The sequence below is a fragment of the Kosakonia sp. H7A genome, from assembly GCF_003028445.1.
GTDB classification, from domain to species: domain Bacteria; phylum Pseudomonadota; class Gammaproteobacteria; order Enterobacterales; family Enterobacteriaceae; genus Kosakonia; species Kosakonia radicincitans.
Genome location: NZ_PYTZ01000015.1, coordinates 1 through 57,671, shown reverse-complemented (window position 1 = coordinate 57,671; position 57,671 = coordinate 1). Strand labels below are relative to the sequence as shown.

The 57,671-nt window shown below is 54.5% G+C and carries 52 protein-coding genes and 6 tRNA genes (1 of these 58 running past the window's edge); 15 read left to right on the top strand and 43 right to left on the bottom strand.

Annotated elements, in window-relative coordinates; all coding sequences use genetic code 11:
- Nucleotides 1–610: the 3' portion of an HTH-type transcriptional regulator MetR gene (metR, locus tag CWM66_RS26905; RefSeq protein WP_007369151.1), read on the top strand. It extends 344 nt beyond the left edge of the window; the window shows 610 of its 954 coding nt (coding positions 345–954); the start codon falls outside the window, past its left edge; it ends in the stop codon at nt 608–610.
- On the opposite strand, the gene CWM66_RS26900 is transcribed toward metR, so the two are convergent.
- From CWM66_RS26900 to pldB, 3 genes are all read right to left on the bottom strand, one after another.
- Complete coding sequence (locus CWM66_RS26900) at nt 498–1,397, bottom strand: carboxylate/amino acid/amine transporter (RefSeq protein ID WP_064568866.1); 900 nt, start codon at nt 1,395–1,397, stop codon at nt 498–500. The two genes, metR and CWM66_RS26900, sit on opposite strands and share 113 nt — an antisense overlap.
- Nucleotides 1,398–1,501: 104 nt before the next feature.
- On the bottom strand, nt 1,502–2,302 hold the full coding sequence (gene yigL, locus CWM66_RS26895) for a sugar/pyridoxal phosphate phosphatase YigL (protein WP_007369153.1): 801 nt from the start codon (nt 2,300–2,302) through the stop codon (nt 1,502–1,504).
- Between the two features lie 25 nt (nt 2,303–2,327).
- A complete protein-coding gene (gene pldB / locus CWM66_RS26890) occupies nt 2,328–3,320 on the bottom strand; it encodes a lysophospholipase L2 (RefSeq protein ID WP_090398673.1) in 993 nt (330 codons plus the stop codon).
- A 108-nt stretch (nt 3,321–3,428) separates the two neighbouring features.
- On the opposite strand from pldB, the gene rhtB reads away from it, so the two are divergent.
- Entirely contained in the window at nt 3,429–4,049 is a 621-nt protein-coding gene (gene rhtB, locus CWM66_RS26885; RefSeq protein WP_007369155.1) for a homoserine/homoserine lactone efflux protein, read from the top strand.
- A gap of 80 nt (nt 4,050–4,129) precedes the next feature.
- Here rhtB and rhtC read toward each other — a convergent pair whose 3' ends face one another.
- The 3 genes from rhtC to pldA form a co-directional block, all read right to left on the bottom strand.
- Nucleotides 4,130–4,753 carry a threonine export protein RhtC gene (gene rhtC, locus CWM66_RS26880; RefSeq protein ID WP_007369156.1) on the bottom strand — a complete coding sequence of 208 codons (624 nt, stop codon included), beginning with the start codon at nt 4,751–4,753 and terminating at the stop codon, nt 4,130–4,132.
- 61 nt (nt 4,754–4,814) lie between these two features.
- Nucleotides 4,815–6,641 carry an ATP-dependent DNA helicase RecQ gene (recQ, locus tag CWM66_RS26875; RefSeq protein ID WP_007369157.1) on the bottom strand — a complete coding sequence of 609 codons (1,827 nt, stop codon included), beginning with the start codon at nt 6,639–6,641 and terminating at the stop codon, nt 4,815–4,817.
- A gap of 67 nt (nt 6,642–6,708) precedes the next feature.
- A complete protein-coding gene (gene pldA / locus CWM66_RS26870) occupies nt 6,709–7,578 on the bottom strand; it encodes a phospholipase A (protein WP_007369158.1) in 870 nt (289 codons plus the stop codon).
- A 160-nt stretch (nt 7,579–7,738) separates the two neighbouring features.
- Here pldA and yigI point away from each other — a divergent pair, with 160 nt between their 5' ends.
- Together yigI and rarD are read left to right on the top strand one after the other, a co-directional pair.
- Nucleotides 7,739–8,206, top strand: a complete 468-nt coding sequence (yigI, locus tag CWM66_RS26865) for an acyl-CoA thioesterase YigI (protein WP_007369159.1) — start codon at nt 7,739–7,741, stop codon at nt 8,204–8,206.
- A 55-nt stretch (nt 8,207–8,261) separates the two neighbouring features.
- The gene (gene rarD, locus CWM66_RS26860) at nt 8,262–9,158 is read left to right on the top strand and encodes an EamA family transporter RarD (protein ID WP_007369160.1); all 897 of its coding nucleotides are present in this window, start codon (nt 8,262–8,264) and stop codon (nt 9,156–9,158) included.
- 90 nt (nt 9,159–9,248) lie between these two features.
- Here the strand turns inward: rarD and corA are convergent, their stop codons facing one another.
- From corA to CWM66_RS26825, 7 genes are all read right to left on the bottom strand, one after another.
- Nucleotides 9,249–10,199: a magnesium/cobalt transporter CorA gene (gene corA / locus CWM66_RS26855; protein ID WP_007369161.1), complete on the bottom strand. Its 951-nt coding sequence runs from the start codon at nt 10,197–10,199 to the stop codon at nt 9,249–9,251.
- Between the two features lie 357 nt (nt 10,200–10,556).
- Nucleotides 10,557–12,719: a DNA helicase II gene (gene uvrD, locus CWM66_RS26850; protein ID WP_035889540.1), complete on the bottom strand. Its 2,163-nt coding sequence runs from the start codon at nt 12,717–12,719 to the stop codon at nt 10,557–10,559.
- A 138-nt stretch (nt 12,720–12,857) separates the two neighbouring features.
- Complete coding sequence (gene yigB / locus CWM66_RS26845; protein ID WP_007369163.1) at nt 12,858–13,574, bottom strand: 5-amino-6-(5-phospho-D-ribitylamino)uracil phosphatase YigB; 717 nt, start codon at nt 13,572–13,574, stop codon at nt 12,858–12,860.
- Nucleotides 13,574–14,476, bottom strand: a complete 903-nt coding sequence (xerC, locus tag CWM66_RS26840) for a tyrosine recombinase XerC (RefSeq protein ID WP_072441380.1) — start codon at nt 14,474–14,476, stop codon at nt 13,574–13,576. The genes yigB and xerC overlap by 1 nt, the downstream gene beginning before the upstream one ends.
- Nucleotides 14,473–15,180 carry a DUF484 domain-containing protein gene (locus tag CWM66_RS26835; protein ID WP_064568875.1) on the bottom strand — a complete coding sequence of 236 codons (708 nt, stop codon included), beginning with the start codon at nt 15,178–15,180 and terminating at the stop codon, nt 14,473–14,475. Before CWM66_RS26835 ends, xerC begins: the two co-directional genes overlap by 4 nt.
- Nucleotides 15,177–16,001, bottom strand: a complete 825-nt coding sequence (gene dapF, locus CWM66_RS26830) for a diaminopimelate epimerase (RefSeq protein ID WP_007369166.1) — start codon at nt 15,999–16,001, stop codon at nt 15,177–15,179. Before dapF ends, CWM66_RS26835 begins: the two co-directional genes overlap by 4 nt.
- Before the next feature lie 36 nt (nt 16,002–16,037).
- Entirely contained in the window at nt 16,038–16,241 is a 204-nt protein-coding gene (locus CWM66_RS26825; RefSeq protein ID WP_007369167.1) for a lipoprotein, read from the bottom strand.
- Between the two features lie 137 nt (nt 16,242–16,378).
- On the opposite strand from CWM66_RS26825, the gene cyaY reads away from it, so the two are divergent.
- Nucleotides 16,379–16,699, top strand: a complete 321-nt coding sequence (gene cyaY / locus CWM66_RS26820; RefSeq protein ID WP_107147684.1) for an iron donor protein CyaY — start codon at nt 16,379–16,381, stop codon at nt 16,697–16,699.
- Nucleotides 16,700–16,742: 43 nt separating this feature from the next.
- Here the strand turns inward: cyaY and cyaA are convergent, their stop codons facing one another.
- Nucleotides 16,743–19,286 (bottom strand): class I adenylate cyclase, encoded by a 2,544-nt coding sequence (gene cyaA, locus CWM66_RS26815; RefSeq protein ID WP_035889543.1) that lies wholly within the window; start codon nt 19,284–19,286, stop codon nt 16,743–16,745.
- A 312-nt stretch (nt 19,287–19,598) separates the two neighbouring features.
- Between cyaA and hemC the strand changes: the two genes are divergently transcribed.
- Genes hemC through hemY form a run of 4 tightly spaced genes read left to right on the top strand, consistent with a single transcriptional unit; the run spans nt 19,599 to nt 23,658 of the window.
- Nucleotides 19,599–20,540, top strand: coding sequence for a hydroxymethylbilane synthase (gene hemC / locus CWM66_RS26810; protein WP_144136358.1), 942 nt, complete (start codon nt 19,599–19,601; stop codon nt 20,538–20,540).
- On the top strand, nt 20,537–21,277 hold the full coding sequence (hemD, locus tag CWM66_RS26805; RefSeq protein ID WP_007369171.1) for a uroporphyrinogen-III synthase: 741 nt from the start codon (nt 20,537–20,539) through the stop codon (nt 21,275–21,277). Before hemC ends, hemD begins: the two co-directional genes overlap by 4 nt.
- 21 nt (nt 21,278–21,298) lie before the next feature.
- Entirely contained in the window at nt 21,299–22,459 is a 1,161-nt protein-coding gene (gene hemX, locus CWM66_RS26800) for a uroporphyrinogen-III C-methyltransferase (RefSeq protein ID WP_107147682.1), read from the top strand.
- Nucleotides 22,460–22,461: 2 nt separating this feature from the next.
- Complete coding sequence (gene hemY, locus CWM66_RS26795) at nt 22,462–23,658, top strand: protoheme IX biogenesis protein HemY (RefSeq protein ID WP_107147681.1); 1,197 nt, start codon at nt 22,462–22,464, stop codon at nt 23,656–23,658.
- A gap of 528 nt (nt 23,659–24,186) precedes the next feature.
- Here the strand turns inward: hemY and CWM66_RS26790 are convergent.
- The 17 genes from CWM66_RS26790 to trxA all read right to left on the bottom strand — a co-directional run bounded on the left by CWM66_RS26790 (nt 24,187) and on the right by trxA (nt 39,429).
- A tRNA-Pro gene (locus CWM66_RS26790) sits at nt 24,187–24,263 on the bottom strand.
- A 39-nt stretch (nt 24,264–24,302) separates the two neighbouring features.
- Nucleotides 24,303–24,389: transfer RNA gene (locus CWM66_RS26785), tRNA-Leu, on the bottom strand.
- A gap of 28 nt (nt 24,390–24,417) precedes the next feature.
- A tRNA-His gene (locus tag CWM66_RS26780) sits at nt 24,418–24,493 on the bottom strand.
- A 69-nt stretch (nt 24,494–24,562) separates the two neighbouring features.
- Nucleotides 24,563–24,639 (bottom strand) — tRNA-Arg (locus CWM66_RS26775).
- A 102-nt stretch (nt 24,640–24,741) separates the two neighbouring features.
- The gene (locus CWM66_RS26770) at nt 24,742–26,127 is read right to left on the bottom strand and encodes an amino acid permease (protein WP_035889546.1); all 1,386 of its coding nucleotides are present in this window, start codon (nt 26,125–26,127) and stop codon (nt 24,742–24,744) included.
- A gap of 256 nt (nt 26,128–26,383) precedes the next feature.
- The gene (gene wecG / locus CWM66_RS26765) at nt 26,384–27,124 is read right to left on the bottom strand and encodes a lipopolysaccharide N-acetylmannosaminouronosyltransferase (RefSeq protein WP_007369176.1); all 741 of its coding nucleotides are present in this window, start codon (nt 27,122–27,124) and stop codon (nt 26,384–26,386) included.
- 11 nt (nt 27,125–27,135) lie between these two features.
- The gene (gene wzyE / locus CWM66_RS26760) at nt 27,136–28,488 is read right to left on the bottom strand and encodes an ECA oligosaccharide polymerase (protein WP_007369177.1); all 1,353 of its coding nucleotides are present in this window, start codon (nt 28,486–28,488) and stop codon (nt 27,136–27,138) included.
- On the bottom strand, nt 28,485–29,564 hold the full coding sequence (locus CWM66_RS26755; protein WP_007369178.1) for a TDP-N-acetylfucosamine:lipid II N-acetylfucosaminyltransferase: 1,080 nt from the start codon (nt 29,562–29,564) through the stop codon (nt 28,485–28,487). The genes wzyE and CWM66_RS26755 overlap by 4 nt, the downstream gene beginning before the upstream one ends.
- On the bottom strand, nt 29,561–30,811 hold the full coding sequence (gene wzxE, locus CWM66_RS26750; protein WP_035889548.1) for a lipid III flippase WzxE: 1,251 nt from the start codon (nt 30,809–30,811) through the stop codon (nt 29,561–29,563). The genes CWM66_RS26755 and wzxE overlap by 4 nt, the downstream gene beginning before the upstream one ends.
- Before the next feature lies 1 nt (nt 30,812).
- Nucleotides 30,813–31,943: a dTDP-4-amino-4,6-dideoxygalactose transaminase gene (gene rffA, locus CWM66_RS26745; RefSeq protein WP_090398670.1), complete on the bottom strand. Its 1,131-nt coding sequence runs from the start codon at nt 31,941–31,943 to the stop codon at nt 30,813–30,815.
- A gap of 4 nt (nt 31,944–31,947) precedes the next feature.
- Nucleotides 31,948–32,625, bottom strand: a complete 678-nt coding sequence (rffC, locus tag CWM66_RS26740) for a dTDP-4-amino-4,6-dideoxy-D-galactose acyltransferase (RefSeq protein ID WP_007369181.1) — start codon at nt 32,623–32,625, stop codon at nt 31,948–31,950.
- Between the two features lie 17 nt (nt 32,626–32,642).
- Nucleotides 32,643–33,905 carry a UDP-N-acetyl-D-mannosamine dehydrogenase gene (wecC, locus tag CWM66_RS26735; RefSeq protein ID WP_107147680.1) on the bottom strand — a complete coding sequence of 421 codons (1,263 nt, stop codon included), beginning with the start codon at nt 33,903–33,905 and terminating at the stop codon, nt 32,643–32,645.
- Nucleotides 33,902–35,032 (bottom strand): non-hydrolyzing UDP-N-acetylglucosamine 2-epimerase, encoded by a 1,131-nt coding sequence (gene wecB / locus CWM66_RS26730; RefSeq protein ID WP_071531955.1) that lies wholly within the window; start codon nt 35,030–35,032, stop codon nt 33,902–33,904. The genes wecC and wecB overlap by 4 nt, the downstream gene beginning before the upstream one ends.
- A gap of 56 nt (nt 35,033–35,088) precedes the next feature.
- Nucleotides 35,089–36,135: an ECA polysaccharide chain length modulation protein gene (gene wzzE / locus CWM66_RS26725; protein WP_035889550.1), complete on the bottom strand. Its 1,047-nt coding sequence runs from the start codon at nt 36,133–36,135 to the stop codon at nt 35,089–35,091.
- 13 nt (nt 36,136–36,148) lie between these two features.
- Nucleotides 36,149–37,252: a UDP-N-acetylglucosamine--undecaprenyl-phosphate N-acetylglucosaminephosphotransferase gene (gene wecA, locus CWM66_RS26720; protein WP_007369185.1), complete on the bottom strand. Its 1,104-nt coding sequence runs from the start codon at nt 37,250–37,252 to the stop codon at nt 36,149–36,151.
- Between the two features lie 244 nt (nt 37,253–37,496).
- Nucleotides 37,497–38,756: a transcription termination factor Rho gene (rho, locus tag CWM66_RS26715; protein WP_004386383.1), complete on the bottom strand. Its 1,260-nt coding sequence runs from the start codon at nt 38,754–38,756 to the stop codon at nt 37,497–37,499.
- A gap of 343 nt (nt 38,757–39,099) precedes the next feature.
- Nucleotides 39,100–39,429: a thioredoxin TrxA gene (trxA, locus tag CWM66_RS26710; RefSeq protein ID WP_007369186.1), complete on the bottom strand. Its 330-nt coding sequence runs from the start codon at nt 39,427–39,429 to the stop codon at nt 39,100–39,102.
- A 144-nt stretch (nt 39,430–39,573) separates the two neighbouring features.
- On the opposite strand from trxA, the gene rhlB reads away from it, so the two are divergent.
- Entirely contained in the window at nt 39,574–40,842 is a 1,269-nt protein-coding gene (gene rhlB / locus CWM66_RS26705) for an ATP-dependent RNA helicase RhlB (protein ID WP_007369187.1), read from the top strand.
- A 6-nt stretch (nt 40,843–40,848) separates the two neighbouring features.
- On the top strand, nt 40,849–42,333 hold the full coding sequence (gene gppA, locus CWM66_RS26700) for a guanosine-5'-triphosphate,3'-diphosphate diphosphatase (RefSeq protein ID WP_007369188.1): 1,485 nt from the start codon (nt 40,849–40,851) through the stop codon (nt 42,331–42,333).
- 28 nt (nt 42,334–42,361) lie between these two features.
- Here gppA and rep read toward each other — a convergent pair whose 3' ends face one another.
- Nucleotides 42,362–44,383, bottom strand: coding sequence for a DNA helicase Rep (gene rep / locus CWM66_RS26695; protein ID WP_090398668.1), 2,022 nt, complete (start codon nt 44,381–44,383; stop codon nt 42,362–42,364).
- A 196-nt stretch (nt 44,384–44,579) separates the two neighbouring features.
- On the opposite strand from rep, the gene ppiC reads away from it, so the two are divergent.
- Entirely contained in the window at nt 44,580–44,861 is a 282-nt protein-coding gene (ppiC, locus tag CWM66_RS26690; protein WP_007369190.1) for a peptidylprolyl isomerase PpiC, read from the top strand.
- A 164-nt stretch (nt 44,862–45,025) separates the two neighbouring features.
- Here the strand turns inward: ppiC and ilvC are convergent, their stop codons facing one another.
- Nucleotides 45,026–46,501, bottom strand: coding sequence for a ketol-acid reductoisomerase (gene ilvC, locus CWM66_RS26685; RefSeq protein ID WP_007369191.1), 1,476 nt, complete (start codon nt 46,499–46,501; stop codon nt 45,026–45,028).
- Between the two features lie 156 nt (nt 46,502–46,657).
- On the opposite strand from ilvC, the gene ilvY reads away from it, so the two are divergent.
- Nucleotides 46,658–47,548 (top strand): HTH-type transcriptional activator IlvY, encoded by an 891-nt coding sequence (gene ilvY / locus CWM66_RS26680; RefSeq protein WP_007369192.1) that lies wholly within the window; start codon nt 46,658–46,660, stop codon nt 47,546–47,548.
- Here the strand turns inward: ilvY and ilvA are convergent.
- From ilvA to ilvL, 7 genes are all read right to left on the bottom strand, one after another.
- Nucleotides 47,545–49,089: a threonine ammonia-lyase, biosynthetic gene (gene ilvA, locus CWM66_RS26675; protein WP_090398681.1), complete on the bottom strand. Its 1,545-nt coding sequence runs from the start codon at nt 49,087–49,089 to the stop codon at nt 47,545–47,547. The genes ilvY and ilvA overlap by 4 nt on opposite strands.
- 2 nt (nt 49,090–49,091) lie before the next feature.
- Entirely contained in the window at nt 49,092–50,942 is a 1,851-nt protein-coding gene (gene ilvD, locus CWM66_RS26670; RefSeq protein ID WP_007369194.1) for a dihydroxy-acid dehydratase, read from the bottom strand.
- Between the two features lie 185 nt (nt 50,943–51,127).
- A complete protein-coding gene (gene ilvE / locus CWM66_RS26665) occupies nt 51,128–52,057 on the bottom strand; it encodes a branched-chain-amino-acid transaminase (protein ID WP_007369195.1) in 930 nt (309 codons plus the stop codon).
- Nucleotides 52,058–52,074: 17 nt separating this feature from the next.
- Nucleotides 52,075–52,344 (bottom strand): acetolactate synthase 2 small subunit, encoded by a 270-nt coding sequence (gene ilvM / locus CWM66_RS26660; RefSeq protein WP_007369196.1) that lies wholly within the window; start codon nt 52,342–52,344, stop codon nt 52,075–52,077.
- Nucleotides 52,341–53,987: an acetolactate synthase 2 catalytic subunit gene (gene ilvG / locus CWM66_RS26655; protein ID WP_007369197.1), complete on the bottom strand. Its 1,647-nt coding sequence runs from the start codon at nt 53,985–53,987 to the stop codon at nt 52,341–52,343. The genes ilvM and ilvG overlap by 4 nt, the downstream gene beginning before the upstream one ends.
- Nucleotides 53,988–53,989: 2 nt before the next feature.
- The gene (ilvX, locus tag CWM66_RS29615) at nt 53,990–54,040 is read right to left on the bottom strand and encodes a peptide IlvX (protein WP_202626166.1); all 51 of its coding nucleotides are present in this window, start codon (nt 54,038–54,040) and stop codon (nt 53,990–53,992) included.
- Nucleotides 54,041–54,126: 86 nt separating this feature from the next.
- Nucleotides 54,127–54,225, bottom strand: coding sequence for an ilv operon leader peptide (ilvL, locus tag CWM66_RS26650; RefSeq protein ID WP_015966468.1), 99 nt, complete (start codon nt 54,223–54,225; stop codon nt 54,127–54,129).
- Nucleotides 54,226–54,544: 319 nt separating this feature from the next.
- On the opposite strand from ilvL, the gene CWM66_RS26645 reads away from it, so the two are divergent.
- Complete coding sequence (locus CWM66_RS26645; RefSeq protein ID WP_079517130.1) at nt 54,545–56,065, top strand: YifB family Mg chelatase-like AAA ATPase; 1,521 nt, start codon at nt 54,545–54,547, stop codon at nt 56,063–56,065.
- Between the two features lie 24 nt (nt 56,066–56,089).
- Here CWM66_RS26645 and CWM66_RS26640 read toward each other — a convergent pair whose 3' ends face one another.
- On the bottom strand, nt 56,090–56,428 hold the full coding sequence (locus CWM66_RS26640; RefSeq protein ID WP_007369199.1) for a DUF413 domain-containing protein: 339 nt from the start codon (nt 56,426–56,428) through the stop codon (nt 56,090–56,092).
- 106 nt (nt 56,429–56,534) lie between these two features.
- Between CWM66_RS26640 and hdfR the strand changes: the two genes are divergently transcribed.
- Nucleotides 56,535–57,368: an HTH-type transcriptional regulator HdfR gene (gene hdfR, locus CWM66_RS26635; protein WP_090398664.1), complete on the top strand. Its 834-nt coding sequence runs from the start codon at nt 56,535–56,537 to the stop codon at nt 57,366–57,368.
- Between the two features lie 93 nt (nt 57,369–57,461).
- On the opposite strand, the gene CWM66_RS26630 is transcribed toward hdfR, so the two are convergent.
- Nucleotides 57,462–57,537, bottom strand: a tRNA-Trp gene (locus CWM66_RS26630).
- A gap of 8 nt (nt 57,538–57,545) precedes the next feature.
- Nucleotides 57,546–57,622, bottom strand: a tRNA-Asp gene (locus tag CWM66_RS26625).
- Nucleotides 57,623–57,671 lie beyond the last annotated feature (49 nt).

Here is a 57,671-nt window from a genome sequence, read left to right as displayed (position 1 = left end):
GCCGCAGGTGGAGATGGATTTCAAATCCGGCGTGACCTTTGACCCGCAGCCTGCGCTACAACAGGGTGAGCTTGACCTGGTGATGACATCCGACATTCTGCCGCGCAGCGGCCTGCACTATTCACCGATGTTTGATTTTGAGGTACGGCTGGTGATGGCGCCGGATCATCCGCTGGCGGCAAAAGCGCGCATCACACCGGACGATCTTGCCAGCGAAACGCTGCTGATCTACCCGGTGCAGCGTAGCCGCCTTGATATCTGGCGTCATTTCCTGCAACCGGCGGGCATCAGCCCGGCGCTGAAAAGCGTTGATAACACGCTATTGTTGATTCAGATGGTTGCCGCCCGGATGGGGATCGCGGCGCTGCCGCACTGGGTGGTGGAGAGTTTTGAACGCCAGGGTCTGGTGGTGACCAAAACCCTGGGCGAAGGATTGTGGAGCCGGCTGTACGCGGCGGTGCGCGACGGCGAGCAGCGTCAGCCGGTTACAGAAGCGTTTATTCGCTCAGCGCGGAACCACGCGTGCGATCACCTGCCGTTTGTGCGGAGCGCGGAGCGACCCAACGGCGATGTACCCACAGCGAAGCCATTATCACCGAACCACCAATAATAAAGCTCGGCCAGTGCGGCTGTTCCTGCCAGATAGCGAGGTTGACCAGCAGCCCGGCGGGAACATGCACATTGTTCATAATGCCGAGCGTCCCGGCGTCAACCTGCGTTGCGCCGTAGTTCCACATAAAGTAACCCAGACCGGAAGCGACCACGCCCAGCCATACCAGCACGCCCCACTGCAAAGTGGTTGTCGGCAGCTTCTGCGGGTTACCCATCACAAACCATGCGGTGACAGCAACAACAAATGCCCCCAGATAGAACCACGCAAAGGCGTTATGCTGCGGCATGGGCCGCGTTTCCATCAGGCGTTTATAACCAACCATGCCAATGGCGAAGCTGATGTTCGCCAGCTGTACCAGAATCAAACCGATCCAGAAGTGATCGCTGACTTTGTCATAACGAATAATCGCCGCGCCAATCACCGCCAGCCCGGCGCTCAGGGCGTAGCTCCAGCGCAGCCCGCGCTTACTCAGCAGATCGTAAATCAGCGTAACGTACAGCGGCGTGAAGACAGTAAACAGCAGGAATTCAGAGACCGTCAGGTAGAGATACGCCTGAAAGCTGAACAGGTACATAATGCCAAGCTGCATCGCGCCCACCAGCATATAGAGGCCAATGGTTTTCAGGTTGTGCCCGCGCGTGCGCAGGAACGGTAAAAACACCAGCGCCGCCAGCCCCACGCGCATCAGCACGGAGAAATAGCTGTCAACATGGCCAGCAAGGTATTCGCCTATCAGGCTAAAGGAAAAGGCCCACAGGATCGTGGTGATGATCAGTAACGCCACAATGAAGCTCTCTCAAAATAGTGAGGCTTCATTGTAGCGAACTCAATTGCGCAAAGTTTGAGTATTTGGTTTACGTCTGATTATTTAATAACCAGACATCAATCTTATTGCAGGAACAATTTACGCAGGTAATGTGGCACGGCGTTATCCGCATTGGTGCCAATCACTTCCAGCTCCGGATGCAGATCTTTCAGGCGCTGATGGGCGTTGCCCATAATGCAGCCCTTACCGGCCATCGACAGCATTTCAGCATCGTTCATGCCATCGCCAAAGGCGATGCAATCCTTCAGACCATAGCCCAGCGCACCGGCAACGGCTTCCAGCGCATGCCCTTTCGATACGCCGCCCGCCATCACTTCCAGGCAGGTTAGCGTTGAGAAGCTGACGTTGACACGGTCGCCCCAGCGCGCATTGATCGCCTGCTCCAGCGGCAGCAGTTTTTCATGGCTGTCGCAGGTGAAGAAGACTTTGCTGATGCCTTCCGGCTCCAGTAAGCCCGGCTCATACAGCGAATACTGGAACACCGCTTCTTTGAAAAAACGCATCTCGTCAGGGCGATGGCGGTTCATAAACCATTCGTCGTTACGGTAGACATTGGTAATGATATCTTTCTCGTTGTGCATCACACCGAACAGATCGCTGGCGATATCGCGATCCAGATTGTGGCTAAAGACCAGATTTCCATCGGTATCGTGCACGCGCGCGCCGTTGGAGGTGATCATATACGCCTTGATGCCGAGATTATCGCGGATTTGCCCGACATCGACATGGTGGCGACCGGTAGCAAAAACAAAATTGACGCCGTGGCCGGTCAGCAGTTTTAACGTTTCTTTCGCGAAAGGTGACAGTGTGTGGTCAGGGGAGAGCAACGTGCCATCTAAATCAGACGCAACAACCTGGTACATAGGAAAATTTTACCTCAATAAATAATTAGTTATGCCGGTCGAAGAATTCGACGATGGCGTTGAGCGCGACCGAGCGCATAGCGTCCTTTTCGAAAAGGATCTCATGGTACGCGCCGGGTATAACAAACGGTTTTCCCCCTTCACAAGGGTGGCCCGCCGCAGCGCGAATTTCGCAGAAGCGTTGTTGCATGCGGTTATCCACCACGTGCTCCTCTTCTGCCTGAATAATTAATGTTGGGGTGTCATCGTTTGCCGCCCCTGCCAGCGCGTGTTCTCCGGCCAGAATGCCTTCGCGCACCCAGTGCCACGTCGGCCCGCCCACACGCAGCGTCGGTTCGTCGGCATAAAAACGCAGATTGCGCCGGTAACGCTCGCGGCTGTGGGTCAGCACGTTAATCGCGAACGGCAATGCGCGCCAGCTTCCGGTGCCGATAGCGTAATTGTCGCGAAGACGCGGATAGCTTTCCGCCCAGTCAAGCAGCGGGCGTACCATCCACTCCGGCAGGCGAATGATAATGCCGAACATCGGCGCGCACAGGGCAATAGCATTACAGACATGCGGATAACGCTGTAAGAAGAGCGTGGAGATCGCGCCGCCCATCGAATGCGCCAGGATATAACGTTTGCGCCAGGGACCGTCTGCGACTTCCTGCTGCCAGAATGCCGCCAAATCATCAACATAATCGCTAAAGTTGACCACATGACCCCGGTGCGTATCCGCCAACATCCGCCCGGAGCGCCCCTGCCCGCGGTGATCGATAATCAACACATCGTAACCGAGGTAGAACAGGTCATACGCCAGTTCGGCGTATTTGACATAACTTTCAATGCGGCCCGGACAAATCACAATCACCCGATCGTGGCGACGATCGCGAAAGCGGACAAAACTGACGGGTACATTATCGACACCGGTAAACACGGCTTCTTCACGCGAGCGCCAGAAATCCATCAGCGGCCCGGTGGTAAATGCCGCGAACGCTTTTTCTCTGGTTTCCCAGGCCGTTTTTTGCCGAAACATCGGAATTTCGCCCCTGTTAGCCATGTAAAATCGTTTTTTTGTGACCAATAGCAAAATCCACTGACAATAGCGTATTGTGGCATAAAAACAGACAACCAGGAATTTCTCATGACCTTCGAATGGTGGTTCGCCTACCTGCTGACTTCAATCATTTTAAGTCTCTCGCCCGGTTCCGGTGCGATTAACACCATGACCACGTCCATTGGCTACGGCTATCGCGGCGCAGCGGCTTCTATTGCCGGATTGCAGACCGGGCTTGGCATTCATATCGTGCTGGTCGGTGTCGGGCTGGGTACGCTGTTTTCTCGTTCCGTGCTGGCGTTTGAAGTGCTGAAATGGGCGGGCGCAGCCTACCTGATTTGGCTGGGTATTCAGCAGTGGCGCGCCGCAGGCGCTATCGATCTCAATACGCTGGCGAAAACCCAGTCGCGCGGTCGGCTGTTTAAGCGGGCGGTATTCGTTAATCTGACCAACCCGAAAAGCATCGTTTTTCTTGCCGCCCTGTTCCCGCAATTTATCGTGCCGCATCAGCCGCAGGTGATGCAGTATGTGGTGCTGGGGGTAACAACGATCGTCGTCGACATCATTGTCATGATTGGTTACGCGACGCTGGCGCAGCGCATTGCTGGCTGGATCAAAGGCCCGCACCAGATGAAGGCGCTGAATAAGGTATTTGGTTCGCTGTTCGTGCTGGTCGGCGCGTTGCTGGCTTCTGCCCGCCACGCCTGAGGCAGGTGCCCGGTGGCGCTGCGCTTACCGGGCCTGGAAAATCCGCAGGCCGGATGACGAAGCGCCAACCGGCAGATGAATTAACGGGAAATAATCAGATGGATGCCGAAGCCAGCAAACAGCGCGCCGGCAAAACCGTCAATCCATTTTGCCAGACGCTGATAACCGCGACGCATTGCCGGCAGTGCGAACAGGCTGGCGACGACGGTAAACCAGGCCAGCGTTTCCAGCGCAATCAGCACGAAAATACCCCAGCGCGCGCTGGTGCCGACGCCATCGCCGACAAACAGTGAAAACACCGAGCCGAAGTAGATAATGGCTTTCGGGTTCGCCAGATTGGTCAGTAACCCTTTCAGAAAGCTGCGACCGCTGCTGGTTGCCAGCTCTACTTTCGGCGCATCAGCCGGTTTCTGATCTTTCTTCAGCGCGCCGCGCAGCATCTGGTAGCCCATCCAGCACAGATAAAGACCACCGCCGACCATAATAATGCTGTGCAACCACGCCATTTTTTCGAGGATCAAGTTCAGGCCGAGCAGCGCCACGCCAGCCCACACCATTACGCCACAAGTGATGCCGAACACGCCCATCATCGCCTCTTTGCGCGAGCGGCTAACGGCGGTTTGCGAAACGAAGAAGAAATCCGGGCCGGGGCTCATCAGGGCAACGATATGCACCAGCGCCACGGTAAGAAATAACATCAACATAGAGAACCTGCGGGAAGATAATTCAGTGAGTAACTATCCTGGCACTTTTCGGCCGCTAAAACTACTCTTCGTCGCCATCGACATGTGCGCGGATAAGCGCCATAAATTCCTGGCCGAAACGCTCAAGTTTGCGCGTTCCCACGCCGTTTACGCTGAGCATTTCCCCCGGCGAAAGCGGCATCTGTTCGGCCATCTCAATCAGCGTTGCATCGTTAAACACCACATAAGGCGGGATATTCTCTTCGTCGGCAATCGCTTTTCGCAATTTACGCAGCTTGGCGAACAGCTTGCGATCGTAATTGCCAACGGCGGCTTTCTGCATCACTTTTGGCTTCAGCGCTACCATTCGCGGCACCGCCAGCATCAGCGGTACTTCACCACGTAGCAGCGGACGCGCCGCTTCCGTTAACTGAAGCGCAGAATGCTGGGCAATATTCTGGGTGGCAAATCCCATATGGATAAGCTGGCGGATCACGCTCACCCAGTGTTCATGGCTCTGCTCGCGGCCAATGCCGTACACCGGCAATTTGTCGTGACCGAATTCGCGGATGCGCTGATTGTTCGCACCGCGCAGCACTTCCACTACATAACCCATACCGAAACGCTGATTGACGCGATAGATGGCCGACAACGCTTTTTGCGCGTCCTGCAAACCATCGTACTGGCGCGGCGGATCGAGGCAAATGTCGCAGTTGCCGCAGGGCTCCTGCCGCCCTTCGCCGAAATAGTTGAGCAGCACCAGACGACGGCAGGTTTGCGCTTCAGCAAATGCGCCCATCGCATTGAGCTTGTGCCGCTCAATATCCTGCAATGGCCCTGCCGGTTTCTCCTCCAGACAACGGCGCAGCCACGCCATATCCGCCGGATCGTAAAACAGCATCGCTTCCGCAGGCAGACCGTCACGCCCGGCGCGGCCCGTCTCCTGATAATAGGATTCGATATTGCGCGGGATGTCGAAATGCACCACGAAACGTACGTTCGGCTTGTTGATGCCCATGCCAAACGCCACGGTTGCCACCACGATTTGTAAATCGTCGCGCTGGAACTGCTCCTGCACCCGCGCGCGTAGCTCGTTATCCAGCCCGGCATGATAAGCCGCCGCGCTGAACCCACGGCTTTGCAGGCGCGCGGCGGTGTCTTCCACCTTGGCGCGGCTGTTGCAGTAAATAATGCCGGATTTACCGCGCTGCTCCTGTACGTAACGCAGCAACTGATCGAGCGGTTTAAATTTTTCCATCAGCATATAGCGGATGTTTGGACGGTCGAAGCTGCTGACCTGGATCAGCGGATCGTTTAAGCCCAGCAGGCGTTCGATATCGCGGCGCGTGGTGTCATCAGCCGTCGCAGTCAGCGCCATAAAAGGCACGGACGGCAGCATCTGGCGCAAGTGGCCAAGTGCGGCGTATTCCGGGCGGAAATCGTGACCCCACTGGGAAATACAGTGCGCTTCGTCAACGGCCAGCAGCACCGGATTCCACTGGCGCAACTGGTCAAGGAAGTTGTCGAGCATCAGGCGCTCGGGCGCGATATAAAGCAGACGGATCTGGCCGTTGCGACAGCCGTTGATCACGTCAAACTGCTGCTCACGGCTTTGGGTAGAGTTCAGGCACGCCGCCGCAACGCCGTTGGCAAGTAGCTGGTCGACCTGATCTTTCATCAGTGAGATCAACGGCGAAACCACCACCGTCAGCCCCTGCAGCACCAGCGCCGGAATTTGATAGCACAGAGATTTTCCGCCGCCGGTCGGCATCACCACCAGGCAGTCGCGGCCGCTCAGTACGGTGTCGATAATATCCTGCTGGCCCGGGCGGAATTGCTGGTAGCCGAAGGTCTCTTGCAAGACCTGTTTAGCCAGCGATTCCTGATTCAATACTTCCGCCTGCGCCACAATGACCCCATTTGCCTGAAATAAAAACAGGCGCTATTTTCAGCGCCTGCGCCAGAAACTGCAATGCTTAAAACAGATCGTTAAGCATCACGCCCACACCAATACGGGTTTGATTGAAATTATAGTCAATCAATGATTCGCCGTAGCCGCTGTAAACCTGGGTGTAGAACCGGACGTGTCGGGTTATCGGATAGCTGATGCCGATTTCCGCACCGCCGTAGCCGGTATTCCAGTTGTACTGCCCTTTGGCGCTGAGGATTGCCTCGCCCAGTTGATAACCAATCTCCAACTGGTAATAGCCCATGTATTTGGTGATGTCCGGATTATCGTCGGTGGAACCCACCACATACCAGGGCTTCACTTGAACCATCCAGTTGCCGTTTTGCGCCATCAGGCGGGTGTAGATGCGGTTCCAGCTACGTGATGTCGGGTCGGAACGGCCGTTTGAATCGTGGTTAAAACCCATCTCCACATCGCGCAACGTCCAGCCAGCAAACTCATAATCGGTGGCGAAACCGAGGAAAAGCTGCGGTTCGTAGTTGGTTTCACGGAACGGTGATGACTCAGCGCTATTGGAGAGCTGCCACCAGGACTTCTGCGTATAGGAAGCACCAAAAACAGAATTGGGCCCCAGAATCCCGCGCCACAGCGGAAACGCCAGGCTGAGCTGAAACTTCACTTCGTCCTTACGCGCATTATCAGACCAGTTATAGGAGCGAATCGCTTCCTTGTTCATATCGCTGGTATCGGTATAGATCACGTAGTTGGTTTCATAAGGATAAAGCGTGAAAGGATTATCGTGCTCCTGCAATAAATTGGCGATGATGCTACCGCGCACGGCGGGGGCATCATGAACTTCCTTTACCGTAGCTTCCTGTGCGTATGCCATAAAAGGCAGTGCAAGCACTGCGAAAAACCAACCCAGAGAGGTCCGCATCGGTTTTATGCTCCCGAATCATATTGTTGAATTGAAGAAGTTCCCCGCAAGTATTCTACATATTTATTGAGTCACTGCTCAGGTATCGGTTCTTAAACTGGAAATCAACAAATAACAGGCATAAAATCAACATTCCATTAACACATCGGATCAGATTGCTATGTCAGCCGTTCTCACAGCCGATCAAACCCTTAAGCTGGTGGGCGAGATTTTTGTCTATCACATGCCGTTTAACCGTGCATTAGGTCTTGAGCTGGAACGTTATGAAAAAGAGTATGCAGAGTTGAAATTTACTAATCAGCCAATGATGGTGGGCAACTGGGCGCAAAGCATTTTACATGGCGGTGTAATCGCCTCCGCGCTGGATGTCGCCGCTGGTCTGGTTTGCGTGGGCAGCACGTTAACCCGCCATGACACTATCAGCGAAGAGGAGCTGCGCCAGCGTTTGTCGCGCATGGGCACCATTGATTTACGCGTCGATTATCTGCGGCCTGGGCGCGGCACGCGCTTCACCGCCAGCAGTAGTTTGCTGCGCGCGGGCAATAAAGTTGCCGTCGCCCGCGTAGAACTGCATAACGAGGATCAACTGCATATCGCCAGCGCGACGGCCACCTATATGGTGGGGTGAGGCGGTTGTGAAAATCGGGTAACATACGGTTACTTTTCAGCAAAGAGTTTTCCCGATGGATGCAAAACAGACGCGGCTGGGCGTGTTACTCGCTCTGGCCGCTTATTTCATTTGGGGGGTTGCCCCGGCCTATTTCAAAGTGATTTGGTACGTACCGGCTGACGAAATTCTCACTCACCGCGTCATCTGGTCCTTCTTCTTCATGCTGGCGTTGATCAGCGTCAGCCGTCAGTGGGGCAGTGTAAAAGCGCTGCTGCAAACGCCGAAAAAAATCCTGCTGCTGGCCGTCTCGGCCATACTGGTTGGCGGCAACTGGTTGCTGTTTATCTGGGCGGTAAACCACAACCATATGCTGGAAGCCAGCCTGGGTTACTTTATTAACCCACTGGTGAATATCCTGCTGGGGATGCTGTTTTTGGGCGAGCGTTTCCGTCGTATGCAGTGGCTGGCGGTACTGCTGGCCGCCGTCGGCGTGCTGGTGCAACTGTGGACGTTTGGCTCGCTGCCGATCATTGCGCTTGGTCTGGCATTTAGTTTTGCTTTTTACGGCCTGCTGCGCAAAAAAATCGCTGTCGATGCGCAAACCGGCATGCTGGTAGAAACGCTGTGGTTACTGCCGGTTGCAGCAGTGTGGCTATTTGGCATCACCGATAGCCCGACCAGCCATATGGGACAAAACAGCCTGTCGCTGAACCTGTTGTTGATGGCCGCCGGTGTGGTTACGACGATTCCTCTGCTCTGCTTTACCGGCGCGGCAATGCGTTTGCGTTTATCGACGCTGGGGTTTTTCCAGTATATCGGCCCGACGCTGATGTTCCTGCTGGCGGTTGCTTTCTATGGCGAGCACCCGGGGCCGGATAAGATGGTGACCTTTGGTTTTATCTGGCTGGCGCTGGCGATTTTTATTATGGATGCGGTATACACCCAGCGCGGTTTACGCAAAAACGAGTGATGAAGAGTTTGTGCGGCCTCTTTACCGCATGCTGAAGCGGCGCACGCACTCCAGTGAAAATGAAAAAGGGCGGCAACGCCGCCCGTTATCTTACAGCCAGTTGCGGCGCTTGAAGTAGAGATACGGCGCCAGCCCGGCGAGGATCATAAAGACAATCGCGCCAGGGTAGCCGAAGCTCCAGTGCAGCTCGGGCATAAATTCAAAGTTCATCCCGTAGCTGGATGCCACCAGCGTCGGCGGCAGGAACACCACGGAAACGACCGAGAAGATCTTGATGATGCGGTTCTGCTCGATATTGATGAAACCCATCGCCGCCTGCATCAGGAAGTTCACCTTCTGGAACAGGGATTCATTGTGCGGCAGCAGAGATTCGATATCGCGCAGGATCTCACGCGCCTGCTCCAGCTGACCGGCCGGTAAACGCGCCTTGCGCACCAGGAAGTTCAGCGCGCGCTGAGTATCCATCAGACACAGGCGCACCTTCCAGCCGATATCTTCCTGCTCCGCCAGCGTTGAAAGCGCGTCGTCATATTCATCGCCCTGCTGGCCTTCCATAATGACGCGGCTCAGCTTTTCCAGGTCGCTGTAGATGTTTTCGATCTCATCCGCCAGTTGTTCGATTTTGGTTTCGAACAGATCCAATAGCAGTTCATAGGCGTTGCCATCAACCATCTCCTGGCTGCGGGCGCGCATACGATAGAGGCGAAACGCGGGTAATTCGCGCTCACGCAGCGTGAACAGGCGACCTTCGCGAATGGTGAATGCCACCGTTGAGTTACCGGCGTGATCTTCAGCGTCTTCAAAAAAGAAGAAGGAGTGGATGTGCAGCCCGTCTTCGTCCTCGAAAAAACGCGCGGAGGCTTCGATGTCTTCCAGTTCAGGTCGGGTGGCCAGGTTCTGACCCAATTCCGTTTGCACACGGGTTCGTTCGTCTTCGTCCGGCTCGACCAAATCAACCCAAACCGAGCTAGCGAGGTGTTTGATTTCGTCAGCCTCAAGACGGGTTAAACGATTGTTTTCCAGTTGAAATGCGCTCAGCATGGCCGGGACTCCCAATGCAAAAAATATCGGACAGTTCGGTGGGCACACAAGAAACGAATTGGGTTTCAGACCATTAAACAGCCTGACTCAGCGCGACGGGAAACATACAGGTCGCTGACAACCTCTGAGGCTATCAGCATGAGAAAATAGCCTTAGGAGTTGTTCCTGCGGAACAGGAGATTGAGCCAGTATCTACTGGGTGTGTCCAAGGCGAATGTCCTCTTAGCGTGATCGTGCGCGCATGTTACGCCAGCACTCAGAAGGCGTCAACACGCAACGAAACGCTAAAGAGCAATATTTGCCCTTTAGCGTATAAGGCTAGCAGATTATTACAAAATAATGATATTTTTCTGAACGTTAGACGGTTTCCAGCTTCGCATAAGCGGCCACCAGCCATTTAATACCCTGCCCCTGGAAAGCCACCTGCAAACGGCTATGTTCACCGCTGCCTTCCATGTTCACTACCGTACCTTCGCCAAACTTCGCATGGCGCACGCGTTGGCCAAGTTTATAGCCGGTGTCGCTCTGCGCGGCTGGCGTTCCCATGCGCTGATGACTAACCGGGCGGCTGATGCTGGCGCGTAAACGCACCTCTTCCACACACTCTTCCGGCAGCTCGCCGATAAAGCGTGAAGGGCGGTGATAAACCTCTTTTCCGTACAGACGACGCGTTTCAGCGTAGGTTAAGGTCAGTTTCTGCATCGCTCGCGTCACGCCGACATACGCCAGCCGGCGCTCCTCTTCCAGACGACCGCCCTCATCCAGCGACATCTGGCTCGGGAACATGCCCTCTTCCATGCCAACGATAAAGACCTGCGGGAATTCCAGACCTTTTGCCGAGTGCAGCGTCATAAGCTGCACCGCATCCTGCCAGGTGTCCGCCTGCCCTTCACCCGCCTCCAGCGCGGCGTGAGAGAGAAACGCCTGCAACGGCATTAAATCTTCATCTTCTTCGTTGTAGCTGAACTGCCGCGTGGCGGTGACCAGCTCCTCTAAGTTCTCAATACGCGTCTGGCCTTTCTCGCCCTTCTCCTGCTCGTACATCATGCGCAGACCAGAGTCGTTCACCACCCGGTCGGTTTGTACATGCAGCGGCATATCGGCCGTTTCCTGCGCCAGCGCGTCAATCAGTTCGAGGAAGCGTTGCAGGGCGCTTGCAGCACGGCCCGCCAGTGCTTTTTCCTGTAACAGCTCGCGCGTCGCCTGCCACAGCGTCAACTGACGATCGCGTGACGTCTGGCGCACAACATCCAGCGTGCGATCGCCAATGCCGCGCGTCGGCGTATTCACTACGCGCTCAAACGCGGCATCATCATTGCGGTTGGCGATCAAACGCAGATAGGAGAGCGCATCTTTGATCTCCTGACGTTCGAAGAATCGCATACCACCATAAATGCGGTACGGCATACTGGCCTGCAACAGCGCCTCTTCCAGCACGCGCGACTGGGCGTTGCTGCGATAGAGAATGGCGCACTGCGTCAGTTGCCCACCGTTGTCCTGCCAGGCTTTGATACGGTTTACGACAAAGCGCGCTTCGTCCAGCTCGTTGAACGCGCAATAGAGTGAAATCGGCTCGCCATCGACGCCGTCGGTCCACAGATTTTTCCCCAGCCGCCCGTTGTTGTTTTCAATCAGGGCGTTAGCGGCGCTAAGGATATTACTGGTGGAGCGGTAGTTCTGCTCCAGGCGAATGGTCTGCGCGCCGGGGAAATCTTTCAGGAAGCGCTGGATGTTTTCCACTTGCGCGCCGCGCCAGCCGTAAATGGACTGATCATCGTCGCCGACGATCATCACCTTGCCGGTGTCGCCCGCCAGCAGGCGGATCCATGCGTACTGAATGTTGTTAGTATCCTGAAATTCGTCCACCAGGATATTGGTAAAGCGTTCACGATAGTGCTGCAAAATATGCGGCTTGTTCAGCCACAGCTCATGGGCGCGCAGCAGCAGCTCGGCAAAATCCACCAACCCGGCGCGATCGCAAGCTTCCTGGTAGGCCTGATAAACTTTCTGCCAGGTCTGCTCAACCGGGTTACCGAAACTCTGGATATGATGCGGACGAATGCCCTCATCTTTCTGGCCGTTGATGTACCACATCGCCTGACGTGGCGGCCACTGCTTCTCATCCAGATTCATCGCTTTGATCAGGCGTTTCAGCAACCGGAGCTGATCTTCACTGTCGAGGATCTGGAAATCCTGCGGCAAATTGGCGTCCATATGGTGCGCACGCAACAAGCGGTGCGCCAGGCCGTGGAACGTGCCCACCCACATTCCGCCCTGTGAGGTGCCCATCAACTGACCGATACGGTGACGCATTTCCGCCGCCGCTTTATTGGTAAAAGTGACCGCCATGATCGAGTACGGCGAGCAGTTCTCCACGGTCATCAGCCAGGCGATACGGTGTACCAGCACGCGCGTCTTACCGCTCCCCGCCCCGGCCAGCACCAGCATATTGCTGCGCTCTGCGGCTACGGCGTCGCGCTGTTTGTCATTGAGGCTGTCGAGCAGATAAGAAACGTCCATAGGTACCGTCGCGTAGTCGTCAGGAATTGAACGAAGCGCCCGATGGCGCTTCGCTTACCGGGCCTACGTTACCGTAGAGCGGATAAGCGTAGCGCCATCCGCCAAAAACCCTGGTATTTTATACAGAACTATTGGTGATTATATCAGCGTCGTGAGGGATGCCAACCGCGAAATTTCCATATGCGGTAACAAACGGCTGTCGGTTGCCTGTAGCAGATCGGTGCCTTCCGGTTTGATCCAGCATGCCTGCATGCCGCAACGGATCGCGCCCGCAACATCCGTGGTCAAATCGTCGCCAACATGCAGAATATCCTCTACCGCCACACCAAGGCGATCTGCGGCCAGATGGTACATGTCGCTGAACGGTTTTGAACGCCCGTCCGGCCCGGCGCGCAGCACGAATTCAAAGTAATCGCCCAGCCCGAACAGTTCCGGCTGCGCGTTACCGTTGGTGATCGCCACCAGCGGCCACTTCGTTGCCAGCCTCTTCAGCGTGTCGTGGGTTTCCTGTGGCACATCAATGCGGCTGCGCCATTTGGCAAAGTTAACCATTGAGGCCTGTGCGCCCACAGCGGCTTCCTCGACTGTTAGCCCGGCGTTCAGCATCGCCTGTTCAACAGCGCGTCGCCGCCATTCAGTAACGTCGTGATAAATCTCCGGCTCGGTTTCCCGCAGCGACTGGCGCAAACGCTTGAATTCTTCATTTTCCAGGCCGTTCAGCGCCGGATGATAGCGTTGCACAAACGCCAGCGCTTCCTGTTCGGTACGCTGGATCACCAGCCGGTTGTCGTAAAGAGTATCGTCCAGGTCAAAAGTGATCGCGGAGATCTGACCCAATGGGCGGTAAAAACGCATTATTTCCCCCGTTTGGCGCGCGGGTGCGCGGCGTCGTACACCGATGCAAGATGTTGAAAATCGAGATGGGTATAGATTTGTGTCGTTGAAAGATTAGCGTGACCGAGCAGTTCCTGCACCCCGCGCAGATCGCCGCTCGATTCAAGCATATGTGTGGCGAATGAGTGCCGCAGTTTATGCGGATTCACGTGACTGTTAAGCCCCTGGCGGATGCCCCACTCGGCAAAACGTTTTTGCACATTACGCGCCGAAATTCGTTTCCCCAGCTTCGATAAAAACAGTGCATCCTCTTCCGCGCCAAACAGCCCACGCAGATCGAGCCAGTGCTCGATCCAGGTCACCGCACTGCGACCAATAGGTAAGCGTCGCTCTTTGCTGCCCTTGCCCATTACCCACACTTCGCCGCTTTCCAGATCCAGATGTTTGATATCCAGATTGACCAGTTCCGAAAGACGCAAACCGGCACCGTACATCACTTCCAGCATGGCCCGATCGCGCACGGCCAGCGGATCGTTAAGATCGATATCCAGCAACCGGTTCACATCATCAACATCAATATTCTTCGGCAAATGCCGCGGCGCTTTCGGTGCCGAAATGCCCTTTGCCGGGTTTGCCGGTAGCTCGCCCTGGCTGACCATCCAGTCAAAGAAACTGCGCAGCGCCGAAAGCCGCAGCGCCAGGCTTGCCGGGCCGAGCCCTTTCCGCCGGCTACGTACGGCAATTGCGCGCACCATTGCAGCATCACATTGTTGCCAACTTTCCAGGCCGGTTTCACCGGTCAACGCAATGATGGCATCAAGCTGACGCTGATAATTAAGCAGCGTAATGGGGCTGAGCTGACGTTCAACGCCAAGGTAACGCAGGAATTTGCTAACGGCAGGTAATAGCGGTGAGTCACTCATACGCGCTCGATCCAGCGTTCCAGAAGATCCGGCAGCATCTGCGCTATCTCATCTAAAAGCTGGGTGCCCTGACCTTGCTGGTAATGGTGAACATCACGACTGCTGAACAGCACCACGCCAAGGGAGCCATCCGGCCCCATTAATGACATGGCCACGGAGCCGATTGCTTTCGCTTCCGGCAGCAGCAGCAGCAACTCCGGCCCGTTTAATGAGCCGAGATAGTGATGCTGCTGGCCTAAGCGTTGAATGCGCAACGATTCAAAGGCCTGGCGGGAGAGCGCAAGATGGGTGTAGCGGGAAGGCGCGCCCAGACGCCAGCGATCGGGAAACAGGCGGATAGTCGCGCCTGCCAGCCCCAGATCGCGCGCCCAGCGATGAAAACGGTTAAGCATCTCTTCGAGGCTGCTGGCGGATGCCAGCCGACTTTGCAGGCGCAGCAGACGATAGAATAACCCTTCGTTTGCGCTCGCCTGCTCCATCAGCAAGGTCATGTTCTCTTCCAGCACATTGATGTGATTGCGCGAGCGCGCCATGTGCCATTCGACGAGAGAAACCGTACCGCGCACCGGGTGCGGCACGCGCATTTGCTCTACCAGCCGCGCATTGCGGATAAAGAATTCAGGATGGTGCAGCAGATATTCCGCCACCGCCTGGTCATCCAGTTCGGCCAACGGCTCCTGCTGCTCTTCTCCTATATGCTTCATAGATGAATAAACCCGTCATAGACATGTGCCGCCGGGCCAGTCATAAACAACGGTTGACCCGGTCCTTTCCACGCGATATCAAGCCGACCGCCCGGTAATTCAACGCGAACATTTTCGGCCAGTAAATCCTGCTGAATGCCGACCGCGACAGCCGCACAAGCGCCGCTGCCACAGGCCTGGGTTTCACCTGCACCACGTTCAAAGACGCGCAGACGAATGTGATCCCGTGAGACGACCTGCATAAAACCGATATTGGCGCGTTCAGGAAAGCGCTCATGGCTCTCCATCACCGGCCCCAGCGTTTCTACCGGCGCGGTGTCCACGTCATCAACCTGAATCACGCAGTGCGGATTACCCATCGAAACAACGCCGCACAGTATGGTTTGCTCCGCCGCCCGCATAATATAGGTCTTTTCCGCTTTGTTGGCGCGGAACGGCACCTGCGACGGTTCGAAGTTTGGCTCGCCCATATTGACGCGTACCAGTTCGTCTTCCGTTACGCTCAATACCATACGACCGTTCGCCGTACTGACGCGGATATCACGTTTATTGGTTAACCCTTTCAGGCGAACAAAGCGGGCGAAACAGCGCGCGCCATTACCACACTGCGACACTTCACTGCCATCAGCATTGAAAATACGGTAGTGAAAATCGAGTTCGGGATCGTAGGGAGGCTCAACCACCAGCAGTTGATCAAACCCAACGCCAAGGTGACGATCCGCCAGACGACGGATCAGCTCCGGTGAGAAAAAGACATTCTGCGTTACCGCGTCGACGACCATAAAATCGTTGCCAAGGCCATGCATTTTTGAGAACTGCATCATCTACTCCAGTTGCGCGGATACAGAACGGTAGCGTCAGTAATTCACCTGGCTCGGAGAGCCGTCATCACCACGATCGTTGCTATCCGGAGTGCTCGGCTGGATCGTGCTGGTTTGCGTTTTGGTTGGCGGCGGCGCGTTTTTATCCGCAGGAGGAAAATAGAGCGGCCCCTTCAGACCACAACCCGTCAGGCTGAACAGAGTCAGCAGTACGGCCATCGCGCGAAACACATCTTTCATTATGAGTTGCCTGTAAGTTCGTTCTTTCTGCTTTCTATCATCGCAGGAGAAGACACAAAAGCAAGAGTTTGCTGGTTTAGGGCATCGGGAAATGTTTCGCGTTATACTGCTGCCATCATAAAAAACAGGAAAGCAGAATGAACGACAGTGAATTTCATCGCCTCGCCGACAGCCTGTGGCTCACCATCGAAGAACGCCTTGATGACTGGGATGGCGACAGCGACATCGACTGCGAAATCAACGGCGGCGTCTTAACCATTAGCTTTGAAAACGGCAACAAAATCATCATCAACCGTCAGGAACCGCTGCACCAGGTGTGGCTGGCGACCAAACAGGGCGGCTACCATTTCGATCTCAAGGGTGACGACTGGGTTTGCGATCGCAGCGGCGAAACCTTCTGGGATCTGCTGGAACAGGCCGCCACGCAGCAAGCGGGCGAAACGGTGACTTTTCGTTAATATTACGCGCCGGATAAGGTGTTAATGATTTATCCGGCACGTATTACGAGAAATATTGCTGCAACAGCGGCGCGTCGTTGTCCTGATTCGCCGGTGTTGCGGTGCTGATCGCCTGATTGCGGAACGGGATCACCTGCGCACGCCCTTCCGTATTCACAATCTGATAGAACTGCGGCAAGTTGAAGTTAATAAAGCTGGAACCGTAGGTGAAGCGGTCATGCGATGACGAGTAGAAACGGCTTACATCCCGCACCAGCTCCTCTTTGCTGCCTTCACAGTGATGATAGACTTCAGCGCGGTTGCTCTCATCCAGAATATAGATGTTAAAGCCTTCTTCACCGGTCTCTTCAAAGAAGAACTGAATAATCCCTTCGCTGGCAAAACCATCCACCACCGCCGGTAATTCGACGTGATTGGTTTCAACCTGCACGGAAAGGCCATGCAGTTTGTTATGCGAAATCGCACCATAAAACTCGATCGCGTTTTCCAGCTTCTGTACCGACACATTCAGGCGTTCAAAGAACAGCCCCCAGGTCTGACCCGCCACGCGCAGCGCTTTAAAGCGACCGGTTTCCTGACGCGTACTGGAAAGACGCAGCTCAATACACTCAGAAACCAGTTGCTGGACGCGGGTTCGAATCAGGCCGCGCAGATGCTGGCTGTAGCAGAACACTTCAACGCTGTCCGGCGGCGCCGCATCCTGATGCATTTTGCCGAGAATCGTTTTCAGCGCTTCGATCATCGCCTGCTCGCCGTTGAAATGCAGCGTACGCACCTCATTCCACGAATTACGGTAGAGCAGATCCACGCTTCCGACGAGGCAGTTTTGCTGCTCGCCGAAGCTGAAGACATCAAGCTTACGGAAGTCGAAATGCACCACCTGGTTACGAAACGCCGCAGTCGGGTCGTACTCCAGGTTGACGATAATCGCCAGATGACGGATTTCGCACGGGCTATAGAGTGCTTTCGGGGTCGGCGCAGGCAGGCGCAGCGGGAAGTGATGCGATACATCCGCCACCATCTCCTGCAGCTTCGCCAGATCGACCACATCATTGCCTTTAATAAACAGATGCGTGCGCGAGGTCAGCAACCCGTTAAACCAAGCCCAGGCCACCAGCTTATTCAGATAGCGGTTATATTCCAGCGGCTGATGGCTGACGATGGAGTCCATGTTTGGCGCGCGATTGTACAGATACCAGCCAGTGCGGTTGGCGCGGCCTGGCGGAACATGAATAAAGGTTAAATTGGGTTCGGAGAGATCCGGTGAAATCTGCGGGTTCACCAGCGTTACTTTGCCCGGCAACGCCTCAAAGGCGGCATACAGTTTACGGGTCAACACCCCGATATCCTGCGGGCTGGCGGAAACGCTCAGATTATTACGGCGAGCGAAACGGATCAGATTGCGATAGCTCTGCATCATCGCATCGAGCAGCTCATTGTGCGCTTCGCGTACCTGATCGATTTTCCAGTTGGCGCGATTGTCCAGCATAGCTACGCGCGCATCGTCCCAGCCCCACTCTTTTACCAACTGCGCGATCACTTCACGACGCCAGCCGACACAAGCGCGTTCACGGCTGAGCTTTTCGCACACTTTTAAGTAGAAACATCGACGCGCCAGATCGAGACGGGTGGTGTCTTCGATAGCAACCAGATATTGCGTCACGCGTTCCAGCATCATGCAGTAGTGATCAAGACCGAAGGAGACGATCTCGCCATCATGCAGACGCTGTTTAATATCTTTCGCCAGCAGGCGCGTGTTGGGATATTCCCAGGAATAAGCTTCCAGAAGCAGGGTCTTCAACACTGCTTTGTATGGGGAATCGATACTTTTATAGAGCTGCCAAAGGCTGGCGCCGAAGTACTCTTCCGCCGAAAGGGAACTTAAGCCGCCGAGATCCAGCCACTCATTTGGTGTCAGCACGCCCTGCGCATAAAGCGTCATTACGTAGTCGTCGTAATGCTCTTCTTCATCGCCCGGCACCATATTCCAAAGAATACGTTTCCCGGCAAGACGCACGGCGGTACGGTAAAATTCGTCAAGCAACAGTATATGCTGCGTCGAGCCACAATCCTCGCCGCCGAGACTGCCACTTTCGTTATGGCGGAAACGGTTTTCATCAATCAGGAAGAAGCTAACTTCCACGCCCAGCGACGCGGCCCAGCTTTCCAGCAGGCTGCATTTTCGCTGCAACAGTTGCCGCTCTTCGTTATCAAGCCAGGATTGATGACATACCCAGATGTCCAGATCCGAAGAGCAGCTTTGCCCAACGGATGACGTGCTACCCATAGAGTAAACGCCGGTGATCGGTAATTCGCCTTTTGGCGACTCCTGCGGCGGCAAACCACGGTGCAGTTCGAGTTCGTTCAGATAGTGAAGTTGGTTTTCATCAGGCGTGTAAAGGCAAATGCCCTGCGGAACGTTACCCTCAAGGTAACCCGGCATCAGCGGATGATGGTAGTGCAGTAATGTCGGCAGCAGACTGTAGACCTGCTGAAAAGCAGGCCCCATGGCAGCAAGCGCGCGTTCCACACGCAGTTGATTGATGGCATCCAGTCTCTGTTTCAGAGTCTCAATATAGAGGTACAAGACATATCGCCTGATGTTTACAGAAAATCCAAAGTCGCCGTTGCCATTTTTCGCCCTTATCTTTATAGGGGTACAGACGAAAAAATGGTCTAAAACGTGATCAATTTAACACCTTGCTCATTGACCGTAAAGAAAGATGCGCTACAAACCAGTGTAGCATCAAACACACTTTGTAAATTCTTAATTACGGCCCGCGCTGCGCCTGTATTGCGGGATGAAGCCTTCACTTCCCCCCGGCAATCCACCGCGAACACTGACACCCTAATGCAACAATGTTAGGATGGTCAGCGGACGATAATGACGGTAACAAGCATGTTAGACAATGTTTTAAGAATTGCCACACGGCAAAGCCCACTTGCGCTCTGGCAAGCACAATACGTTAAGGAACGCCTTGAAGCGAGCCACCCGGGGCTGACTGTAGAACTGGTGCCGATGGTCACCCGCGGCGATGTGATCCTTGATACGCCACTGGCGAAAGTGGGTGGCAAAGGGTTGTTTGTGAAAGAACTTGAGCTGGCACTGCTTGAAAACCGCGCCGATATCGCTGTGCATTCAATGAAAGATGTGCCGGTGGATTTCCCCGAAGGGCTTGGCCTGGTGACCATTTGCGAGCGCGACGATCCGCGCGATGCGTTTGTGTCGAACCGTTATGCCTCGCTGGACGAACTGCCACGCGGTAGCATTGTGGGCACTTCCAGTTTACGCCGTCAGTGCCAGTTGGCGGAACGACGTCCGGATCTGGTGATCCGTTCCCTGCGCGGAAACGTCGGTACCCGCCTGAGCAAGCTGGATAACGGTGAATATGACGCCATTATCCTCGCTGTTGCAGGCCTTAATCGCCTCGGTCTGGCTTCACGCGTACGCATGGCGCTGCCGCCAGAAACCTCGCTACCGGCAGTCGGTCAGGGCGCGGTCGGCGTGGAATGCCGCCTCGATGACACGCGCACGCGCACGCTGCTCGAACCGCTGAATCACCAGGACACTGCCGTGCGCGTTAAAGCCGAGCGGGCGATGAATACCCGTCTTGAAGGTGGATGCCAGGTGCCAATTGGAAGCTATGCTGAACTGATCAACGGCGAGATCTGGCTGCGCGGGCTGGTAGGTTCGCCAGACGGTTCAATCCAGGTACGCGGTGAACGCCGCGGCAAACCGGAAGATGCGGAACAACTGGGGATCTCGCTGGCGGAAGAGCTACTGGCGAATGGCGCCCGCGCCATTCTGGATGAGGTTTATAACGGAGACGCACCTGCATGAGCATTCTGGTCACTCGCCCATCTCCAGCCGGAGAAGAATTAGTCAGCCGGTTGCGCACACTTGGGCTGGTGGCCTGGAGCTTTCCGTTAATCGAATTTACGCCAGGCCGCGAGCTCGCTTCATTACCCGCGCGGCTTGCTGCTCTAACCGCAGACGATATGGTTTTTGCCCTGTCGCAGCATGCGGTGACATTTGCTCACGCCCATTTACAGCAGCTTGGTTTGCGCTTTCCTCCTCAGACTCACTATTTCGCTATCGGCCGCACTACGGCGCTGGCGTTGCATACCGTCAGCGGCATTGAGGTGCGCTATCCGCACGATCGGGAAATCAGTGAAGTGTTGCTACAATTACCTGAATTACAAAGTGTTCAGGGTAAGCATGCGCTAATCTTACGGGGTAATGGTGGGCGCGAAGTGCTGGCGGAAACGCTGGCGGCGCGCGGTGCTGAAGTTGAATTTTGCGAATGTTATCAACGCTGTGCAATATTTTATGACGGTGCTGAAGAAGCGATGCGCTGGCATACGCGTGGCGTGACGACACTGGTGATCACCAGCGGCGAAATGATGCAGCAACTGTTTTCACTTATTCCCCCCTGGTATCGGGAAAACTGGCTACTTCGCTGCCGCCTGGTTGTGGCGAGCGAGCGTCTGGCGCACCTCGCCCGGGAACTGGGCTGGCAGGACATTCGGGTCGCTGACAATGCCGACAACGATGCGCTGCTTCGCGCATTACAATAACTCTCATAATGGGAAGCCATAATGACGGAACAAGAAAACTCCTCCGCCGTGGTCGAAGAGACCAAAGCGGCTGACGGCGCAACGCCGCCGCCGGAGAAAGCAGAGAAGAATAGACGCGCTAACAGGACCAGCCTTGCGCTCAGCGCGATCGCCATCGCCATTGCGCTGGCGTCGGGTGCCGGGCTTTATGGCTGGGTAAAACAGCAAGTGGCGACACTGCATAGCAATAATGGCGAGATCGCCAACCAGGTTATCGCCTTACAGCAATCGCAGGATAAGCAGCGCGCAGAGCTGGAAGGCGTGATTAAACAACAGGCAGACCAGCTTGATGCCGCCAAACGTCAGAATGATGTACTGGCGAAGCAGCTTGATGAAGTGCAGCAGAAAGTGGCGACCATCTCCGGTTCTGATGCTAAAACCTGGCAACTGGCGCAGGCTGATTTCCTGGTGAAACTGGCGGGCCGCAAGCTGTGGAGCGATCAGGATGTCACCACCGCTGCCGCGCTGTTGAAGAGCGCCGACGCCAGCCTGGCAGATATGAACGATCCAAGCCTGATTACCGCGCGTCGCGCCATCACTGACGATATCGGCAGTCTGTCGGCCATCACGCAGGTGGATTACGACGGCATTATCCTCAATCTGAACCAGCTTTCGAATCAAATCGATAATCTGCGTCTTGCGGATAATAACGATGATGATTCACCGATGGACGACGACAGCAGCGAGCTCTCCGGCTCGATCAGCGAATGGCGCGTCAATCTGCAAAAAAGCTGGCAGAACTTTATGGACAGCTTTATCACTATCCGCCGTCGCGATGAAACGGCAGTACCGCTGCTCGCGCCGAATCAGGATATCTATTTGCGTGAAAACATCCGTTCACGTTTGCTCGTCGCCGCGCAAGCCGTTCCGCGTCATCAGGAAGAGACCTACAAGCAGGCGCTGGATAATGTTTCTACCTGGGTACGCGCGTACTACGACACCGACGATGCGGCCACCAAATCCTTCCTTGAGGAAATAGATAAGCTGAGCCAGCAGACGATCGCCATGAATTTACCGGAATCCCTGCAAAGCCAGCCGATCCTGGAAAAATTAATGCAAACCCGCGTACGCAATCTTCTGGCGCAGCCTGCCGTGACGTCTGAACAGGCGCCGGCCAATGCGGCCGCAGCGCAGGGAGAATAAGCATGCTGAAAGTATTATTGCTCTTTGCGCTGTTGATCGCCGGGATCGTACTCGGCCCTATGCTTGCCGGGCATCAGGGTTACGTGCTGATCCAGACCGATAATTATAACATTGAAACCAGCGTCACCGGTTTAGTGATCATTCTGGTACTGGCGTTGGTGGTGATCTTTGCCCTCGAATGGGTGCTGCGTCGCATTTTCCGCACTGGCGCGCATACCCGTGGCTGGTTTGTGGGCCGCAAGCGTCGTCGCGCGCGCAAGCAGACGGAGCAAGCGCTGCTCAAGCTGGCGGAAGGCGACTATCAGCAAGTTGAAAAGTTGATGTCGAAAAATGCCGATCACGCCGAGCAGCCCGTGGTTAATTACCTGCTGGCGGCCGAAGCGGCGCAGCAACGCGGTGATGAAGCCCGCGCCAACCAGCATCTGGAGCGCGCAGCAGAGCTGGCGGAAAACGATCCCATCCCGGTGGAAATCACCCGAGTACGTCTGCAACTGGCGCGCAACGAAAATCATGCAGCTCGTCATGGCGTGGATAAATTGCTGGAGATCACCCCGCGTCATCCGGAAGTGCTGCGCCTGGCTGAACAGGCCTATATTCGCACCGGCGCATGGACTTCTCTGCTGGATATCATCCCTTCGATGGCGAAAGCCGATGTCGGCGACGATGATCATCGCGATGTTCTGCAACAGCAGGCATGGATTGGCATGATGGATCAGGCGCGTGCGGATCAGGGCAGCGAAGGTCTGAAAAGCTGGTGGAAAAACCAGAGCCGTAAAACCCGTCAGCAGGTAACGCTACAGGTGGCTATCGCCGAGCACTTGATCGAGTGTGACGATCACGATACTGCACAGGAAATTATTCTTGATGGCCTGAAACGTCAGTATGACGATCGTCTGGTGATGGTGATCCCGCGGCTGAAAACCAATAATCCGGAGCAGATCGAAAAAGTTCTGCGCCAGCAGATTAAAGCGCAGGGCGATCGCCCATTGCTGTGGAGTACGCTGGGCCAGTCGCTGCTGAAACATGGTGAATGGCAGGAAGCAAGCCTGGCCTTCCGCGCAGCGCTGAAACAGCGCCCGGATGCGTTCGATTACGCCTGGCTGGCAGATTGTCTCGATCGCATGCATCAGTCGGAAGAGGCCGCGCTCATGCGCCGTGATGGTCTGCTGCTAACGCTGCAAAATAACCCTCCGGCCTGACGACCAGCCAAAAAAAAACGCCTGCCGGAAAGCTCAGGCAGGCGTTAAAACAGGTCTTTGACAACTAATGGGTGCTTCACTCAACGTTATGTCCATGGTGTTTGATGAGGCCGAAGCGACATCTGTCAGTGGACGATAAGCACCGTAAACGGCTCTGCATCATTCCTGAGTTTATGAAGCCAGAAGGCGAGCATAAGAGATGGAATGAGCATCTACATGAATATTATTGCACGTATCATGCCAGGCTTGCACTCTCAAATGGAACACAGTGCAAACTTTTAATAACCCAATAAATTCAACCCTCTCAGGACATCCTGCCACCCTCTTCACCGCGATCGTCGTCACAGTTTGTCGCCGCAGAACGACATTTACCGGGTGAATTATATTATTTATTTGAATTCAATAGATTAGATGTCTCCCGCAGGCGACAGTGTGGAAAGAGGTTGTCGTTGATAAACAACAGGCAGAAAAAGCGGGAATTAAAGGAACGCAGAAAACAAAAAACCCCGCTTTCGCGGGGTTCAAAATTGGTCGGCGAGAGAGGATTCGAACCTCCGACCCACTGGTCCCAAACCAGTTGCGCTACCAAGCTGCGCTACTCGCCGTTTTTACTGCTTTTTGAATTTTTTGTTCAATTTAAGTTGTGGTGCGAGGGGGGGGACTTGAACCCCCACGTCCGTAAGGACACTAACACCTGAAGCTAGCGCGTCTACCAATTCCGCCACCTTCGCATTCCACGAAACTTGTACTGCTAAATAATGGGGTGGCTAATGGGACTCGAACCCACGACAACTGGAATCACAATCCAGGGCTCTACCAACTGAGCTATAGCCACCACTGTAAATCTTTTCACGCGGTATCATGACGAATCACGAACCACCGCAGCTCAAGCGCCGGGTTTAAATGGCGCGCCCGACAGGATTCGAACCTGAGACCTCTGCCTCCGGAGGGCAGCGCTCTATCCAGCTGAGCTACGGGCGCGTAGCGCCGTTGCGGGGGTGGATAGTACGGACTTCGGGCGCGGCTGTCTAGTGCTTTTTTTAAGAAAATGCGCGTTTGGTTATGCTTTGCGCATTTTGCCTCTTATTCACCCACCTGCTGTGTAACCGCGTGTCGATTGAGGCCAAATACCTTATATGCCAGGGTTACTGCGGCAAGGAAGATAATGCCGACAAACAGCGACATACGGGTATCGTCATTGAATCCCATACCGATCAACACGCACACCAGGAACGCCATCGTCAGCCAGTTCGCCCACGGGAACAGCATCGAGCGGAACGGATGCGTGGCAATCGCCGCTTTGTGCGCTTTACGGAAACGCATCTGGCTAATCAGAATCACGAACCACGGCACCATTCCCGGCAATACGCTGGCGCTATAGACATAAACAAACACGCGCTGCGGGTTAGGAATAATGTAGTTCAGGCACGAACCGATCAGCAGAATAATAATAGAAATGGTCACACCCGCTGCCGGAACGCCGCTTTTCGACACTTTCGCCACCGCAGACGGTAACTGGCGGTTCTTCGCCAGCGCGTAAAGCATACGACCGCAACTGTACATGCCGCTGTTACAACCCGAGAGCGCAGCCGTCAGCACCACAAAGTTGATGATACCTGCCGCTGCGGTAATACCGATTTTGGCAAACGTCAGCACAAACGGGCTGCCGTTGGTGCCGATTTCATTCCACGGGAAGATGGTGACGATAACAAAGATGGCACCCACATAGAAAATCAGGATACGCCACAGCACTTTGCTGACCGCGCTACGCAGCGTTACCTGCGGGTTTTTGGCTTCACCGGCAGTAATACCGATAAGCTCAACGCCCTGGTAAGAGGCGACCACGATACAGAGCGCGGTTAAGAAGCCTTTCCAGCCACCGGCAAAGAAGCCGCCATGTTCTGTCAGATTGCCAAAGCCAATCGAATGACCGCCGTTGCCAAAACCGAAGAAGATCACGCCCAGGCCAACAATAATCATCACGATGATGGTGGTGACTTTAATCATGGCAAACCAGAATTCAATTTCACCATAAAGACGCACGGCCGCAAGGTTGGCCAACGCCACCAGCGCTACCGCAATCAGCGCGGGGATCCATTGAGCAAGCTCGGGGAACCAGAACTGGACATAAACGCCAATGGCAGTAATTTCCGAGATCCCTACGGCCATCCACATAAACCAGTAGGACCAGGCCGTCAGGTAGCCGAAGAAGGGGCTCATATAACGATGCGCGTAGACGGCAAAGGAACCGGCTACCGGCTCAAGAAACAGCATCTCGCCCATTGAGCGCATGATAAAAAAGACGAAAAGACCGGCGATGATATACGCCAGCAATACCGATGGGCCCGCCCACTTCAGCGTACTGGCGGCCCCCATAAACAACCCCACGCCAATGGTGCCGCCCAGGGCGATTAATTCGATGTGACGAGACTCCAGACCGCGCTGAAGCTCCGGTTTATTTTCAGCCATAAATCCTCTGTTGTGTTTGCTTCTTTCTTACCCGCTCCGCGGGCTATTGTTATGAGTTTTTCCTCAGCTCATAACAGGCCATGCTGCACCGGCCCGGAAATGGCTGGCGCAAAAACGCCGTGGCACTGCAAATGAGTGAGCGAATGGTTTCTTAAATTGCGGGAAATGGCAAACGATGTATAAGAAAAATCGACCCGATGCACAATAAAACAGCAGCTGGAAGGAAAGCGGCAGCGTGAAACGCTGCCTGATGAGGTCAGAATTTTCCGCTGTAGTGCCAGCGTAAATAACGCAGTAAGCGGAGCTGGCGTTTGAGCCGCGTAGGCTGCGAAAGCAACCGGTAGAGCCACTCCAGCCCCAGTTGCTGCCAGATCTTCGGCGCCCGCTTTACATGTCCGGTAAAGACGTCATACGTCCCGCCAACGCCCATAAACAAGGCATCGGCGTAAACAGCGCGGCAGTCACGCATAAAAATCTCCTGCCGTGGCGATCCCATCGCAACGGTGACAATTTTCGCTCCGCTGTCCCTGATACGCGCAAACAGCGCCTCACGCTGATCCGCCGTAAAATAACCATCCTGGCTACCCACGATATTGACCTGCCACTGCGCGCGCAGTTTCTGCTCGGTTTGCGCCAGCACCTCCGGTTTTCCCCCCACCAGAAATACAGGCGTACCTGACTGCCCGGCACGCATCATCAAATGTTCCCAGAGATCGGCACCGGCAACGCGTGAGACCTGCGCCTGCGGAAATTTCTTGCGCAGAGAGCGAACCACGCTAATACCATCAGCATATTTAAACTCTGCCGCCTCGATCAGCGCACGCACCACGGGATCGTCTTCCACAGTCAGCAGTTTTTCGGCGTTCATCGCCACCAGCGTGCCGCGTTTGATTTCGCCGTCAGCATAGAGGTAATCCAGCGCGTGCTGCATATCGCGCCAGCCGATGAGTTTCAGACCGCGCAGGTCATACAGCGGCGCAGCCGTCTTGTCCGTCATGTTATTCCTTTTTACACCTGGGAAAGGGGGTTCACTGCGCGCGCACTGCGATTACGTATCAGGCCAGCGCTGTCGAACAACCAGTACAGCAGTTTCGCCACCAGCACGCAGAAACCGAAAACGACGAGGAAGAACACCACGCGGGAAGCGAAAGCATCCAGTCCCTCACGCGCCAGCACGATCATATTGAAGATAGCGCCAAAGCAGAAACTGTGCAGGATCGCCGCTTTATAGCGGTTTGTTTCCCGATTGCCAAGTTTATACACCCAGTCAAACCACTTAATGATAAGACCCACCACCACCGCACCGAACGGAATAAACCAGACACCGCCCATCACCACCAGCGATCCAATCAGCGTCGGAGAGATAGCCAGCCCTGAGTGGTTATTCAGCACTTCCCAGGTAAAATAATTCGCCGAGTTCAACACAATACTCGGGCGGCCATGCCACAGCCAGGAAGGGATGAAAACGTAGAAATCGCGCACAATCGGCGCCAGTCCCTGAAAATCGATCTTGTCGTAGTTTTGCAGTAGCAAAGACAGATTTTCCCAGGGAGAAAAGGTATCGCGCGTCAGATACAAGAAGGTATAAAAGGCTTCATCACCGCTGACATTAAGCCCGTAGCGCTTCAGCGCCAGCCAGAACATCCCGACAATCCCCAGCACGCCCGCCGCTGCCAGCATCCACAGCGAAATCCAGCCGCGAATAATGCCGATAAACAAGAAGATAGCAAAAGCGATAATAATATTGGCGCGTGTGCCGCCGACGATCATGTACGTCAACAAACCAAATGCGACGGTGCTGACGAGGAAAAACAGCCATGCCTGCGCGCTCTGCCGCAGGAAATAGACCACCAGCATGGCCGGAATAAAGAAATAAAAGAAGCGTTTCAATGCAACACCGGAAACTTCGCTGGAGAAGATCTGGCTATAGGATTGCAGACGGAACAGCAAAAACCCGTTGTGCATGAAGAAGATGCCCACGCTGACCAGCGCGATAACCATCAGCATGATCCACGTCAGATGTGCCTCGACCCGATTAATGGTAAACAGCGGGCGGCGCGATACCTGCTCGCTTTTCGCCCGCAATCGGGTTTTGTACGTCACATAATAAATCGCGTAGAAACAGGCCGCGGCCAGCAGCGACTGCATCATCACGCCCGGCGGCGCGACGCCGACATTGAAGCGGAACACCAGGAGGCTGGTGAGCGGGAACCCAAAGAAAAACGTCAACAAAAAGAGCAGTGAAAAGAAGACGTTAAAATTGAACCGAACCCGGCGGAACTCAAACCAGGTTAGCGTGGCGATAAACAGCGTTGCCACCAGCCAGAGGATCAACAGACCGCAAAACTCAAGTGGACTCATCCGGCGATCCCCGCAGCATTGCGCAGCGCCTTATGCCAGAGCGCAATATAGTTTGGACTGAAGAAGGTGATGGCGTTTTTATCCACCGCGATCAATTGCCGCCGGGCTTCGCGAATCACCGTCTCATTCAACGCATCACCGGTAAACAGCACCGGAATATCTTCGGCCACCATATCGCGCCAGAACGGGTTTTCCCGGTTAAGCACACACGGCACCCCGGCCTGAATCAGCAAACAGAGCGTACCGATCCCCTGCTGGCGGGCAAAAATAAAATAGCCCAAATCACACTGCCCGAGTAGCGACAGATAGTCGTCAAAGGCCATTTTTTCACGCAGAATGCGCAGGTTTTCGGCGCTGAATAATGCCAGACCGGCACGATTTACCGCATCGATATAGCTGTCATTATTGGCCGGGTAGCCCATCGGCACAATGATATTCACCGTATCGCCGAACTGGCGGTGGATAGCCTCCAGCGCGGCAATATGTTCATTACTCGGATCGCCGGAGTTACCCACCAGAATCGTCAGCTTACCTTCCCGCTGCAACTCATGTGCCATGGTATTCAGCGCTGGATCCATACGCGTCGGGAAATAGAGCAACTCCCCGCGCACCGTGGGATTACGTTTCCCGTACCACGACAGATCGCCGCGGGTGGCAAAAACGCAGCCTACGCGGTGCTGCGCCAGCCTGCGCAGCGGATAAAAAAGACGGAATTTGAGGCTGTGCGAGACTTCGTACAGATCGGCGCCCCAGACATGCCAGTAAAATTGCTCGCGTTTGATAGCGCCGCGCAATAGCGCCAGCCACAGGCTTAAATTGAACTGGCCGTGGAAGAAAAAACGCTGTTGCCGATCCGCTTTTGCACGCGCAACGACGGCTTTCGCCAGCGCCTTTTTGTCCGCATAAAAGTGCAGCGTCAGCGCCGGGTATTCCGCACCTATTTCCGTGTCGCTGCTGGCAATCATAAACTCGCGGGCATGCGCGCCCGACGCAGCAAGATGATCGTTAAAGAAGCGTAATACGGTCTGGTTATGGTGTGGGATATCCGATCCCAGTACGTGAATCAGTGCAGTCATGCTTTCTTTCGCCAAATCAAAAACGCGCCACAACAGAGGGCGAAATAAATAATGTAAGTTGCCATATAGGCCTGTGCCGCACCGGCAGCACCGTGCGCGGGAATAAACCAGCGCGAGAACAGCGTGAGCAGAGTGAACTGGCTGATTTCCGCCAGAATGTAGAAGCGTAACGACGCTTTGGCAATCACCAGATAACCAAAGACGTAAGCGCCCACTTTCAGTACATCCCCGACCAGTTGCCAGGCAAAGAGATCGCGCATGGCGGTAAACTTGTCGGAAAACAGCAGCCAGATCGCCACATCACGCAACAGCCACACCGTCAGGCTCACCGCCGCCACCGCTGGCAACGCGAAGCGCAGCGATTTCACGATTTCGCGCGAAATCTCCTGTTTTGTCGCCAGCCTCGATAAAGTAGGTAGCAAATAGACACTAAACGAAGCGGTAATAAACTGAAGATAAGCATCGGAAATACTGCTCACCCCTTGCCAGATCCCCACCTCTTCCCAGCTATAATGCGCCGCCAGCAGGTTTCGCATCATCACATAGGCCAGCGGCAACGTTACCGATGTAATCAGCGCCATCAGGGTAAATTTGCTGAGCTGACCGGCTAAACCGTTGTCCCAGCGCGGCGCGAAGTACGCCAGCGGCACCGAACCGCGTCGAATCAGCAGCAACACAGCCGGGATTAGCACCAGCGCCGGAACCAACGCCATTCCCAGCAGCGCGCCCTGGTAACCGCCAAGCCGGAAACAGAGATACCAGGCCAGCACGCCAACCACGCTGCCGATAATCAGCGACAGCGCATTGCTGGCGGCATCGCGAAAGCCTTTCATCACCGCCAGCAGCAAGTTCGCCCATGCAATACCGAACTGCACCAGCGCCACCAGCCGCACCAGCCCCTGAAAATCAGGATGGCCAAATAAGCCCTGGCTGACAGGCGCAGCGGCAAGCAAAAAAACGAGCGCCAGCAGCGTTGAGAAGCCCAGCACCATAGCTGACGATGTGCCAACAACCGCACGCAACCGCGCCGGATCATCGTGATACTGGGCGACGAATTTAGTCACGCCATTGAAGATCCCGGCGCCAGCCAGCACACCCAACACGGTAATCAACTGGCGGAAGTTACCAGCCTGCCCGACACCTGACGGCCCGAAAGCCACCGCCAAAAGTTTGACCACCAGCAAGCCCGCGCCAATTTTGACCAGCGTGCTTGTCGCAGTCCATACCGATGCTTTTGCCAGCGACATGTCAGCGGAAATAGCTCAGAAGGGTGCTGATAACCGTGCGCTGGTTAACCGGCGCCAGATTGTAAAACAGCGGCAGGCGAAGCAAACGCTCACTTTCCACCGTGGTGTAGCGATCTTCGCCGTGGAATTCGCCAAATTTTTCCCCGGCAGGCGACGCATGCAGCGGAATGTAATGGAACACCGCCAGGATCTCCGCCTCTTTCAGAAAAGCGATCAGCGCACGGCGATCGGCTTCATCACGCAGCTTGATGTAGAACATGTGCGCATTGTGGCCGCAATCTGCCGGAATGGTCGGCAACGTAATGCGCCCGGCGCACGCCAGCGGTAGCAGCGCGTCATAGTAGGTTTGCCACAGCGCCAGGCGCTGCTGATTAATGCGATCTGCCGCTTCCAGCTGCGCCCAGAGATAAGCTGCCTGCAAATCCGCCATCAGGTAACTGGAGCCGATATCCCGCCAGGTGTACTTATCCACCTGTCCACGGAAAAACTGGCTGCGATTGGTGCCTTTCTCGCGGATAATTTCCGCCCGCTCCACCAGCGCGCGATCGTTAATCAACGTCGCGCCGCCTTCGCCGCCAGCGGTGTAGTTTTTTGTTTCATGGAAGCTGAAGCAGCCAATATGGCCGATAGTGCCAAGCGCACGTCCCTTGTAGGTGGACATCACACCCTGAGCTGCATCTTCGACCACAAACAGGTTATGCCGTTTGGCGATATCCATGATGGTATCCATCTCGCAGGCTACGCCCGCGTAATGTACCGGTACAATCGCCCGGGTTTTATCGGTAATGGCCGCTTCAATGCAGGTTTCATCGATATTCATCGTATCCGGGCGAATATCAACAAAGACGATTTTTGCCCCGCGCAGTACAAAAGCATTGGCAGTGGAAACAAAGGTATAGCTCGGCATGATCACTTCATCACCGGGCTGAATGTCCAGTAGCAGCGCGGCCATTTCCAGCGACGCGGTACAGGAGGGCGTCAGCAGTACTTTCGCGCTATGAAAATGCTGCTCCATCCACTGCTGGCAGCGACGGGTAAAACCGCCATCGCCGCACAATTTACCGCTACCCATCGCCGACTGCATGTAGTCGATTTCCGTGCCTACTACCGGTGGTGCATTGAAGGGGATCATAGAGTCACCTGTATAACCACAAAGCGGTGCTTTCCACGTTCGCGCCGCTCTGAATATATCGTTTAAGTGCCGCGGTATTCCCAAGCTGGGTCGCGACACGCACAAGAGTCAGTTGCCGCTGTCGCGCCCAGTGACACGCAGCCTGCATTAATTTTTCTCCGACGCCGCGCCCGGCCAGCAGGCCGATACGCGCCTCCTGCCCGTTAAGCTGACGCAGAGAAACAAAGCCCGCAATTTCGCCATTTTCACCGCGAAACAGCAGACATTGATGGTCAAATACGCCTTTTACTGCGTTTTCTATCCACTGCGCATAAAAGCGCCCGCTTGCATCAGGCGCATACCAGGGCGCACGAAAACGGCTCTGCACGAAGATCCCGGCTGCCAGACGGCGTAATTCAGGAATATCGTCGGAGGTGGCCACGTCGGCTGCGGGATCAACGCCCTGCGGCGATACCGTCAGCGAAAAGTCGATCTCGCCCTCTACCAGTTGAAAGCCAAGCGCTTGCAGGGCGTCCAGTTGTGCGGTTTGCGACGCCGCCAGCTTTACCTGCACGCGTTCCCAGGCGCTAAAATCCGTCACGCTCAGCGCAGGAGCCGCAGGTTGCAGGCGGACAATCGCACTGCGCACACCAAAAAAGGCGCTTTCCCAGGCCAGCTCTTCTAACGTTCCGTGAATTGCCATTTCGTCTCCTTTACGCCTTAGCGCCAGACGCCTTTGGTATCCACGATGTAGCGTTGCGTGATGCGGCAACTCTCTACCGCTTTAAATTCGTTGTGATCGACCAGCAGCACCAGCACATCGGCCTGCGCCAGCGCATCCGCGGTATTCACCAGCGACGCAAGGCTGCTCAGCGCTGCCGGAAGTTGATGGATATTCGGCTCGACAACCAGCGTTTCCCCGCTGTGCCACTGCGCAATATCACCGGCAATTTCCATCGCCGGACTTTCGCGCAGATCGTCAATATTCGGTTTAAACGCCAGCCCGAAGCAGGCGATTTTAATCTCGCTGGCGCGTTTACCGCTGGCTGTCAGGCAGTCGGCAACGGTGGCTTTAACCTGGTTCAGCACCCAGTGAGGTTTATAATCGTTCACCTCGCGCGCCGTACGGATAAGCCGCGCCTGCTGCGGGTTCTGCGCCACGATAAACCAGGGATCGACAGCAATGCAGTGCCCGCCAACGCCCGGCCCCGGTTGCAAAATGTTTACGCGTGGATGGCGATTCGCCAGACGAATCAGCTCCCAGACATTGATCCCCTGTTCGGCGCAGATTAACGACAGTTCGTTAGCGAAGGCGATGTTCACATCGCGGAAACTGTTTTCGGTGAGTTTGCACATTTCAGCGGTGCGGGAGTTGGTCACTACACACTCGCCCTCAAGGAAAATCTTGTACAGCTCGCTGGCGCGCGCCGAGCAGACCGGCGTCATACCACCGATCACGCGGTCGTTCTTGATCAGCTCTACCATCACCTGCCCCGGCAGCACACGCTCCGGGCAGTAAGCGATGTTCACATCGGCTGTCTCTCCCGCCTGTTGCGGGAAAGTGAGATCCGGTCGCGCTGCGGCGAGCCAGTCAGCCATCTGCTCTGTTGCGCCGACGGGCGAAGTGGATTCGAGGATCACCAGCGCGCCTTTCGTCAGCACCGGCGCAATGGATTTGGCCGCCGCTTCGACATAAGTCATATCGGGCTCGTGCTCGCCTTTAAACGGCGTCGGCACGGCAATCAGGTAAGCATCAGCCGCCACTGGCGTCGTGCTGGCCCGCAGATAACCGCCATCCACCGCCGCTTTAACCACGCTACTCAACTCTGGCTCGACAATATGGATTTCACCACGGTTAATGGTGTCCACAGCGTGCGAGTTGATGTCGATTCCCACGACCTGTTTGTGCCGGGAGGCAAAAGCGGCAGCGGTAGGCAGGCCAATGTAACCGAGGCCGATCACGGAAATGGTTGTAAAGCTCATAGTGTTATCCGATTGTTTTTAAGTGCGTGCAAAATGCGCCCACAGGCCTGTCCATCGCCATAGGGGTTGTGCGCATGGCTCATCGCTTGCCAGGCATCGTTATCGCGGAGCAGGCGCGTGACCTCTTCCACAATGCGCTGGCGATTCGTGCCGACCAGCTTTACCGTTCCCGCTTCGATGGCTTCCGGACGCTCGGTCGTATCCCGCATCACCAGCACCGGTTTACCTAATGAAGGCGCTTCTTCCTGAATACCGCCGGAATCGGTGAGGATTAGCCAGGCGCGATTCATCAACCACAAAAACGGCAGGTAATCCTGCGGCTCAATCAGGCTCACGTTTTCAACATGGCCCAGAATTCGGTTTACCGGCTCGCTGACGTTGGGGTTCAGGTGTACCGGGTAGACAATCTGCACATCATCATGTTGCGCGGCAATATCCGCCAGCGCATGGCAAATCTGTTCAAACCCACGACCAAAACTCTCGCGGCGATGCCCGGTGACAAGGATCAGCTTTTTGTTGTCATCAAGGAACGGATAGCGCACCGCCAGCTCTTCATAGCGGCCGGAAGTATTCATTACGCTGTCGCGCACCCAGAACAGGGCGTCAATCACGGTATTGCCCGTCACAAAAATATGGTTGTCGGCAACGTTCTCGCGCAGCAAATTACGGCGAGAATTTTCTGTCGGCGCAAAATGATACATTGCCAGGTGGCCCGTCAGGGTACGGTTGGCTTCTTCGGGCCAGGGCGAAGAGAGATCGCCAGTGCGCAGCCCGGCTTCCACATGACCAACAGGAATACGTTGGTAAAAAGCAGCAAGGCTCGCTGCAATGGTGGTTGTCGTATCGCCGTGCACCAGCACAACATCCGGGCGGAACGATTCAAGAATTGGTTTCAGCCCCTCAAGAATACCGCAGGTGATTTCCGTCAGCCCCTGTCCGGGGCGCATGATATTCAGGTCATAATCCGGAACAATCGAGAAAAGGCTCAACACCTGATCCAACATTTCCCTATGCTGCGCAGTGACGCAAACTTTCGCCTCAAAGTCAGGATCTTTTGCCAACGCATGTACCAGCGGAGCCATTTTGATAGCTTCTGGTCGTGTGCCGAATACGGTGAGTACTTTCACAACGATTCTCTTTGTTTTAGAGGATGAAGGCCCCGTGCCTTCATCTCAGGCGTCGCTTAATGTATACGGCGACGTGTTAATGCCACCCCGGCGCCGACTAACACCCCAACGATACCCCAGATGATCATCAGGAAAACACGGCGCGGGCTGTCGCGTTTCACCGGCTCCTCCGGTGTACGCAAGTAACGATAAGTCTGGAAACGCGGATCCAGCGTAGGCCCGACGTTAAGTGTATTCAGCATCGCCCGGTTTTGATCATAGTCCAGATCGAACTGAGGCCCCACAGCCTGTAAGTTCTCAAGGCGCGCCTGCAACATCGGGCGGCCTAACATAAACAGTTCCGAATCGGGTAACTCGTCGGGTGGAACCTCGGTTTCATTACGCGAAATATTATGCTGCTCGGCCACCTTCAGCGCCTGCTCAACATTATGCAGGCGACGGTTGTAGATCGCTTTCGCCACCTCTTCCTGGCGTTTAACCTGGGCTTTCATCTGGATGGTACGCGCGGCCCATGCCCCTTTCAGCTCATCGTTTAAATGGCTGGCGGCACGCTGACTGGCGAAAGCCACATACTGGCGCAACAAATTGTTCGCATCCGGCGCGGTTTCAGCAATCAGCTTAACGCTATCATTCAGATTGCGGGCCGCATCGCCCGGCGTGTACTGGATATTGTTGATTAACTCATCCAGCGTTGCAGCATCAGCTTTACTGTTCCCGACCAGACGCTGCTTGTAGTAGTCCGTCTGCAACCAAAAATCACGGCGCGTGTCCCATGAAGCCAGTTGCACAACAAACTCTTTATAGGATTCATCCATTACCGAAGGTTGTTCGACAGGCGCCAGATTCGCCTTCACATCCAGATTACGTAAAAACTGTTGCTGGGAGTAAAATCCGCCAAGCATGTTAACCGTAGGGCTATCCGTAATGGCCGTCGCACTCCATTCCTGCCGCGCAAAGAAAGTCCAGGCCAGCGCAATCAATGCAAACAGCAGCGCCATCCCCCCAATCCACAGTTTTCCTGCCCACAAAGTACGAAACAGTCCTCGAATATCCAGCTCATTTTCCGTACCCGCTGAAGGTGTTCCCGACAATGGTTGAGTCATCGCTTTCCCGGATTTACTTGGTTAGTGTTGATTTAGACGCGCTGTGACGGCGCATTCTGCGTTTAACTCGTTTCATTAAGCGCGCGACTTTCCAGGCGCGTTTGATGCAGTAACCGTATAAGAAGAATGCCAGCAAAAACAATGCCAACATTACCCATTCAGGAATAAAATGAAGGTACTCCGTCACGACGCCAATGCTGGCGAGTATTGCCGCAGCGAGCGTGATGAGCACAAATGCCTGACGGGAACTGAAACCCGCCCGCATGATGAGGTGGTGAATATGCTGACGATCGGGTGAGAACGGACTCATACCTTTACGCAGACGTCGGTAGGTAATCGCCACCATATCCATCAAGGGGATAGCAATAATCCATAACGCCGTCACCGGGCTTATCGGGTGGGTCTTACCCTGAGTCGTTTCCAGTAAAATCCAGATAATGGTGAAACCAATCAGCGTGCTGCCGGCATCGCCCATAAACACTTTATAACGCCGCCCCAGCAGGCCAAGGTTGAGCAGAATATAGGGCAGAATTGCCGCGATCATGGCAAAGCACCACAGCGCCAGGCTGGTCTGGCCATCAAACCATAAAATAATACCAATCGCCGCAAACGAAACGCAGGAAAGGCCGCCGAGCAGGCCATCAATGCCGTCTACCATATTAAATGCGTTAATTGCCGCCCAGACAGCAAACAGCGTAAGCAGATAGCCAAACGGCCCCAGCACCATCTCCCACGATCCAAAGATGTAGCCGAGGCTGCTAAGGTAGAGATTACCGGCCCACATCATTACAACGGCAATCACCGTCTGAATAGCTGCGCGAGTTTTGACGCTGATATCGAAACGATCGTCCAGCGCCCCGACAAACGCCAGCACGCCTGCGCAGGCAAGATAAAGACCAACGTGGGGAATGTAGTAGTCTGTGATGCTGAAAGTGAAGCAAATCCCGGCGTAAACTGAAATACCACCAACCAATGGGATTAGTCCCTGGTGTCGTTTTCGGGAGTTAGGTTTGTCTACCAGGCCAACGTGCTTCGCCATTTTTCGGGCGAAGAACAGGAAAACCGTTGTAAACAAGAAAATACCGAATAATTCAGTAATCGCAGTGGATAAACTCACAATGCATGCTCTCAGCAAATGTTGATCCTGGCAGTATAACGACGTTGCTACACTCCATAAAAGGAGAATGCAGGTCAATCACAGGCGTTATTGTTTGCTTTTCAGCCAAATGGAAGGTTTTGACCTTCGAAACGCCATCCAGCCGTCGCCAGTGTTGGACAATACCTGTCCTGGTGCATATAGCGTATAGCCCAGAAATGAAAAACGCCACGTAAAAACGTGGCGTTTCTGAGGTTTATTTGTATTAAGAGCGCTTCATCATGTCGAAGAATTCATCATTTGTCTTCGTCATCGCCAGCTTGTTGATGAGGAACTCCATTGCATCAATCTCACCCATTGGATGGATGATTTTGCGCAGGATCCACATCTTCTGCAGCTCTTCCTGAGTGGTGAGCAGCTCTTCTTTACGCGTACCGGAACGGTTGTAATCAATCGCCGGGAAGACGCGTTTTTCTGCGATCTTACGGGAGAGATGCAGCTCCATGTTACCGGTGCCTTTAAACTCTTCGTAAATCACTTCATCCATCTTCGAACCGGTATCGATCAACGCAGTCGCGATAATGGTCAGGCTACCGCCCTCTTCCACGTTACGCGCAGCACCGAAGAAACGCTTCGGACGATGCAGGGCGTTAGCATCCACACCACCCGTCAACACTTTACCGGAAGCCGGAACAACGGTGTTGTAAGCACGCGCCAGGCGGGTGATGGAATCCAGCAGAATGATAACGTCTTTCTTATGCTCAACCAGACGTTTGGCTTTTTCGATAACCATTTCAGCAACCTGCACGTGGCGGGAAGCCGGTTCATCGAAGGTAGAAGCAACCACTTCACCTTTTACCAGACGCTGCATTTCCGTCACTTCTTCCGGACGTTCGTCAATCAGCAGCACCATCAGTACGCAATCCGGATGGTTATACGCAATGCTCTGCGCGATGTTCTGCAGCAGCATAGTTTTACCCGCTTTCGGCGGCGCAACAATCAGACCACGCTGACCGCGACCGATAGGCGATGCCAGATCCAGTACGCGAGCGGTTAAGTCTTCGGTCGAACCATTACCACGCTCCATACGCAGACGAGAGTTTGCGTGCAGCGGCGTTAAGTTTTCGAACAGAATCTTATTACGCGCGTTTTCCGGCTTATCGAAATTCACCTCGTTAACTTTCAGCAGTGCGAAGTAACGTTCACCTTCTTTAGGTGGGCGAATCTTACCTGAAATGGTGTCACCGGTGCGGAGGTTGAAACGGCGGATTTGGCTGGGGGATACGTAGATGTCGTCAGGGCCGGCGAGGTAGGAGCTGTCTGCGGAACGGAGGAAACCAAATCCATCCTGCAGAATCTCCAGCACACCGTCGCCAAAGATATCTTCGCCACTCTTCGCGTGCTGCTTCAGGATGGCGAAAATGATGTCCTGTTTGCGCATACGGGCCAGGTTTTCCAGCCCCATATTTTCGCCGAGAGTGATCAGCTCAGAAACCGGCGTATTCTTTAATTCGGTAAGATTCATAATGGTGTGGGTTCTTAAACTCGGGGTAAATCTCGAACTTAATGTTGTGAATGGTATGGCAGGGTCATCCATGCCTGTTAACGGCCATCAACTCATATCTGATCGGTGCCTGGTCACAAGAAAGTACGCAGAACTGAAACGATAAGACGGAATGAGTGATAAGCCCGGAATCTGTTTACTTCCGTCGCGGCGATATTGCTCTGCGGGAAGTATCGGGTAATGCAAGGTTCAAACAACTAAAGGTATGTTCAAAACGAAGTCAAAACTAAATTAGCACGGCAGAAGCCGGGCGTCCAGCGATCCTAAAAAATTAGGACGACTGGCACGCCGGCAGAACCTGATACTACGCCAGGTTGGCGTCCAGGAACTCTTTCAGTTGGCCTTTAGACAAGGCGCCCACTTTGGTCGCAGCCACTTCGCCGTGTTTAAACAGCAGCAGGGTTGGGATACCACGAATACCGTACTTCGGCGCAGTGCCTGGGTTCTGGTCGATATTCAGTTTCGCAATGGTCAGTTTGCCTTCGTACTCATTAGCGACTTCATCCAGAATCGGGGCGATCATTTTGCACGGTCCACACCACTCTGCCCAGAAATCAACGAGAACAAGCCCGTCCGCTTTGAGTACATCCGTGTCAAAACTATCGTCAGTCAGGTGAATAATTTTATCGCTCATATATAACTCCACAGGAATAAGCCTGGTGTGTTGGTGTAGCATAAAACAACAACGTATTGATGCCACAATAACCAACTAAAGGTTGACTTTATTTCACCGGATACGCTTTCGTAAAGCAATAGTAAGCTGATATTCTACCACACTATGAGCAAAACACATTTAACTGAACAGAAGTTTTCCGACTTCGCCCTGCACCCAAAGGTGATCGAAGCCCTTGAAAATAAAGGGTTTCATAATTGCACGCCTATACAGGCTCTGGCTCTTCCGCTGACGCTGGCGGGCCGTGACGTTGCAGGTCAGGCGCAAACCGGTACCGGTAAAACGATGGCGTTCTTAACGTCAACGTTTCATTATCTCCTCTCTCACCCGGCAATCGAAGACCGTAAAGTGAACCAGCCGCGCGCAATTATTATGGCTCCGACGCGTGAACTCGCGGTACAAATTCATGCCGATGCAGAACCGCTTGCGCAGTCAACAGGTCTGAAACTGGGTCTGGCTTACGGCGGTGATGGTTACGACAAACAGCTAAAAGTGCTGGAAAGCGGCGTCGATATTCTGATCGGCACAACCGGTCGTATGATCGATTACACCAAACAGAACCATATTAACCTGGCCGCAGTTCAGGTCGTGGTGCTGGACGAAGCCGATCGTATGTACGATCTGGGCTTTATTAAAGATATCCGTTGGCTATTCCGCCGCATGCCGGCAGCCACACAGCGTCTGAACATGCTGTTCTCCGCCACACTCTCTTATCGGGTACGTGAACTCGCATTCGAGCAGATGAACAACGCAGAATACGTCGAAGTGGAACCGGAACAGAAAACCGGCCACCGCATTAAAGAAGAGCTTTTCTATCCTTCTAATGAAGAGAAAATGCGTCTGCTGCAAACGTTGATTGAAGAAGAGTGGCCGGATCGCGCCATTATTTTCGCCAACACCAAACATCGCTGTGAAGATATCTGGGGCCATCTGGCTGCCGATGGTCATCGTGTTGGTCTGCTGACTGGCGATGTAGCGCAGAAAAAACGCCTGCGTATTCTTGATGAATTCACCCGCGGCGATCTCGATATTCTGGTCGCTACGGACGTTGCGGCGCGCGGTCTGCATATTCCAGCCGTTACCCACGTATTTAACTACGATCTGCCGGACGACTGCGAAGACTACGTGCACCGCATCGGCCGTACGGGTCGTGCGGGTGCCAGCGGCAACTCTATCAGCCTTGCTTGTGAAGAGTACGCGCTGAACCTGCCCGCAATTGAAACGTATATCGGGCACTCAATTCCGGTGAGCAAATACAATCCGGATGCGCTGCTCAGCGAATTACCGCCGCCGAAACGCCTGACGCGTTCGCGCTCAGGTAACGGTCCGCGCCGCAGTGGTGGTGCGCCACGTAATCGCCGTCGTTCAGGTTAAAAAAATATGCTTGGTTCCGCCTCGCTCTATGCCGCCATTGATCTTGGCTCCAACAGTTTTCATATGCTGGTTGTGCGCGAGGTGGCGGGAAGCATTCAGACGCTTTCCCGCATCAAACGCAAGGTTCGCCTCGCGGCGGGCCTGAGCAGTGAAAACCAGCTTTCCCAGGAAGCGATGGAACGCGGCTGGCAATGCCTGCGTTTGTTTTCAGAGCGTCTTCAGGATATTCCCGCACAGCAAATCCGCGTTGTGGCGACAGCCACGCTCCGCCTGGCGGTCAACGCTCAGGAATTCCTCAACAAAGCGCAAGTCATCCTCGGTTGCCCGGTGCAGGTCATCAGCGGCGAAGAGGAAGCGCGTCTGATTTATCAGGGTGTTGCGCATACTACCGGCGGTGCGGATCAGCGTCTGGTGGTGGATATCGGCGGTGCCAGCACCGAGCTGGTGACCGGTACCGGCGCGCAAACCACTTCGCTGTTTAGTCTGTCGATGGGCTGCGTCACCTGGCTTGAGCGTTTTTTTACCGATCGCAATCTCGGACAGGAAAATTTCGACGCCGCAGAGCATGCTGCGCGTGAAGTGCTGCGCCCGGTCGCCGATGAGCTTCGTCGGCATGGCTGGAAAGTGTGCGTTGGCGCATCCGGCACCGTGCAAGCCCTGCAAGAAATCATGATGGCGCAGGGTATGGATGAGCGCATTACTCTCGCCAAACTTCAGCAGCTTAAGCAGCGCGCTATTCAGTGCGGGCGGCTTGAAGAACTGGAGATCGAAGGTCTGACGCTGGAGCGTGCGCTGGTCTTTCCTAGTGGGCTGGCGATTCTGATCGCTATCTTTACCGAGATGAATATTGCCAGCATGACGCTGGCTGGCGGCGCGCTGCGTGAAGGTCTGGTCTATGGCATGCTGCATCTGGCGGTTGATCAGGATATTCGCAGCCGTACGCTGCGCAACATTCAGCGCCGTTTTATTATCGATACCGATCAGGCCCGTCGCGTGACTGCGCTGGCAAAACGCTTTGCGTTGAGTGTAGAAAAAGAGTGGGAACTTGACGCCTACAGCATCGAAATACTGCAAGTTGCCTGCGAACTGCATGAAATTGGTCTGAGTATTGAGTTTAAACAGGCACCGCTGCATGCAGCATGGCTGGTACGCAATCTCGATCTGCCGGGCTTTACGCCAGCGCAGAAAAAACTGCTCGCCACGCTGCTGCTGAATCAGACCAACGCTGTCGATCTCTCTTCACTGCACCAGCAAAACGCCGTCCCGCCGCGCGTTGCGGAACATCTCTGCCGCCTGCTGCGCCTGGCAATTATTTTTGCCAGCCGCCGTCGCGACGATTTGTTGCCGGAAATTATCGTCAGCGCGCAAGGAGAAAAACTGACGCTGTCGTTGCCGCAGGGTTGGCTGAAAAGTCACCCGTTGGGTGCGGAGTTAATCGAGCAGGAAAGCCAGTGGCAAAGCTACGTCCACTGGCCGCTGGAAATCCAGTAAGCGTGAAGCCCGGTATCCGCCGGGCTTTTTACTTCTCTTTCGCCTTCGCCAGCATGGCGCGAATATTTGCCACGTTGGCCTGCCCTTTGTGCATCCGCTCTTCAGCGCTCACCACTTTGCGCTCCTGCTCCCAGATCAGGTCATCCTGTGGTAATTCCAGCAGGAAACGGCTCGGCTCCGGCCGCACCAGTTCGCCATACTGACGGCGCTCCTTACAGAGGGTGAAAATCAGCTCCTTCTGCGCCCGGGTGATGCCCACATAAGCAAGGCGGCGCTCTTCATCGACGTTATCCTCATCGATGCTGCTCTGATGCGGCAGTAATCCCTCTTCCATACCGACCAGGAAGACATACGGAAATTCCAGCCCTTTGGAGGCATGCAATGTCATTAGCTGCACCTGGTCAGATTCGTCATCGCTCTCACCGCGCTCCATCATATCGCGCAGGGTAAAACGCGTGACCACCTCCGCCAATGTCATCGGCTCATCCAGTTCGCTGCCTTCCAGCATTTCCGTCATCCAGCCAAACAGCGTGTTGACGTTTTTCATCCGCATTTCGGCGGCTTTCGGGCTGGGCGAGGTTTCAAACAACCAGGATTCATAGTCGATGCCGTGGATCAAATCGCGCACCGCAGCAATCGGCTCACGCTCGGACAACTGTTGCACGTCGCCCAGCCACTGCGTAAAGCGCGTCAATGATTCATAGCCACGTCCAGTGAGCGTCTGATTCAGGCCAACATCAAAGCTGGCGGCAAACAGGCTTTTATTACGCAGCATCGCCCACTCACCCAGCTTTTGCAGGGTAGCGGAGCCAATCTCGCGCTTCGGCGTATTTACAATCCGCAAAAATGCGCTGTCGTCTTCCGTATTGGTCAGCACGCGCAAGTAAGCCAGCAGGTCTTTGATTTCCGGACGCGAGAAAAACGACGTACCGCCAGAGATTTTGTACGGGATGCGGTTCTGCATCAGGAATTTTTCAAACACCCGTGACTGGTGGTTACCGCGATAAAGAATCGCATAATCTTTGTACTGGGTTTTGTTGACGAAGTGATGAGCTATCAGCTCCCCGGTAACACGTTCGGCTTCATGCTCTTCGTGATTCGCGCTAAGGATCTTCAGCTCCGGCCCGTAACCCAACTCTGAAAAAAGACGCTTTTCAAATACGTGCGGGTTGTTGGCGATCAGGATGTTTGCCGCCTTCAGAATACGCCCGGATGAGCGATAGTTTTGCTCCAGTTTAACCACCTGCAACGTCGGGAAATCCTGACTCAGCAGCACCAAGTTTTGCGGACGCGCGCCGCGCCAGGAGTAGATCGACTGATCGTCATCACCCACCACCGTAAAGCGCGCGCGCTGCCCCACCAGCAATTTCACCAGTTCGTACTGGCTGGTATTGGTGTCCTGATATTCATCCACCAGCAGATAGCGAATCTTGTTCTGCCAGCGTTCGCGCACCTCTTCATTGCGCTGTAATAACAGTGTCGGCAGCAAAATCAAATCGTCGAAATCGAGCACATTGCACGATTTCATATGGCTATCGTACAGGCCATAGCAGTGAGCAAAAATACGATCGCGCTCGCCCTTTGCCTGTGCGGCAGCCTGCGGCGGCGTCAGTAGATCGTTTTTCCAGTTCGAGATCGTGGAGATCAACTGCTGCAATACCGCTTTGTCATCGTCGATCAGCCCTTCGGTCAGCTCTTTCAGCAGCGCAACCTGATCGGTGTCATCAAACAGTGAAAAGTTGGATTTCATCCCCAATGCGGCGAATTCACGCTTAATAATCGTTAGCCCCAGCGTGTGAAAGGTGGAGATCATCAAGCCGCGCGCCTCTTTGCGCCCCAGCGTCTGCGCCACACGCTCTTTCATTTCGCGCGCTGCTTTGTTGGTAAAAGTCACCGCCGCGATATGTTTTGCCTGATAGCCACAGCCGCGGATCAGATGAGCGATTTTGTTGGTGATCACGCGTGTTTTACCGGATCCCGCGCCAGCAAGCACCAGGCAGGGTCCGGTGACGAATTCGACGGCTTGTTGTTGTCCGGGGTTCAAACGCATAAAAAGATCACTCAATGGAAAACGGGAGGGAGAAAACGTACACCACGTCATTCAGACTACATCAAGGCAGCAAAGCTAAATCCTCAGGAGCTTACAGAAGTAAGTTACCAGGTGAGCAGACGCAGCCAAAAGAGATCGAAGTGTATAACAGCGTGGTAGTATAGCCAGCGTAAACTCTCACACTCAAGGCACGATCATGGCAAAAACCGCAGCAGCACTCCATATACTTGTTAAAGAAGAGAAACTGGCACAGGATCTTCTGGAACAGATCAAAAACGGCGGCGATTTCGAGAAACTGGCGAAGAAACACTCTATCTGCCCGTCAGGTAAAAAAGGCGGTCACTTAGGCGAATTCCGTCAGGGCCAGATGGTACCGGCGTTCGACAAAGTGGTGTTCTCCTGCCCGGTGCTGGAACCAACCGGCCCGCTGCATACGCAGTTCGGTTATCACATCATTAAAGTGCTGTACCGCAACTAATAAAAAGCCCGGTGGCGCTAACGCGTACCGGGCTTATGTTCGTTACTGCTTTCCATTACCTATGGATTTCGGCTTACGGGAAAGTACATCCCCGGAAGTATAGAAAACTATATAACCGGTGTGTACGAACGCCGCCAACGCATCCATAGGTCGACGACGGGGAATTAACCCGCTACCGCGATACGTTTCATATCCGTCATGTAGCCACGCAGTTTCTGGCCCACTTTCTCAATCGCATGGTTGCGAATCGCTTCGTTCACATCACGCAGCTGCGCGTTATCAACCGCGCCTTCCGCAATCGCTTTGCCCAGATCGCCAGTTTGCAGCGTGGTCATAAACTCTTTCAGCAGCGGCACGCAGGCATAAGAGAACAGGTAGTTACCGTACTCAGCGGTATCGGAGATCACGACGTTCATCTCATACAGGCGTTTACGCGCGATGGTGTTAGCGATCAGCGGCAGTTCGTGCAGAGACTCATAGTACGCAGACTCTTCGATAATGCCGGAAGCTACCATGGTTTCGAACGCCAGCTCAACGCCCGCTTTCACCATCGCAATCATCAGTACGCCCTTGTCGAAGTACTCTTGCTCGCTGATTTTGCCTTCAAACTGCGGTGCAGTTTCGAACGCGGTTTTACCGGTTTCTTCACGCCAGGTCAGCAGTTTTTTATCGTCGTTGGCCCAGTCAGCCATCATGCCGGAAGAGAATTCGCCGGAGATGATGTCATCCATATGTTTCTGGAACAGCGGCGCCATGATGCCTTTCAGTTGTTCGGACAGCGCGTAAGCACGCAGTTTCGCCGGGTTAGACAGACGATCCATCATCAGTGTGATACCGCCCTGTTTCAGAGCTTCGGTCACGGTTTCCCAGCCAAACTGGATCAGTTTTTCGGCATAAGCCGGGTCAGTACCTTCAGCCACCAGCTTGTCGAAGCACAGCAGAGAACCGGCCTGTAACATACCGCAGAGAATGGTCTGTTCGCCCATCAGGTCAGATTTCACTTCCGCTACGAAAGAGGATTCCAGAACGCCTGCGCGATGGCCACCGGTCGCCGCAGCCCACGCTTTGGCAATCGCCATGCCTTCACCTTTCGGATCGTTTTCCGGATGAACAGCGATAAGCGTTGGTACGCCAAAACCGCGTTTGTACTCTTCGCGCACTTCGGTACCCGGACATTTCGGCGCGACCATCACGACAGTGATGTCTTTACGGATCTGCTCGCCCACTTCCACGATGTTGAAACCGTGAGAGTAGCCCAGCGCAGCGCCATCTTTCATCAGCGGCTGTACGGAACGCACAACGTCAGAGTGCTGTTTGTCCGGCGTCAGGTTAACCACCAGATCTGCCTGCGGGATCAGCTCTTCGTAGGTACCTACTTTAAAACCGTTTTCGGTCGCTTTACGCCAGGAGGCGCGTTTTTCCGCGATGGCTTCTTTACGCAGAGCGTAAGAGATATCCAGACCGGAGTCGCGCATGTTCAGGCCCTGGTTCAGCCCCTGAGCGCCGCAGCCGACAATGACCACTTTTTTACCCTGAAGGTAGCTTGCGCCATCGGCAAATTCTTCACGCGCCATAAAGCGACATTTGCCCAGCTGCGCCAGCTGCTGGCGCAGGTTCAGTGTATTAAAGTAGTTAGCCATGGTAAGACCTCATGATGTTGTGTTGTCGTGCTTATTGTTCAGTTCGCTGATTCGCGAGATTGAACCCACTATATGACAGGAAATGCGTTGCTTAAATTGATATATTAACAATGTCACATTGCAATTTTTGCAATGTAAATTTGTGGAGCCTGTCTCATGGATTTACGCGATCTGAAAACCTTCCTGCATCTGGCGGAAAGCCGCCATTTTGGCCGCAGCGCGCGCGCTATGCATGTCAGTCCCTCCACGCTTTCACGCCAGATCCAGCGGCTGGAAGAAGACCTTGGGCAGCCACTGTTTGTGCGTGATAACCGTACCGTCACGCTGACCGATGCGGGAGAAGAGTTACGCACCTTTGCTCAACAAACGTTATTACAGTATCAGCAACTCCGCCACTCGATAGACCAGCAAGGCCCATCGCTCTCCGGCGAACTGCACCTGTTCTGTTCGGTCACTGCAGCCTACAGCCATTTACCGCCAATCCTCGACCGCTTTCGTGCGGAGCATCCGTCAGTGGAGATCAAACTCACTACCGGCGATGCTGCCGATGCCATGGAAAAAGTGGTTACCGGTGAAGCGGATCTGGCGATTGCCGGCAAGCCGGAAACGCTCCCCGGCGCGGTGGCGTTTTCCATGCTGGAGAATCTGGCGGTGGTTCTGATTGCGCCGGCGCTGCCATGTCCGGTGCGTAACCAGGTATCACAAACCGAGCCTGACTGGTCAACAGTGCCATTTATCATGGCCGATCAGGGGCCGGTGCGTCGGCGTATTGAACTGTGGTTCCGCCGCCATAAAATCAGCAATCCCGCCATTTACGCGACCGTTGGCGGACACGAAGCCATGGTCTCCATGGTAGCGCTGGGGTGCGGCGTGGCGCTGATCCCGGAAGTGGTGCTGGAGAACAGCCCGGAGCCGGTACGTAATCGTGTGATGATCCTCGAACGTAGCGATGAAAAAACGCCGTTCGAGCTTGGCGTGTGCGTACAAAAAAAGCGGCTCTATGAGCCGCTTATCGATGCATTCTGGAAAATTCTGCCGAACAACTAACCCGCCAGGAAGAAACGGAATGCCGGGTTATGCGTTTCGTCGTGGCAGTCATAACCCAGTTCATTGAGCCGGGTTTCGAAATCCGGCTCGTGATCGCCCAGTTCAAACGCCGCCAGCACGCGGCCATAATCCGTGCCATGGCTGCGATAGTGGAACAGCGAAATATTCCAGTGCGTACCAAGCGTATGCAGGAATTTCAGCAGCGCGCCCGGTGATTCCGGGAACTCGAAGCTGTATAAACGCTCCTGCAACGGTTTCGACGGTCGTCCGCCAACCATATAGCGCACGTGCAGCTTCGCCATCTCATCGTCGGAGAGATCCACCACGCTGTAACCACCGTCATTCAGCAATGACAGGATCTCCTGGCGCTCTTCCAGACCGCGACTCAAACGCACGCCGACAAAAATGCAGGCATTTTTCGCATCGGCGAAACGGTAATTAAACTCGGTGACGGAACGTCCGCCCAGCAACTGGCAGAATTTCAGGAAGCTGCCCTTCTCTTCCGGAATGGTCACCGCCAGCAGCGCTTCGCGTTGCTCGCCCAGCTCGCAGCGTTCAGAAACATAGCGTAAGCCGTGAAAATTGACGTTTGCGCCGGAGAGCACATGCGCCAGCCGCTCGCCGTGAATGTTGTGTTTGGCGATATATTTCTTCATCCCCGCCAGCGCCAGCGCGCCGGATGGTTCCGCGACCGCCCGCACATCTTCGAACAGATCTTTCATCGCCGCGCAAATCGCATCGCTATCGACGGTAATGATATCGTCGAGGTACTCCTGGCACAGACGGAAGGTTTCGTCGCCGATACGTTTAACCGCAACGCCTTCGGCAAACAATCCAACGCGGGGCAAATCGACCGGATGCCCGGCGTCCAGCGCTGCTTTCAGGCAAGCGGAATCTTCCGCTTCGACAGCAATCACTTTGATTTGCGGCATCAGTTGCTTAACCAGCACCGCGACACCCGCTGCGAGGCCGCCGCCGCCGACCGGTACAAAGATCCGGTCGATATGCGCATCCTGCTGTAACAACTCCAGCGCCAGCGTTCCCTGTCCGGCAATCACCATTGGATGATCGAACGGCGGGACAAACGTGAACCCTTGCTGCTGCGACAGCTCAATGGCTTTGGCTTTCGCTTCATCGAAATTGGCGCCGTGCAGCAACACTTCTCCGCCAAAACCGCGTACCGCATCGACTTTGATATCGGCTGTCGCCACTGGCATCACGATCAGCGATTTGATGCCGAGGCGCGTGGAAGACATCGCCACGCCCTGCGCGTGATTGCCTGCGGATGCCGTGATTACACCATGGGATTTCTGCTCGGCGGTTAACCCGGCGATCATCGCGTAAGCACCGCGCAGTTTGAAGCTGTGCACCGGCTGGCGATCTTCGCGTTTTACCAGAATGACGTTATCCAGACGCGAAGAGAGCTTGTCCATTTTTTGCAGCGGCGTCACCTGCGCCACTTCATAAACCGGCGCGCGCAGCACTGCCCTCAAATATTCCGCCCCTTCGGGGGCGGCGGAGAGGGGTTGGGATTCGGCCATCATTAACCCCCAAGTTTGGATTTATCGCGCACCGCACCCTTGTCTGCACTGGTTGCAAGACTGGCGTAAGCACGCAGCGCGAAGGAGACCTGACGTTCGCGATCCACCGGCGTCCAGGCTTTATCGCCGCGGGCTTCCTGTGCTTCACGGCGCGCCGCCAGCTGCTGATCGCTGACCTGCAGTTGAATACCACGGTTCGGGATATCGATAGCGATGATATCGCCATCTTCAATCAGCCCGATGTTGCCGCCGCTGGCCGCTTCCGGGGAAACGTGGCCGATAGAAAGGCCGGATGTCCCGCCAGAGAAACGCCCGTCGGTGATCAGCGCACAGGCTTTACCCAGCCCCATCGACTTCAGGAAGCTGGTCGGATACAGCATCTCCTGCATGCCCGGCCCGCCTTTCGGCCCTTCATAGCGGATTACCACAACATCGCCGGCCACCACTTTACCGCCGAGAATAGCCTCAACCGCTGCATCCTGGCTTTCATATACTTTTGCCGGACCGGTGAATTTCAGGTTGCTGTCATCCACACCTGCGGTTTTCACGATGCAGCCGTTTTCGGCAAAGTTGCCGTACAGTACGGCCAGACCACCATCTTTGCTGTATGCATGCTCCAGGGAGCGAATACAACCTGCGGCGCGATCGTCATCCAGCGTGTCCCAGCGGCAATCCTGTGAGAAAGCCTGGGTGGTACGAATACCTGCCGGGCCAGCGCGGAACATCGTTTTCACCGCTTCGTCTTTGGTCAGCATGACATCGTACTGCTCAAGCGTTTGTGGCAGCGTCAGACCGAGCACGTTTTTCACGTCACGGTTTAACAGACCTGCGCGATCCAATTCACCCAGAATACCCAGCACGCCACCTGCACGGTGGACATCTTCCATATGGTATTTCTGCGTACTCGGCGCGACTTTACACAGTTGCGGAACTTTGCGGGAAAGCTGATCGATGTCACTCATGGTGAAATCAATTTCGGCTTCCTGCGCCGCCGCCAGCAGGTGCAGAACGGTATTGGTCGAACCGCCCATTGCGATGTCCAGCGTCATGGCGTTTTCGAACGCCGCTTTGCTGGCGATAGCGCGCGGCAGCGCCGAAGCATCGTCCTGCTCGTAATAACGTTTAGTCAGCTCAACAATGCGTTTGCCGGCATTGATAAACAACTCTTTGCGATCGGCATGGGTAGCCAGCAACGAACCGTTGCCCGGCTGCGACAGGCCCAGCGCTTCGGTCAGGCAGTTCATCGAGTTGGCGGTGAACATGCCGGAACAGGAGCCGCAGGTCGGGCATGCGGAACGTTCCACCTGTTCGCTCTGGTCATCAGAGACTTTCGGGTCTGCACCCTGAATCATCGCATCAACCAGATCCAGCTTGATGATCTGGTTGGAGAGTTTGGTCTTCCCGGCTTCCATCGGGCCGCCGGAGACGAAAATCACCGGAATATTGAGGCGCAGGGAAGCCATCAACATCCCCGGGGTGATTTTGTCGCAGTTGGAAATACACACCATCGCATCTGCGCAGTGGGCATTTACCATATATTCAACAGAATCAGCAATCAGCTCGCGGGAGGGCAGTGAATACAGCATGCCGCCGTGGCCCATGGCGATACCGTCATCGACGGCAATGGTGTTGAACTCTTTCGCCACGCCGCCTGCGGCTTCGATTTGCTCTGCAACCAGCTTACCAAGATCGCGCAGATGAACGTGCCCGGGCACGAACTGGGTAAACGAGTTCACTACAGCAATAATCGGCTTGCCGAAATCGGCGTCGGTCATCCCGGTTGCGCGCCACAGCGCGCGGGCACCCGCCATATTGCGCCCGTGAGTGGTGGTGGCGGAACGGTACTTAGGCATGCTCTTTTACTCCCGTCTGTCTTGTAGATGGGGTGGTGCGTGCCATCCCATATTTATTTGATATACCCTAACTCATTCTGGTTGCAGGAAGGCGGCAAGCGAGAATCCCCAGCGGCCTACATAAGTAAGTGACTGGGGTGAACGCGTGCGGCCAACACACCTACAACCTGAAGTATGACGGGTATTTATTGGTTAACCTGATCCAACCAGCCCCACTTATCTTCCGTTTCACCGGTAAAGAGGCCAAAGAATGCTTGCTGAATACGTTTGGTGACCGGACCGCAACGACCTTCACCAACCTGAATACCATCAACGCTACGAACCGGAGTGATCTCAGCAGCGGTACCAGACATGAACACTTCATCCGCCAGGTACAGCGATTCGCGGGACAGCACCTGCTCGCGAACTTCAATATTCAGCTCTTTCGCCAGCTTGATGATGGCATCACGGGTGATCCCCGGCAGTGCAGAAGAGGTGAACGGCGGAGTGAACAGGATGCCGTCTTTCACTTCAAACAGGTTTTCGCCCGCACCTTCAGAGATATAACCGTTCACATCCAGCGCGATACCTTCCTGATAGCCGTGACGGCGCGCTTCGCTACCAACCAGCAGAGAGGAGAGGTAGTTACCGCCGGCTTTTGCGGCTGTCGGGATGGTATTCGGCGCAACACGGTTCCACGAAGAAACCATCGCATCGATCCCTTGATCCAGCGCTTCTGCGCCCAGGTAAGCGCCCCACGGGAACGCAGCGATAATCACGTCAGTGCTGTAGCCCGCAGGCGGGTTCACGCCCATACCAACATCGCCAACAAAGATCAGCGGACGGATATACGCGCTGGTCAGGTTGTTTTTGCGGATCACTTCGCGGCAGGCTTCCATCAGTTCATCAATGCTTTGAGAAACCGGGAAACGGTAGATTTTGGCGGAATCATGCAGACGCTGCATATGTTCACGATGGCGGAAGACTACCGGGCCTTTGTGCGAGTCGTAGCAACGGATGCCTTCAAAGACAGAGGTGCCGTAGTGCAGAGCGTGGGACATCACGTGAACTTTCGCGTCTTCCCAACGAACCATCTCGCCATTGAACCAAATGTAGTCTGCTTTTTTCGTCGTCATTGTTCTTCCTTTTGCGCTTACGCGCGGATTTGTTGTGATTGTGATGATGTGGCGCGCTGCCGGATATCAACCCGGGCAACGTCGACAAGTTTGCTCAGTTGGCTAAACAGTAATTCGACAGGCCGCGGGCTGGCAACGGTCAATTCAATATTTATGTTCTGCGCATCGCTGGCGGTTTCCATATTCATCGCGCATACCTGAAAACCCCGGTGGCGCACCACGCGCAACACGCGCTCTAACGTTTCCGGATTGAAGCGAGCCTCAACGGCGACCTGATGTTGCATCATGATAATTTCTCCAGCATTTGTGAGTTACTGGCGCCGGGCGGCACCAATGGCCAGACATTCTCAAGTTCGTCGATTGAGACATGAAGCAGGTATGGCCCTGAGCTCGAAAGCATGGTGTCGAGTGCCGCTTCAACCTGGTCTTTACGGGTGATACGCTGGCCCGGGATGCCAAAGGCGCTGGCCAGCGTGAGGAAATCGGGGTTATCAGTCAGGGTAGTTTCGCTATAACGCTCGTTAAAGAACAACTGCTGCCATTGTCGAACCATTCCTAAACGCTGGTTGTCCAGCAATACCATCTTCAGCGGTAACTGTTTGCGTTTTACGGTGCCCAGTTCCTGCACATTCATCATGAAGGAACCGTCACCGGAGATACAGATCACCGTATCCTCCGGGCGGGCGACCTGCGCGCCAACGGCAGCGGGCAGACCAAACCCCATCGTGCCTAAGCCGCTGGAGGTAATGAAATTTTCCGGACGATCAAATTCAAGGTGTTGTGCAGCCCACATCTGGTGCTGCCCGACATCGGTCGTCACCACGCTGTTCGCTGGTTTGCGTTCGGAGAGTTGCTTTAACAGCAGCGGCGCATAAATCGCCTCGCCGGGATGGTCATAACGCCAGGCGTGCTCGCGGCGTAAGTCTGCGGCGTATTGTCGCCACGCATCAATGGAGAGCGCCTGTTGCAACGCCGGGAGCAACGCATTCAAATCACCCTGCAACGCGACATGCGCCTGACGCAGCTTACTCATCTCCGCCGGATCGATATCCATATGAATCACTTTTGCATACGGCGCAAAGGTATTCAGCTTGCCGGTCACGCGATCGTCGAACCGTGCGCCAACAGCAACCAGCAAATCGCACTCCTGAACCGCAAAGTTAGCCGCTTTAGTACCGTGCATCCCCAGCATACCGAGGTAATAGGCATACTCTGGCGCCACTGCGCCCAGGCCTTTCAGGGTACAAACTACCGGCATCTGTGTTGCAGCCAGGAACTCACGCAGAGCGGGAACTGCCTGTGCCATGCCAACGCCGCCGCCAACATACAGCATCGGTTTTTTAGCCTGCGCGAACATTTGGCGGGCCTGGTCAACTTGATCCTGCGGGAAGGAGAGTACGTCATCAACGGTGGCGAAATAGGGCTCAAGATCGCCACTCGCCAGTTGGATGTCTTTCGGAATATCAACCAAAACCGGGCCAGGGCGGCCAGAGCTGGCGACATGGAAGGCTTCAGCCATTACGCGCGGCAGCTCTTCCAGGGATTCAACCAGAAAGCTGTGTTTGGTGCAGGCCAGCGACAAGCCCAACACATCCACTTCCTGAAAAGCGTCAGTGCCCATCAGCGGAGCCGCAACCTGGCCCGTAATCGCCACCACCGGAACTGAATCTAACAACGCATCGGCAAGGCCAGTAATCAGATTGGTAGCGCCCGGACCGGATGTCGCAATGCATACGCCTGTCTTACCCGTTGCGCGGGCATAGCCAATAGCGGCCATCGCAGCGCCCTGCTCGTGCCGGCACAGTAGGTGTTCCACGCCGCCGTCATACAATGCATCGTAAACCGGCATGATTGCGCCACCCGGATAGCCAAAAACCGTATCCACTTTCTGTGCCCGCAACGCATGTACTACCCACTGTGCCCCATTCATAGTCAGTTCCCCGCCGTATATCGGGAGAAACAGAATTTTGTACTACAACTCATTCTCTGCTCCTCGTTTATATTTTTAAATCATAAAAAAACCCCCGGACCTTTCGGTGCGGGGGTCTTAGTTCGTTAAGGCTTGTTTTTTAAGCCTTTCCTCGTCCAAGTGCAGCCCCGCACGGTGGGATAATAATCACCACCACGCTAATCACGACCAGGCTAATCACTCGTAGAAGGGCTTTCATGTTTGTTCGTTCTTGCTTCATGTTCGAAGGAATACCTAAAGAGGTAACACAGATTTCAGACAAGACACAAGAAAAATTTATGACCACTTTAGTGCCCTCGCTCACAAGAAAGCAAAAACTCATTGTTTTATATAACAAAAATCGCGCGTGAAAATATTTCACTGGTTTCCCAACGAAATCAATAGTGCGAGCGATCTTCCAGCGCGATGAAAACAGTGTGAACTTGCAGCAAATTACCGGGAACTTACGCGTAAATGCTCAATATCGATAATGAAAGGTAAAATCAACGAACAGATAATAGCCATGGTAAGGAGGAACTATGGCATTGTCAGTGATTTATACCCGAGCGGCTCTTGGCGTTACTGCGCCATTGGTGACGGTCGAAGTGCATATCAGCAATGGACTTCCAGGGCTGACTATTGTCGGATTACCAGAGACCACCGTCAAAGAGGCACGGGATCGGGTACGCAGCGCGATCATCAATAGTGGTTATGATTTCCCGGCAAAGCGGATCACGATCAATCTCGCACCGGCCGATCTCCCAAAAGAAGGGGGACGATACGATTTACCCATTGCTATTGCGCTTCTGGCAGCCTCAGAGCAACTAACAGCACCGATGCTGAGTGACTACGAGTTCGTTGGTGAACTTGCCCTTACAGGCGCATTGCGTGGGGTCTCCGGCGCTATCTCTTGTGTCATGGAAGCAGTGAAAGCCAGGCGTCGCATCATTATTGCTCAGGAAAATGAAGCGGAGGCCAGCCTCGCTGAAACAGAAGATTGCCGCGTAGCCGCCCATTTGCAGGAGGTATGCGCTTTTCTGGAAGGAAAACACGCTCTCTTACCTCCATCCCCCTTTGAAGGTGTCCAGGAGAGGCACAGTGAGGATCTGAGCGATGTAATTGGACAACAACAAGGCAAACGCGCTTTAGAAATCACTGCGGCAGGAGGGCATAATTTATTGTTGATAGGGCCGCCAGGAACCGGAAAAACCATGTTGGCCAGTAGACTGGGGGGATTATTGCCGCCACTTAATAATCAGGAAGCACTGGAAAGCGCCGCAGTGATGAGTGTATTCAACAGTAATAGCCTCATTCGCCACTGGCGACGACGGCCATTCAGAACGCCTCATCACAGCGCTTCCCTGGCGGCGATGGTCGGGGGCGGTTCATTACCAGGACCCGGTGAGATTTCGCTGGCGCACAACGGTGTACTGTTTCTGGATGAACTACCTGAGTTTGAGCGACGTGTACTGGATGCCCTGCGCGAACCGCTGGAGTCAGGCCAGATTCACATTTCACGGACAAGAGCAAAAATCACTTATCCTGCGCGCTTTCAGCTGATTGCGGCCATGAATCCCAGCCCAACCGGGCACTATCAGGGTAATCATAATCGCAGCACGCCTGAACAGACACTGCGGTATCTGGGGAGGTTATCAGGCCCTTTTCTCGACCGGTTTGATCTCTCGCTGGAAATACCGCTACCTGCTCCCGGTTTAATGAGCCAGCCCCAGCAGAAAGGGGAATGCAGTGAGGCCGTACGGTCACGCGTTATTCAGGCTCATGCTCGTCAGCATCAACGGCAGAAGAAGCTCAATGCCCGGCTGGAAAGCAGCGAAACAAAACAGTTCTGCTTGCTTGCAAAAGAGGATGGCGAGTGGCTGGAGGAGACGTTAACACGGCTGGGTTTCTCCATACGGGCCTGGCAACGTCTGCTGAAGGTAGCAAGAACTATTGCTGATCTGGAACAACAGGATGAGATCCAACGAACGCACCTGCAAGAAGCACTAAGTTATCGCGCAATCGACAGGTTACTCATTCATCTGCAAAATATGCTGACGTAAAAAAGGGGCCTTAGCCCCTTTCTCTTAATCGTCAGACTCGGTGTAATCTTCCGTGCCTTCCATCTGAGGTTTTCCACCCGATAAGGTGTGAAAACGCTTCGGTCGCTTAATACGAGCCATATACTTGAGCCAGACACGTTCTGCTTCCGTGTTGGGTTCACGTTCTCCACGGCAGACTGCGACAAACTGCGTTTCTTCTTCGGTCACTGGTTCACGTTTCCCAAGCTCCAGCTCGTTAAACGCATAACCGTGACGCTCAAGCAGTTGAGCCTCTTTGATGGTGAAATCACCGTGGCGCGAGAACCCGCGTGGATAATTTTTATTGTCGAAAAAACGATTCGTCGTCGTAAAGCTTTCCGCCATCCTGCACGCTCCTAATTCTTTGGCCGAGCTATTTATGGCGCGGAGTATTAGTTACGCTTGACAGAGTGTAAAACAAAACATTTAAATCATTACGACAAATATTTTTGTGGAGAAAACCGTGGATACGGAATTACTAAAAACTTTCCTGGAAGTAAGCAGGACTCGTCACTTCGGCCGGGCGGCTGAATCACTCTATCTGACACAGTCCGCAGTGAGTTTTCGTATTCGCCAGCTGGAGAACCAGCTTGGGGTTAATCTCTTTACTCGTCACCGTAATAATATCCGTCTTACAGCGGCTGGAGAGAAGCTTCTGCCTTATGCAGAGACGCTTATGAGTACTTGGCAGGCTGCGCGGAAAGAGGTTGCACATACTTCACGGCATCACCAATTTTCTATCGGTGCCAGCGCGTCATTATGGGAATGTATGCTCAGCGACTGGCTGAGCAGACTCTATGAGCTGCAGGGAAATCTGCAATTCGAAGCACGCATTGCACAACGTCAGTCATTAGTTAAACAGCTACATGAGCGGCAACTGGATCTGCTGATCACTACCGAAACACCGAAGATGGATGAATTCAGCAGTCAACTATTGGGGCATTTTACGCTCGCGCTCTATTCTGCTGAGCCAGGTAAAAATAAAGCGGAACTGAATTACTTGCGACTGGAGTGGGGGGCAGATTTTCAGCAGCATGAAGCAGAGTTGATCGCCAGTGACGATGTACCCACATTAACGACCAGTTCTGCGGAAGTCGCGCATCAACAGTTGCCACAGTTAAATGGTTGTACCTGGCTACCGGTGTTGTGGGCAGAACAAAAAGAAGGATTACATCTTGTAGCGGATACCGCGACCCTTTCTCGTCCGCTTTATGCTATTTGGCTGCAGAACAGTGACAAACAGAACCAGATCAAAGATCTTTTAAAGATCAAAGTGATTGATTGAAATATGAGGCAAGGATGCCAGTCTGGCATCTTCTGTATGAAAGGCACGAAAAAAAAGCAAAAAAAATCCTTAGCAAACGCTAAGGATTGTTTCTGGCAGGGGCGGAGGGACTCGAACCCCCAACACCCGGTTTTGGAGACCGGTGCTCTACCAATTGAACTACGCCCCTAATTAGGGTGGCGGAACGGACGGGACTCGAACCCGCGACCCCCTGCGTGACAGGCAGGTATTCTAACCGACTGAACTACCGCTCCACCGAATTTCTTTACAACCACCGGTTTGTTGCCCCGGTCTGACCTGCTT

Excerpts from the sequence above, each read along its gene's own strand:
- yigL (WP_007369153.1), bottom strand. The coding sequence starts at position 2,302 with ATGTACCAGGTTGTTGCGTCTGATTTAGATGGCACGTTGCTCTCCCCT.
- pldB (WP_090398673.1), bottom strand. The coding sequence starts at position 3,320 with ATGTTTCGGCAAAAAACGGCCTGGGAAACCAGAGAAAAAGCGTTCGCG.
- rhtB (WP_007369155.1), top strand. The coding sequence starts at position 3,429 with ATGACCTTCGAATGGTGGTTCGCCTACCTGCTGACTTCAATCATTTTA.
- rhtC (WP_007369156.1), bottom strand. The coding sequence starts at position 4,753 with ATGTTGATGTTATTTCTTACCGTGGCGCTGGTGCATATCGTTGCCCTG.
- pldA (WP_007369158.1), bottom strand. The coding sequence starts at position 7,578 with ATGCGGACCTCTCTGGGTTGGTTTTTCGCAGTGCTTGCACTGCCTTTT.
- yigI (WP_007369159.1), top strand. The coding sequence starts at position 7,739 with ATGTCAGCCGTTCTCACAGCCGATCAAACCCTTAAGCTGGTGGGCGAG.
- rarD (WP_007369160.1), top strand. The coding sequence starts at position 8,262 with ATGGATGCAAAACAGACGCGGCTGGGCGTGTTACTCGCTCTGGCCGCT.
- corA (WP_007369161.1), bottom strand. The coding sequence starts at position 10,199 with ATGCTGAGCGCATTTCAACTGGAAAACAATCGTTTAACCCGTCTTGAG.
- uvrD (WP_035889540.1), bottom strand. The coding sequence starts at position 12,719 with ATGGACGTTTCTTATCTGCTCGACAGCCTCAATGACAAACAGCGCGAC.
- yigB (WP_007369163.1), bottom strand. The coding sequence starts at position 13,574 with ATGCGTTTTTACCGCCCATTGGGTCAGATCTCCGCGATCACTTTTGAC.
- xerC (WP_072441380.1), bottom strand. The coding sequence starts at position 14,476 with ATGAGTGACTCACCGCTATTACCTGCCGTTAGCAAATTCCTGCGTTAC.
- CWM66_RS26835 (WP_064568875.1), bottom strand. The coding sequence starts at position 15,180 with ATGAAGCATATAGGAGAAGAGCAGCAGGAGCCGTTGGCCGAACTGGAT.
- dapF (WP_007369166.1), bottom strand. The coding sequence starts at position 16,001 with ATGCAGTTCTCAAAAATGCATGGCCTTGGCAACGATTTTATGGTCGTC.
- CWM66_RS26825 (WP_007369167.1), bottom strand. The coding sequence starts at position 16,241 with ATGAAAGATGTGTTTCGCGCGATGGCCGTACTGCTGACTCTGTTCAGC.
- cyaY (WP_107147684.1), top strand. The coding sequence starts at position 16,379 with ATGAACGACAGTGAATTTCATCGCCTCGCCGACAGCCTGTGGCTCACC.
- hemC (WP_144136358.1), top strand. The coding sequence starts at position 19,599 with ATGTTAGACAATGTTTTAAGAATTGCCACACGGCAAAGCCCACTTGCG.
- hemD (WP_007369171.1), top strand. The coding sequence starts at position 20,537 with ATGAGCATTCTGGTCACTCGCCCATCTCCAGCCGGAGAAGAATTAGTC.
- hemX (WP_107147682.1), top strand. The coding sequence starts at position 21,299 with ATGACGGAACAAGAAAACTCCTCCGCCGTGGTCGAAGAGACCAAAGCG.
- hemY (WP_107147681.1), top strand. The coding sequence starts at position 22,462 with ATGCTGAAAGTATTATTGCTCTTTGCGCTGTTGATCGCCGGGATCGTA.
- CWM66_RS26770 (WP_035889546.1), bottom strand. The coding sequence starts at position 26,127 with ATGGCTGAAAATAAACCGGAGCTTCAGCGCGGTCTGGAGTCTCGTCAC.
- wecG (WP_007369176.1), bottom strand. The coding sequence starts at position 27,124 with ATGACGGACAAGACGGCTGCGCCGCTGTATGACCTGCGCGGTCTGAAA.
- wzyE (WP_007369177.1), bottom strand. The coding sequence starts at position 28,488 with ATGAGTCCACTTGAGTTTTGCGGTCTGTTGATCCTCTGGCTGGTGGCA.
- CWM66_RS26755 (WP_007369178.1), bottom strand. The coding sequence starts at position 29,564 with ATGACTGCACTGATTCACGTACTGGGATCGGATATCCCACACCATAAC.
- wzxE (WP_035889548.1), bottom strand. The coding sequence starts at position 30,811 with ATGTCGCTGGCAAAAGCATCGGTATGGACTGCGACAAGCACGCTGGTC.
- rffA (WP_090398670.1), bottom strand. The coding sequence starts at position 31,943 with ATGATCCCCTTCAATGCACCACCGGTAGTAGGCACGGAAATCGACTAC.
- rffC (WP_007369181.1), bottom strand. The coding sequence starts at position 32,625 with ATGGCAATTCACGGAACGTTAGAAGAGCTGGCCTGGGAAAGCGCCTTT.
- wecC (WP_107147680.1), bottom strand. The coding sequence starts at position 33,905 with ATGAGCTTTACAACCATTTCCGTGATCGGCCTCGGTTACATTGGCCTG.
- wzzE (WP_035889550.1), bottom strand. The coding sequence starts at position 36,135 with ATGACTCAACCATTGTCGGGAACACCTTCAGCGGGTACGGAAAATGAG.
- rho (WP_004386383.1), bottom strand. The coding sequence starts at position 38,756 with ATGAATCTTACCGAATTAAAGAATACGCCGGTTTCTGAGCTGATCACT.
- trxA (WP_007369186.1), bottom strand. The coding sequence starts at position 39,429 with ATGAGCGATAAAATTATTCACCTGACTGACGATAGTTTTGACACGGAT.
- rhlB (WP_007369187.1), top strand. The coding sequence starts at position 39,574 with ATGAGCAAAACACATTTAACTGAACAGAAGTTTTCCGACTTCGCCCTG.
- gppA (WP_007369188.1), top strand. The coding sequence starts at position 40,849 with ATGCTTGGTTCCGCCTCGCTCTATGCCGCCATTGATCTTGGCTCCAAC.
- rep (WP_090398668.1), bottom strand. The coding sequence starts at position 44,383 with ATGCGTTTGAACCCCGGACAACAACAAGCCGTCGAATTCGTCACCGGA.
- ppiC (WP_007369190.1), top strand. The coding sequence starts at position 44,580 with ATGGCAAAAACCGCAGCAGCACTCCATATACTTGTTAAAGAAGAGAAA.
- ilvC (WP_007369191.1), bottom strand. The coding sequence starts at position 46,501 with ATGGCTAACTACTTTAATACACTGAACCTGCGCCAGCAGCTGGCGCAG.
- ilvY (WP_007369192.1), top strand. The coding sequence starts at position 46,658 with ATGGATTTACGCGATCTGAAAACCTTCCTGCATCTGGCGGAAAGCCGC.
- ilvA (WP_090398681.1), bottom strand. The coding sequence starts at position 49,089 with ATGGCCGAATCCCAACCCCTCTCCGCCGCCCCCGAAGGGGCGGAATAT.
- ilvD (WP_007369194.1), bottom strand. The coding sequence starts at position 50,942 with ATGCCTAAGTACCGTTCCGCCACCACCACTCACGGGCGCAATATGGCG.
- ilvE (WP_007369195.1), bottom strand. The coding sequence starts at position 52,057 with ATGACGACGAAAAAAGCAGACTACATTTGGTTCAATGGCGAGATGGTT.
- ilvM (WP_007369196.1), bottom strand. The coding sequence starts at position 52,344 with ATGATGCAACATCAGGTCGCCGTTGAGGCTCGCTTCAATCCGGAAACG.
- ilvG (WP_007369197.1), bottom strand. The coding sequence starts at position 53,987 with ATGAATGGGGCACAGTGGGTAGTACATGCGTTGCGGGCACAGAAAGTG.
- ilvL (WP_015966468.1), bottom strand. The coding sequence starts at position 54,225 with ATGAAAGCCCTTCTACGAGTGATTAGCCTGGTCGTGATTAGCGTGGTG.
- CWM66_RS26645 (WP_079517130.1), top strand. The coding sequence starts at position 54,545 with ATGGCATTGTCAGTGATTTATACCCGAGCGGCTCTTGGCGTTACTGCG.
- CWM66_RS26640 (WP_007369199.1), bottom strand. The coding sequence starts at position 56,428 with ATGGCGGAAAGCTTTACGACGACGAATCGTTTTTTCGACAATAAAAAT.